The sequence below is a fragment of the Streptomyces sp. NPDC006516 genome, from assembly GCF_040611875.1.
Lineage (GTDB): Bacteria > Actinomycetota > Actinomycetes > Streptomycetales > Streptomycetaceae > Streptomyces.
The window spans coordinates 1-57,671 of record NZ_JBEXPD010000012.1; the positions used below are offsets into that span (position 1 = coordinate 1).

A 57,671-nucleotide genomic window follows, 5' to 3' on the forward strand; every position below is an offset into this window, starting at 1 on the left:
TTCATCCGGCTCTCGACATGCCCGTACGTCGAGGTGAACCGGCCCGAGGTGTTCAGACGCGAGGACGTGTACTCACACCTGCCGTACCAGCACTGGTAGTTGCCCGGATTCTCCTTACGCGCGGTGATGACCAGATTGCCCTGGCCGTCGAGCGCGGCGTTGTCGGTACCCGCCGTGTAGTACTGCCGCTCGTGGTTGCTGACGTTGTCACCGGTCTCCGTCAGCCACTTGCCGCCGTCGACGCCGGAGCCCGCAGGCCCGTCGAACTCGTCGGCGAACGCCACGGCCTGCGCGTTCCTGGGAGCGGTTGAGGACGGAGAGTGCGTACAGCGTGGCGCGACGCCGCTCGGAAGGGCGGTGCGTCGCGCGGTGGGGGGATGGCAGGACAACTCATGCGCATCCGTATCGAAGTCGCCGCTCCCCTCGCCCTCGCCATGGCCGTCGCTCTGGCTGCGCCGGCCGGCGCAGCCCCCGTCTCCTCCGCCGGGGCCGTCGCCCCCACTCCCCCGAAATGCCTGGAGAACGTCCTGAAGGTCTCCGCCGGCCCTTCCGGACAGCCGGAGACCCTGCGGATCAGCGTCACCAACCGCGGTCGGCACTCCTGCGTGGTCGATCGTGTGCCCACGGTGGTCTTCGGTGATCTGGACGGCCCGGCCCTGCCGGTACCCGACACGGAGAGCGGCCTCTACCGGGTACCCGCCGGAGGTTCCGTGTACGCCGCGGTGCGCACCCTGGACCCTGCGGCCACGGAGTTGCGGGTGGTGGACCGGCTGACGGTCGCCGGGGACCCCGCTCACCGGGGCCGGACGTTCGGCGCCGCCTCGCTCGGGACGCCGGACGGGATCCGCGTCTGGGAGCCGGTCACCACCCGGTGGCACCGCTCGGGCGCTGCCGCCGACGCCGCGCTCGAACGGTATGCGGGCTGAGCGGCCTGCGCGCGTGCCGCCGCCATGCGACCTGCCCTCGGCGGCGGCACAGTGGAGACAGGGACTGTGCGGGCCCGCGTGGCCTCGGCCCGGCAAGGGCGCACCGTCCGACCGCACCGGCGGAAGGATCAGTCGTGGACAGTGAGAGCACACGGCGTTTCGTGGTGCAGATCCACGACGCCCGGCGTATGCATTTCGACTTCCGGCTCGAGGTCGACGGCGTCCTGAAGTCCTGGGCGGTGCCACGGGGGCCCTCGGACAACCCACGTGACAAGCGGCTCGCCGTGCCGACGGATGACCACGCCTTGGAGTACCGCGAGTTCGAGGGTGTCATCCCGCAGGACGAACAGGGCAGCGGCACCGTGATCGTCTGGGACCAGGGCACCTACCGCCCCACCAGTCACGACCTCACGGGCGCCCCCGTTCCGTTCGCCGAGTCGCTGGCGGACGGACATGCCACGTTCTGGCTCGACGGGGCCAAACTGCACGGCGAATTCGCGCTCACCCGTTTTCGCATCGACGACGATGACGGCGTCCAGGGCCCCGAGGCCTGGCTGCTGATCAAGGCCGACGACCGGCAGGCCGTCCACGACCGGCCGGGCACCCCCGATCCGTACCACGCGCGTTCCGCCCGCACCGGGCGCACACTGCACCAGGTCGCTCTGGCCGAACGGGAGGGCGCCGGCTGAGGACTCACGGGAACGGCCCGTCGGCGGCTCCGGTGAGCCGGTCCAGGATTTCGGTGTAGCGGGAGCGCTTGTCGGGCCTGGCCTGGCCCACGGCGTGCCGCAGAGCGGGGACCGCGGGTCCCCCCATCAGCAGCAGCCCCTCGGCGGCCTCGCGGCGGACCGCAGGATGCCGGTGTGCGAGCAGGGCGACCAGCGAGGGGACGACGGGTTCCCAGGCGGCGCGGCAGAGCGTCCTGATCGCCATGCGGCTGATGTCCGGCTGCGGGTCGTCCAGCAGGACGGCGGTGTGGAGCAGATGGGCCGGCCGGTCCAGCATGGCGCGCGAGGTCCGGTGGGCGTGCAGCCTGACCTTGGGCCTGGGGTGGGCCAGCAGTTCTCCGAGCACCTCCCTGAGTGCGGGATCCCGGTCCGGGGCTCGCCCGATGTGCTCCTCCGCCAGCCGGGAGAGGGCCCGGCGGATCTGCTCCGGGCCCCCCGTCCGGGCGAGGCGGAGAAGTTCGGCCCGCCCGGGCCGGTGGGCCGCGCCTGCTGTGACAGCCGTGGCAGCCGTGGCAGCCGTCCGGGGAACGTCGTCCGGGGTCGTCCGGTCCGCAATGGAGCCCGGCCCCTCTTCCAGGAGGAGCGTCTCGGCGAGGTCCTCGCGTCCTTCCGCCCGGAGCCGGTCCCGGATGCGCGTCAGGTCCGGGGAAGCAAGCAGCGGCAGGCCGGCCAGCAGGTCCAGGAAGCCCCAGGCACCCGCCTCCAGCCGGGGCCGGAGGTGATCTGCCAGCACTTCGGCGGGCGCCGCGCGCAGGGCGTGGGCGGTCTCGGACCTCAGGTCCGCAGGCCCGTGTTCCCACCGGTCGAGCAGCAGCGGGATCAGCGGCACGAGGTCCCAGGACCCGAGTTGCCCGGCCAGCCGGACCAGCCGGTCGGGCATGATCTCCTCCCCGGCCAGCTCGGCCGGATCGACCGTAACCAGTGTCCGGGCCAGGCGGGCTCCCGGCGGCAGGGAGACGCGCCCCCGGAGATACGCACTGAGGACCGCGCGGGCGGGCTCCGGCTCCGGCCAGTCCAGGAGCTGACGCGCGGCTTCCGCTCTCCTTACGGCATCGGGCGCGTCCAGCAGGGCCAGCAGCCGGGCGCGCAGGGCGGCGGAGCGCGGTCGGCCGTGGTCGCCGTCGTGTACGACTTCCGAAGCCGGGCACGCTGTCTCGGCGAGCGTCCACGGGGGCACGCCGAGCGGCTGAAGGTCCGTCATCCAGTCGAGCAGGAGGGCTCGCACGCCCTCGTCGACGGCTTCGGGCCAGGAAGCCATGAGGGCGGCGAGCCGCTGCCGCGAACCCGGCGGCGACGGGTTGTCCCCGTGCCGGAACTCCTCCAGCGCTCGTCGCGTGCGGAGGGCCGCGCGCAGCCCCGCGCGCCAGGCCTCGGCGTCGGGCGTGGAGGGGACCGGTGTGCCGAACGCCTCGCGCAGGACGGCCGTCCCGGCTTCCCGGCCGTCGGCGTCGAGCCGGGCCGCGGCCAGGGCCCTGTCGAGATCGGCTCTGCCCAGCACCGCGTCACAGGCACGGAGCAGGCGCAGCACCGGAACGTGCTGCGGGGGTGACAGGGCACGTACCGCATCAGCGATCGCCATGCGCTCCGCACCGGGCAGACCGGACGCCACCGCCTGGAGCACGGCGAGAAGACGGGGCAGATGCTCCGGCTCGCCTGCGAGCCCCTCGACCAGGACCTGGGTGGAATCCGAGAGGTGCGCCAGCTCCCCGGCCGACCACTCGCCGGGGCACATCCGCAGCACGAGGCCCAGGATCCCGCGCCGTGCGGGCTCCGGCGCGGCCCTGGCCAGGCGCAGCCAGTCGGCCAGCATGGGCCGCAGTTTCCACAGCAGGGCGTCCGGCAGGCCGTCCGCACGCTCCGCCATGCGCAGGGCGATCGAGGCGTTCCAGCCGCGGGCGACGAGCGCGTGGGCACAGGATTCCGCGTCGGAGGAGGCGGCGGACACCGTGATGCCATGCCCGGCCGACAGCTCGGCGAGATCGGAGACGGCGCCCGCGCCGAGACGGATCCGGCCGTCCGCGAGCAGGGCGAGCAGGTCGGACACCACCGAGGAGTCCTGGTCGGCGAGGGCGAGGACCGTGCGGGAGGCGAGGATGCCGTCGAGGCCCTGGAGCAGCAGCGTCCGCTCGCGGGGGTCCGTGGAGCGCTCGGCGGTGGCGAGCACCGTGGACGTGCAGGCGTCGCCCAGCACCGCCCGGAGTGCCGCGACAAGGCCGGTGCGCAGCCCGGGGTTTCCGGTGCGGCCGAGCGCCCGCAAAAGGCCGGGTACCGCCGCCGGTGTCCCGGCGCCCACCAGGGCCGCGGCGGCCGTCTTCCTGATGTTCATGGTGGGGTGGGAGAGCAGAGGAGTGATCGCCGGACACGCCCAGCGGGCCTCGGCCCGTCCGAGGGCCAGCAACGCCTGCCGCACGGTCTGGATGTCGTCGGCGCGGGTCAGCGCGATGAGCGTGGCCGACAGCGCCTGCGCGTCCTCGCCCTCCGCGCCCACGGCCAGGAGCGCGATCGCCTGCTTGCGTACGTGCGGGTCGTTGTGGCGCAGCAGCCGGTGCACGCGGGGGCGGGTCCGTGCGGACGGTGCCCGCCGGAGGACTTCCAGCAGGACGGACTGCTGAGGCGCCGACAGGCCCGGGCCGTCCAGCAGGTCCAGCACGGTCCCCGCCAGCAGCGCGTCACCTGCCTCCTCGGGGTCCTGGGCACCGAGCAGGCAGGAGGGCCGGATGCTGCGCCGCTCGTACAGCCGGCCGCCGAGGGCGCGCACGGCGTCCACGATCTCCTGGGGTACGACGGGTTCCTCGGCCCGGCCCGCTTGCGGCTCCGTCTCCACCGTCTCCCAGGACGCCGCCAGTTCCCGTACGACCCGCAGCAGCAGTCCGGCGATGGCGGGCAGGGTGGCTGTGCTGCCGTGGCCCGCGAGCGCGCAGAGCGCGGTGACCGGATCAGCGGGCGCCGGGCCTGCGGTCAGTACGGCCGGCTCCCGCTCGTCCGGGGCTCCCAGCCCGGCGGCGACGGCCGGGGGCAGAGCGGTGGGATCGAGGCGGGCCAGGATGTGGCGCCGAAGATCCGGGTCGGTGTCGAGCTGCCACAGCAGTTCGAGCGCCCGGTGGCGTACGGGGCGCAGGAACGGGGCGACGCCGCGCCCGTCGGTGTCCGGGCCGAGCGCGTCTTTCAGGGTGGTGACCGTGCGGGGTCCGCCGATGGCTTCGAGCGTGTCGAGAGCCGCCGCGGGGGCTTTCGGAAGGAGGGCGAGCACGGCCTCCTCCGCTTCCTCGTGGCGGAGTTCACGGATGGCTTCGAGGAACGGCGTGGGTATGCGCGCGGAGGGCAGCAGCCGGGTGACGGCCGCCCCGATGGGCAGGTCTCCCGTCCCCTGCCCGGCCAGGGCGACGAGCAGATCGAGCCGCCGCGGCCAGTCCGGCTCGTCCGCGGGGGCGTCGACGAGCAGGTCCAGCATCGGACGGCGGCAGGTGTAGAGGACGGTCGCGACCGTCCGGGGGTCGATCGAGTGATCGGCCAGTGCCAGGCCTACGAGGGCGGGTACGTGGGCCGCCGTGGGGAAGTGCCCTCGCCGGTGGAGACCTCGCAGACAGCTGACGGCTGGTGCGCCGAGCAGCAGCGGATCCTGGGCTGCGATGTCCAGGAGCGTGCCGATGTCGCCGCGCTCCGCCAGATCACCGAGGAGTTCCATGGCCAGCTGCCGCACCCTCGGGGGCATTTCGGGGTCGGCGGCCGTCCGTGGCAGCAGTGCGCCGTGGCCGTGCCGGGCCGCGGCCAGGAGGGCCGGAGCCGCCGTCGGTTCCGCGAGGGCTGGGCCCAGGAACCGGGCGAAGCCTGCCGCGGGCAGGGGGTCGGAGGCCGCCCAGGGTTCGGCCAGTTCCTCCAGAACGGCGGCGGTGACGACCGGGGCCGCGGGCTCGGCGGCGAGCAGTCCCGCCAATTGGGCCCTCGCTGGACCCGGCGCCAGCAGACCCGCGCGCAGGCCCTGGCGCATCAGCCGCACCGCCTCGGCCCGCAGGGCGGGGGCGCTCGCACCCACGAGTTCGGCCACGAGCAGGTCCGGGCGAAGGGCGTCCTCGGCATCGATCCCGCGCACGGCCTGGTACAGGGGCTCTTCCGGCTGCTCGGTCCGCAGCGCCGAGGGGTCGGTGAGGAGTTCGGCACGGAGCCAGGCGACGCGTACGCGTTCCTCCTGCGTGGCCGTGCGCCAGGCGGGCAGCCGTCGGTCCGGGAGGTGGATCCCGAGCCGGCCGTACAGCGCGGCCAGGAGCAGCGACTCGTCCGGCGACTCCGGCACGTCCCGAGGGAGCAGCCGCGCCAGTTCGGCTGCCTCCCCGGCCCCCCAGGGCCCGGCCACCCGTTCGGACAGCAGGGTGAGCCCCCGGTAGCGCGTACGGGCGTCCGTGTGTCCGATCAGAGCCTTGAGCCCGGTGGCCGGACTGTGGTCCGCCGCCCCGTCGTGCCCCGGGCCGCCGGTGTGTCGCTGCTGGGTCCGCGCGGCGGCGGGGGTCGTGGTCACCGTCGGATGGTAGAGGGGTGCGAAAGCGCTCAGCCAGCCGATAAACCGGCACCGTCAGCGGCCCGGCGGGGCCGCGCCCAGGACACGGGCGGCCGGGTGAGCACGGCCGAGGACTCAGCGACCGCGTGCTCCGGAACCGGACGGCCCGGAGCACGCGGTCGCTTCGCTCCCACCCGCGCGTCAGGGGCGGGCGCCGAGGGCACCTCGGTCAGGGGGTCTTCGCGGAGGCCAGGTGGGCGAAGACCACGACGTTGTCCTCGTAGTCCTTCTTCTTCTTGTCGTACACACCGCCGCAGGTGATCAGGCGCAGCTGGGCGGTGCCCTTGTCGGCGTACACGCGATCGTTCGGGAAGTCGGCCTTGCTGAACGTCTCGACCGAGTCGACCTCGAACGTGGCGACGACGCCGTCCTCACGGGTGATGTCCACCGTGTTGCCCGCCTTGAGGGTGCTGAGCAGCAGGAACACGGCGGGACCGGTCTTGGTGTCGACGTGTCCCGCGACCACCGAGGTGCCGCGTTCACCGGGCGTGGCACCGTTCTTGAACCAGCCCGCCAGGTTCGCGTCGTTCGCGGGTGGCGCGTCCAGCTGGCCGGAGGGGCCGATCGCCAGGGGTGTGAAGGGGGCGTCGACCGCGATCGACTTGATCGAGATGCGCTTCGGATAGGACGGGGGCAGTGCGGGCGGAGCGGTGGACGCGGATGCCGACGCCGAGGGGGTGGGAGCGGCAGGAGCGGACGCCGCGGGGAGGGAGACCACGGAAGGGGCCGGCGGGACCCCGGCCGACGCGTCGAAGGAGTTGTAGACGAGGAGGAATCCCAGCCCCACCGCCACGAAGGGCCACAGCAGGGAACGGCCGATGGCCGGGGAGGCGGAGTCTGGTTCGGACGGCTGCGGGGCGGCCATGCTCATGCTGCCTTTCGTGTGCGTGGGGCGAGAGCTGTACGGGAAAAACCCGCGCGGCCACCGCCCTGGGAAGGACGGCGGCCACGACACGATTCACTCAGCGGTACGGAACGCCGGTCAGGCGGCCGCGGCACCCGAGGCGTTGCGGCGGCGCAGCTTGTACGCGGCGGCACCGAGCCCACCGAGCATCAGGACCGAACCTGCGGCCAGGCCGCCGCCGGAGAGCGCCATCGCGCCACCGCCGGTGTGGACACCACCCTCGGGCTTCTCGTGCTTCCAGGTCTTCTCGCCGTCCGTGCCGCTGCCGGAGCCGGACTCCTTGTCCTTCTGCCAGTCGTCGGCCGAGACACCGGCGAGCGCACCGCCACCGGTGTGGACACCGCCCTCGGGCTTCTCGTGCTTCCACGAGTCCGGCTTCTCACGGTCGTCGTTGCTGCCGGAGCCGGACTCCTTGTCCTCTTCCTTGTCCTTCTGCCAGTCGTCGGCCGACACACCGGCGAGCGCACCGCCACCGGTGTGCACGCCGCCCTCGGGCTTCTCGTGCTTCCACGAGTCCGGCTTCTCACGGTCGTCGTTGCTGCCGGAGCCGGGCTCCTTGTCCTCTTCCTTGTCCTTCTGCCAGTCGTCGGCCGACACACCGGCGAGCGCACCGCCACCGGTGTGCACGCCGCCCTCCGGCTTCTCGTGCTTCCACGAGTCCGGCTTCTCACGGTCGTCGTTGCTGCTGGCGGAGGAGCCGCTGTCCTTGTCCCAGCCGTCCGCCGAGGTCACGGCGTATGCGGCGGGGACGGAGACCGCGAGGACCGCCGTGACGGCGGCCGATGCGAACAGGGTGCGGGCAGAGCGCATGGGTACACGATCCTTTCGCCACGCCCGCGCTGACCGACTGGTTGTCGGCTCATCGGATCACGGGTGCGACGTGATCCACCGTCAGCCGAAATCCGCAGGCCCACCACTCGGGAGGCCCGCATTCGAGGGACGGCGTGAGCCCATCGTGTGACTGGGAGCCAGATGTCACCCGTTGGACGGCACGCCACGCCGAGAGGAGGTTTGGGCGTTGACGATCATGGGTGTAAGGACGCCGGGCGATCCCGTACGAGAACGACGACCGGTGATTCGAGCTCGTCCGGTCCGTGCCGCCGCTCACCAACGGCGACGGGGCCCCGCTCGATGTCAGCGAGTTCGGCGAGGAGGACGAGCGCCCCACGACGACTCCGCCGACAGCGGTGGCCTGCGCCCCGGTGCTCGTGGGCCATGGCCGACCCCATGCGGCTGCGGAGGGCTCACCACCACCACACCGTGCGGGGAGCGCGAGGTACGCGCGTCCACCAGCCGTGACGGCGTCCGATGGTTCCGGGACGGCACCTGGACGCTGCCCGTGCGCGGGGCGCCGGAGATCGTCCTGGTCTCCCACAACAGGTCGGACGCGGCGGCGGACTTCGCCTGCGTACGGACGTATGCCACCCGGTGAACCCATCCGCCAACGCATGAACCCGGACACCGCCGATCTCACACTGCGTCACCGATGAGGACGATCGAGAGCGGTCTCCCCTGGAGCGCAAGTTTCAGTTCTTGTCGGCAACAGGCTCCGAGACACCCGTTGTTGCACATCTCTTGACGCGTTCGTAACAAGGGTGGAGTATCTCGCACAGCCAGAGAGAGCGCTCTCCGGCTGTGCGCGTCGTGTACCCGCCCCGCGACTCAGGAGACCCCCATGCATGCACCTCCGAACCTCCACAGACCCCTTGTCACGGGGACCGGCAGACGCAGCGGTGTGCTGGCCGTCATCGCCGGACTCGTCCTCTCCCTCCTGACCTTCCTCCCGCAGTCCACCGCGCATGCCGCGGCCACGCTGCTCTCCCAAGGGAAGACGGTCACCGCCTCCAGCCAGGAGAACGGCGGAACCCCCGCCGCGGCCGCGGTGGACGGCAACACCGGCACCCGCTGGTCGAGCGCCTTCGCCGATCCGCAGTGGATCAAGGTCGACCTCGGATCCGCCGCCTCGGTGAGCCAGATCGTGCTGCGATGGGAGGCGGCCTACTCCACCGCCTACCGGATCGAGTTCTCCTCGGACAACAGCAGTTGGAGCACCGCTTACTCCACCACCACCGGCCCCGGCGGCACCGAGACGCTCAACGTGTCCGGCACCGCCCGCTACGTCCGGCTCACCGGCACCGCGCGGGCCACCGGATACGGGCACTCCCTCTGGGAGTTCCAGGTGTTCGGCACGACCGGCGGGGGCGACCCGCAGATCCCCGGCGGCGGTGACCTCGGGCCCAACGTGCTGGTCTTCGACCCCTCGACCCCGAACATCCAGGCCAAGGTCGACGAGATCTTCAAGAAGCAGGAATCCGCGCAGTTCGGCACCGACCGCTACGCCCTGATGTTCAAGCCCGGTACCTACAACAACATCAACGCCCAGATCGGCTTCTACACCTCCATCGCGGGCCTCGGCCTCAAGCCCGACGACACCACCTTCAACGGAGACGTCACCGTCGACGCCGGCTGGTTCAACGGCAACGCCACCCAGAACTTCTGGCGCTCCGCCGAAAACCTCGCCCTCAACCCCGTCAACGGCACCAACCGCTGGGCCGTCTCCCAGGCAGCCCCCTTCCGCCGCATGCACGTCAAGGGCGGCCTCAACCTCGCCCCCAACGGCTACGGCTGGGCCAGCGGCGGCTACATCGCCGACAGCAAGATCGACGGCCAGGTCGCCCCCTACTCCCAGCAGCAGTGGTACACCCGCGACAGCTCCATCGGCAGCTGGGGCAACGGCGTCTGGAACATGACCTTCTCCGGCGTCGAGGGCGCACCCGCCCAGAGCTTCCCCGAACCCCCCTACACCACCCTGGACACCACCCCCGTCTCCCGCGAGAAGCCCTTCCTCTACCTGGACGGAAACAGCTACAAGGTCTTCGTCCCCGCCAAGCGCACCAACGCACGCGGCGTCTCCTGGAACGGCACCCCCCAGGGCGAGTCCATCCCGCTGAGCCAGTTCTACGTCGTCAAGCCCGGCGCCACCGCCCAGACCATCAACGCGGCCGTCCGGCAGGGCCTGCACCTGCTGTTCACCCCGGGCGTCTACCACGTGAACGAACCCATCGAGATCAACCGCGCGAACACCGTCGCCCTCGGCCTCGGCCTCGCCACGATCATCCCCGACAACGGCGTCACCGCGATCAAGGTCGGCGACGTCGACGGCGTCAAGCTCGCCGGACTCCTCGTGGACGCCGGACCGGTCAACTCCTCCGTACTCGTCCAGGTGGGCCCCGCCGGAGCATCGGCCGACCACTCGGCCAACCCGACCAGCCTCCAGGACGTGTTCGTCCGCGTCGGCGGCGCCGGAGCCGGCAAGGCCACCACCGGCATGGTCGTCAACAGCGACGACACGATCATCGACCACACCTGGCTCTGGCGCGCCGACCACGGCGAAGGAGTCGGCTGGGAGACCAACCGCTCCGACTACGGCCTCACCGTCAACGGTGACGACGTACTGGCCACCGGACTGTTCGTCGAGCACTTCAACAAGTACGACGTCCAGTGGAACGGCGAGAACGGCAGGACGATCTTCTTCCAGAACGAGAAGGCCTACGACGCGCCGAACCAGGCCGCCATCCAGAACGGCGACATCAAGGGCTACGCCGCCTACAAGGTCGCCGACTCGGTCACCACGCACGAGGGCTGGGGCATGGGCAGCTACTGCTACTTCAACGTCGACCCCACCATCCGCCAGCAACACGGCTTCCAGGCCCCGGTCAAGCCCGGCGTGAAGTTCCACGACCTGCTCGTCGTCTCACTCGGCGGCCAAGGACAGTACGAACACGTCATCAACAACACCGGATCCCCCACATCCGGCACGTCGACCGTTCCGTCCCAGGTGGTCTCCTTTCCCTGAGCCGGGATGAGGTGAGCGCAGTCCGCCCACCGCACGGCGGGGGCCCGGCATCCACTGCCGGGCCCCACGTCGTTTCACGTCGCGAAGAGCTTCCCCAGATGAGCGGAGATGCCGGGGCCGTCCACCTCGGTGGTGCGCAGTCCGAGATGACCGTCCGGCCGCACCAGGAGCGCTTCGCCGTCCCGCGCGCCGTACAGCCGGCGGAATTCGCCGAGGCTGTCGCGCACCGCGGGTATGTGCAGCGTGGGCGTCCGGACGTCGGGGGCGAGGACCGCGCAGGCGTTCAGAAGGCCGTACGCGGCCTGGGCGGATGCCGCCGCCACCTCGTCGAACCCCGCGGTCCGGTCCTCGTGCTCGGCGTAGAGCAGCAGGGTGTGTTCGCGTTCCCGCAGCAGGGTGAACAGCCGCACGGGGAAGGCCGCGAGGGCGTAGAGCAGTCCTCCGCAGTCGGGAGCACGGTCACCCGGGGCGGGGCCGTCGTGCGGAGCGCCGTCCGGGCCCACGATCGGGCTGCCCCGGTAGCCGACCAGGAGCTGGGCCTCGCGGAGCATGATCGTCACGGGGTCGTCCGGGTCGGAGGCGATACCGCTCCGCGCGTGCCGGAGCGTGCGCGCGACCACTTCCGCGCCGACCGGGTGGCGTTCGGCGCTGTAACTCTCCAGCAGCTCCGCTCCCGCCCGGCCCCGCACGGCGGTGGCGAGCTTCCACGCCAGGTTGAAGGCGTCCTGGACCCCGGTGTTCATCCCCTGCGCCCCGGTGGGCGGGTGGATGTGCGCGGCGTCCCCCGCCACGAAGACCCGCCCTCGGCCGTAACGGTCGACGATGCGGTGGCTGATCCGGAAGACCGAGGACCAGCGCAGCGAGGAGGCGGTGGTGGGGCGGGGTGAGAGCCTGTCGAGCACCGCCTGGATGTGCTCGAGCCCGGGCTGGGGTCCCTGTTCACCGGTGAGCCCGTGCGCCACCCCATCGGGTTCCGCGCGCCCCTCACTCCCGGCGCGGGAGAGTTCGGGCGGAGTCGGCATCGACATCCGGTAGCGATGGTCACCGGGCAGGGGGATGCACACCAGCATGTCGTCGGTGTGCCCGTCGACGACGTGCGAGGCTCGGACGCCGTAGCCGGCCGGCAGGTCCCAGTCGACCTCGACGTCTCCCAGCATGTACTCCTCGGGGAGTGCCCCGCCGTCGAAGGTCAGGCCGAGGCCTTTGCGTACGGCGCTGTGGGCTCCGTCGCAGCCCACGAGGTAGCGGGCCGTCAGTTCCTCCGTGCCGCCCGACGGCAGGCGGAGGACCGCCCTGACCTCGCCGGTGTCCTGCTCGAACGAGAGGAGTTCGGTGTCCCGTTCGACTCGCCCTCCCCAGCGGCGCAGCAGGTCCTCCAGGAGCCGCTCGGTCTCGTACTGCGGGAGGGAGGCGAAGCCGTAGGGCACCTCGGGAGGCAGTTCCAGATCGATCCGAGGGCCTTCCTCGCCGTTGACGTAGAGCAACTGCCCCTTCAGCGGGACCGCTGTCTCCACGGCCTCGCGGGCCATGCCCATCCGGTCCCAGATCTCCAGCGTCCGGGGCTGGACGCCCACGGCCTTGGCGTACGGCAGCCTCGCCGGGAGCCGGTCGACGACTCTGCACGACACACCACGCCGGCACAGTTCGGACGCGGCTGTCAGACCGACCGGGCCCGCCCCTGCCACCAGCACATCGACGTCGACCACGGGTACCTCCCAGGCGGTGTGCGTTCACTCCAATGCAGCACGCCCGGGGTGCTCTGTCCATTCGGCGGCACATGGCGCCGGTGCGGGGCCCTCTCCCCCCGCACCGGCGCGCCGGGCGTCAGCCCACGGTGCAGGCCTCACCTCCGAGCGTGAACCCGGCCGGTTCGCTGTTGCCGCCCGTCCAGGTGCCGGTGAAGCCGAAGCCGACCGACGATCCCGGAGCCACCGTGCCGTTCCAGCCGACGTTGGTCGCGGTCACCTTCGCTCCCGCCTGCTGGTGGGAGGCGTTCCACATCTGGGTGACCTTCTGGTCTCCCGGGAAGGTCCAGCCCAGCTTCCACCCGCTGTAGGCCGAGTCCCCGGTGTTGGTGACCGTCACGTCGGCCTGGAAGCCGCCGGACCACTGGTTGGTGACGGTGTAGGTGACCGCGCAGGCGGCGTCTCCGGGAGGATCCGTGGGGTCGGGGGTGGGTGTGGGAGTGGGGGTGGGTTCCGGGTCCGTGCCTCCGCCGCCGGAGTCCGAGGACTCGCCCACCTGGATCCCGCGCCCGTTCGTGGAGACGTAGACGCGGCCGTAGACCCGCGGGTCCCCGGTGATCGCCGCTCCGGTCCAGGCCCACTGATGCGCGTCGTCGTTGATCCGCGTCCAGTGCGCGCCGGCGTCGGTCGACCGGAAGATGCCCCGCACCCCGCCGATCTTCGCGCTGACGAAGACGGTCTGGTACGACGCCCCGGACGCGGCCTTGCCGAAGCCGACGCTGTCGGCCTGCTCCACGTTCGAGAACTTGGTGAAGCTCGCGCCGGAGTCGGTGGAACGCCACAGTCCGTACGAGCCGGTGGACGCGCCGCCCGCGAGCCAGATGTCACCCTCGGTGCCGGGCAGGGCCTTGAAGCGGACGTTCCCTTCGGCCGGGAGGCCTGTCGCCTTCGCGGTGAAGGAGGCGCCGCCGTCGGTCGAGACGTAGAAGGTGCCGGCCTTGAATCCGTAGAACTTCTTGGGGTTCTTCCGGTCGGACTCGACCGTCGCGCCTGCCGGGATGCCGGTCGACGCCGTCCAGGAGCTCCCGTATCCCGTGGTGCGGTGGACTGCCGCTCCATCCGGGCTCCAGACGAACCCGCTGCCGTCCGCCGCGGCCGCCACCGTGCCGCCCCCGGTGACCCCGGAGGGCTCGGAGCCCTGGAACCAGTTGGCGCCGTTGTCGGTGGAGAAGCCGATGTGCGGGGCGGCGTCGGCGTTGCCCACCCGGACGACCGTGCCGGGCGAGGCCTCCGCGAAGTCCAGACTGGTGGTCGTGTCCAGGTTCGGCGAGGTGAACATCATGGCGGGCACGGCGTCGAGGTCCGTGTGCCGGAAGCCTCCGATGTCACCGAGCGCGCTGAGCAGCGGAGCCCCCGAGGGCGGGCTCGCCAGGTCGTTGACGGCCGTCTCCTCCAGGCCCTTCACCATGGGCGTGATCTTGAACTGCCCGCCGGAGTCCCATGCGGTGAGGTTCTCGGTGCCGAAGACCGTCGCGCCCGTGCCGTACATCATGCGGTTCGAGTCGAAGGGGTCGATCTCCAGCGACTCGGTCATCCAGCCCAGTTTGGGGGCGGTCTCGGGCGGTGCCGGATTGGCACCCCAGCTGAGCCACGGAACGGAGGAGACGTCCTGCGTGTAGCGGTTCTGCCGGCTCGGGTAACTGCTGTAGTCCCAGGCCTTGGTCCAGGTCGCGCCACTGTCCGTGGACCGGAAGATCTGGGTGTCCGGCCACCATGCGCTGTAGGCGGTGGCCATCAGGGTCCCGGGCTTCTGCCGGTCGACGGAGAGCCCGCTGAAACCGAAGTAGGTGTCGGCCTCGGCCACGGGGCTGACGTCCTTCCACGCGCCGGACGCCGTGTCGTAGCGCCAGACCTGCCCCTTGGCCCCGTCGTACGGGCCTCCCGTGTCGCTCAGGGTCAGGTAGAGATGTCCGGTCGCGGAGTCGAGTACGCCCTTGTGCGCGAGGTAGCCGGTCGGCTGTCCGGCGATGCGCGACCAGGTGCCGCCGCCGTCCGTGGAACGGTAGACCGTGTTCTCCTTGTCGGCGACGCCGACGTAGATGTCCTGGGTCGCGCTGCCCGCGCTGCCGGAACGCTCGTCGAAGGTGACCCACACGATGCCCTGGTTGTCGTTGCCGTATCCGCTGGTGTCGGACGGATCCTGCGCGTAGTCACCGGGGTTGGGGAAGGCGGTCACCTCCGACCACGTGACCCCCGAGTCGGTGGAGCGCCACAGGCCGTTGCCGCTGGGGGCGCCCAGATAGAGCACGGAGTTCTTGTTCGGGTCGACCGCGAGCCGCTCTCCCATCCCCCGGCCCGGCATGTTGCCGCCGAGCTTGAAGGGCAGGGTGGCTGCCTTCCAGGAGGCGCCGCGGTCGGAGGAGCGCAGCACCGCTCCGTTCGTCGGGTCCCAGCTGTTGGTGTACGTCCCCACCGCCGCGTACACGTTGTCGGGATCGGCGGTGTCCGACGCGAGGCTCACCACGCCCGACCAGCCCCAACGGTCCCAGTCCACCCAGTCCAGCAGGGGCGTCCACTGCTTGCCCGACTGGTCCCATCGGTAGGCCCCGCCGATGTCGGTCCGCGCGTAGGCGAGGTTCTTCTCGGAGCGGTTGAAGACGATGCCGGGCACGAATCCGCCACCGTCGATCCGCGCGTTCTTCCAGCTGTAGGTGTCCGCCGCGATCGACACATCCGATGCTTCGGTAGCGGAGGGCCCTTCGTCGGAGCGTGCCACGGCCGGGCTGCCGGTGATCGACAACCCGGCGGTCAAGGCGAGTGCCGCCAGTAGGGCGGCGATGGGTCTGGCGCTCAAGCGCACGGAAACGTCCTCTCCGAGCTGGTCCGCCGCACAGCGGCGGTACGGGACTGACAGAGATGGGAGCGCTCCCATAGAGCATCCCGATGGTAGCGCCGCCTATCGCCCGAGAGAAGGGTGGTGCACGCGTTTCATCCGATGAATCAGGCGCGCACTCCCACGCACCCCATACACCGCACCTGCGCCGCCCCCACACACTCCACGCGACCGGAGGAACCGACACACATTCCCCACAGGCCCGGAGAAACGAAGACGCAGCACACACGGAGGACGTGGAATTACTCCACGAATACGCCGCCGGAGCCGGATTCAGCCCACACAGAAAATAGAGCCATACTCACCTTCACGCCCTCGTGAATACCGATACTTTCCGGGCGGCACCCGTGCACCCATTCACCACCGCGGGGAATTGCGCGACCGGACCGATCGAAGAACCTGCACACGGCATGCGCACACCGGTCACGCCCACCTGCACGAAATGCCAGGTCCGGGCGGTTCCGAACGGCGTACCCCAAGGTGCCGCACCATGGTTCGGTCATGTGCTTGCGACGGTGCGGAATTCATCCGGTGAAGCTCGTGAAGAAACCGCGTCACGACATGAACGATTCTGCACGTACGTCGATACGAGCGGCCCTGCAATCACCGGTGCGCCTCAGTTCGATTGGCTGCGCAAGGCGCAGGCATGCTTTGATCCTGGGCCATACGGAGGCCGCCACACGGGTTTCCGTACATAGTTAATTTCCATACGAAGGGCGCTCATCATGAACTACACCCCCCAGGTCGAGACCGCCGAGATCTCCGACGCCGACCTCGACAACGTCTCGGGCGGCCTCGTGGGCGGCCTCGTGGGCAACGTGGCCGGCACCGTCGAGGGCATCGTCCCGGTCGCGGGCGTCGTCGGCTCGGTCACCGGTCTCGTCGAGTCCGCCACCGGCGTGAACACGGGCGCGGTCACCGGTCTGGCCACCGGCCTGACCGCCGGTCTCTGAGAGACGGCAGTACCCCGCCGAGCCCCGGAACCACTGGTTCCGGGGCTCGGCGCCGACCGCTGAACAGGTGAGGAAAGAGTTCCGTGCAGTTCCGCCAGCAGGCCCTTTCCAAGCTGCAGTCGCCCGAACAGCTCGACCTCCCGGTGCGGTTCGCCCGCCCGCAGGGACTGCTCGTGCTGGCCCTCACCGTCGCCGTGATGGCCGCCGCCTGTTTCTGGGCGGTCACCGGCTCCGTAGCCGGCACGCTCGACGCGCCCGGCATCCTCACGCACACCCGCGGCAGTTACGTCCTGCAGAGCCCGGTCGCCGGGCAGGTGACCAAGGTGCTGGCCGACGAGGGCGCCTCCCTGCCTGCGCACTCGCCGCTGCTGAAGGTCCGCACGGCGCGGGGCGAACAGGTGGTGCGCACCATCGACGCGGGCCGGCTCACCTCGGTGACGGCCACGATCGGCGCGGTGGTCACCACCGGCACGGACGTGGCGAGCGTCGAGCGGATCGAGGGCTCCGATGACCCCCTGGTCGTGCTGCTGTACGTGTCGGGCGCCGCCGCGGCGGCGGTCCCGGTGGGTGCGCGGGTCGACCTCACCGTCCAGTCCGTGCCGGCCCAGCAGTACGGGGTGCTGCGCGGCAGGGTGGCCGCCGTCGGCAGGGCCGCACAGACCGAGCAGCAGATCACCCGGTTCCTGGGTGACGCCCAGCTCGGCGCCCAGTTCTCCGAACACGGACGGCCGTTGCCGGTCGTGGTGAAGCTCGAGCGCTCGGACTCCACGAAGTCGGGCTACCGCTGGTCCTCGGCCGACGGTCCCCCGTACGCGATCGGCTCCATGACCCTGGCCACCGGATCCGTCCGCCTCACCGACCAGCGCCCGATCGATTGGCTGCTCCCGTGACCGCACCGCACCCCTCCCCGGCCGCCCAGCAGTTGCCGCCTCCCGGCCGCGGCAGGCACCGCCCGGAGAGCGCGCCGGGCAGCGGGGGACGGCGCGGGCGTCCCGTCCGCAGGCCCGCCCGGACGAAGACCGTCCGCACCCCCACCGTGCTCCAGATGGAGGCCCTGGAATGCGGCGCCGCCTCGCTGGCGATGGTGCTCGCCCACCACGGCCGGCACGTGCCTCTCGAGGAACTGCGCATAGCCTGCGGTGTCTCGCGTGACGGTTCCCGGGCCAGCAACGTGCTCAAGGCCGCGCGCGGTTACGGCCTCAAGGCCAAGGGCATGCAGATGGAGCCCGCGGCACTCTCCGAGGTCCCGGCGCCCGCGATCCTGTTCTGGGAGTTCAACCACTACGTCGTGTACGACGGCATGGGCCGCCGCCTCGGACGGCGCGGCGTGCACATCAACGACCCCGACAAGGGGCGCCGGTTCGTGCCCGTCGAGGACTTCGACACGAGCTTCACGGGTGTCGTCCTCGTCCTCGAACCCGGAGAGGGTTTCCGGCGCGGCGGCCGGAAACCCGGTGTCCTGTCCGCGCTGCCGGCCCGGCTGCGAGGGACCACCGGCACCATGCTGGTCGCACTCCTCGCCAGCCTGCTGCTCGTGGCCGTCGGGGCGACGCTGCCGGCGCTGAGCCGTACGTACATCGACATGTTCCTGATCGGTGAACAGACCTCGCTGCTCGGAGTGCTGTTCGCCGCGATGGGCAGTATGGTCGCCCTCACCGTCGTCCTCACCTGGCTCCAGCAGGCGAATCTGCTGCGCGGACGCATCATCTCCTCCACGCTCGGCAGCGCGCGCTTCTTCCGGCATCTGCTCCGCCTGCCCGTCACCTTCTTCTCGCAGCGCAGCCCCGCCGACCTCGTCCAGCGGCTCCAGTCGAACGACGCGGTGGCCGAGACGCTCGCCCGGGACCTCACCGCGGCCGGTGTGGACGGCATCGTCGTCCTTCTCTACGCCTTCCTGCTCTGGACGTACGATCCGCAACTGACCGTCATCGGGGTGGGGATCGCGTTGCTCAACGTGGTCGCGATGCGCATCGTGGTACGGCTGCGGGCCACCGGCACCCAGAAACTGCGGGCCGACAGCGCGCGGCTGACGAACACCTCCTACACCGGTCTGCAGCTGATCGAGACGATGAAGGCCACCGGGGGCGAGGACGGCTACTTCCGCCGCTGGGCCGGCCAGCACGCGACCACACTGGAGGAACAGCAGCGCCTCGGGGTCCCCAGTGCCTGGCTGGGTGTCGTCGCGCCCGTGCTCGCGACGCTCAACAGCGCGCTGATCCTGTGGATCGGCGGGCTCCGGGCGGTCGAGGGGCACATCTCGATCGGCCTGCTCGTCGCCTTCCAGGCGCTGGTGACACGCTTCACCGCCCCGGTGACCCGGCTCAACGGCGTCGCGGGGCGCGTCCAGGACTTCGCCGCCGACGTGGCCAGGCTGAAGGATGTCGAGAACTTCCCGGTCGACCCGCTGTACTCCCGTCGTGAACCGGCCGCGAGCACCCGCCGTCTCAAGGGCCATGTGACTCTGGAGGACGTCACCTTCGGCTACAGCCCCCTCGACAAACCGCTGCTCACCGGCTTCTCGCTCTCCGTGGGACCGGGGCAGCAGGTGGCGCTGGTCGGCGGTTCGGGCAGCGGCAAGTCGACGGTCTCCCGTCTCATCTCAGGGCTCTACAGCCCGTGGGAGGGCACGATCCGCATCGACGGGCAACGTCTGGAGGACATCCCCAGGGGCGCCCTGGCCTCGTCCGTCTCCTTCGTCGACCAGGACGTCTTCCTCTTCGAGGGCACGGTGCGCGACAACGTGGCGCTCTGGGACCCGTCGGTCACGGACGAGGCGGTGGCGGAGGCCCTGCGGGACGCCGCCCTGTACGACGTCGTCGCCCGCCGTCCGCGGGGCATCCGCAGCCGCGTCGAGCAGGACGGCCGCAACTTCTCCGGAGGGCAGCGCCAGCGCCTGGAGATCGCCCGGGCCCTCGTACGGCGGCCCAGCATCCTGGTCCTGGACGAGGTGACCAGCGCGCTGGACGCCGAGACGGAACGGATCATCATCGACAACCTGCGGCGGCGCGGCTGTGCCTGCGTGGTGATCGCGCACCGGCTGAGCACCGTGCGCGACAGCGACGAGATCGTGGTCCTGGACCACGGGACCGTCGTGGAACGCGGCCGGCACGAGCAGTTGGCGGCCGCCGGGGGCCCGTACGCCGACCTGGTCAGGGAGCACTGACGTGGCATCCGTACATCCCCTGGCGGGCGCGCAGGCCCCCGGGCAGGACCCGGTCGTCGACGCGCTGGGAGCACTCGGTTCGCCCGTCGACTGCACCGGGCTGCGAAGCCTGTCGCTGGAAGGGCCGCAGGTGCTGTGGCTGGTCGTGGCCGGCGCCCTCGACCTGTTCGCGGTGGACGCCGTGGAGCAGGGGCAGTGGCACTTCCTGGGCCGTCTGGAGACGGGCGCTCTCGTGCTGGGTCCGGTCGAGGGGCCGCAGCACACCCTGGTCGGGCGCCCGCTCCAGGAGTGCGTGCTGCGCAGGATCCCGCTGCGTGAGCTGTACCGGCCGGACTACGCCGGACAGGGGGCGTACGAGGGGCAGTACCTCAGCCACTACGACACCGGGGACGCGGCACTGAGCCTGCTCGAGCACGCCTTCTCGCTCGGGGTGGGCCGCAGCCGGCGCGTGCTGTTCGAGGCGCCTCTGGACGGGCGTTCCGCCTTCGACGAGGCGGGGGGCGACGACGACGTCCTGTGGCTGCCGGTCGCGCCCGGCAGTGTGCAGTACGGCGCCGCCTTCAGCGCGGAGGCCGCCGGTGACCTGCTCGTGGACGCGGCCCTGTGGCAGGGGATGGTCAACCAGCAGTACCGCCTGCTGTCGGCGCTGGACCGCTGGATCGAACAGCTGGAGCGTGCCCACGAGGACCGGACCGCGGCAGGGATGAAGGCCGGCGAAGCCGTCCGCAAGGAGGCCGACCAGGCGCTGCTGACCTCGATCGGCCGGTCCGCGAGGGGCCTTTCGCGCCCGGCGGGGGCGTCGGACGACGCGGTGTACGCGGCGTGCCGCCTGGTCGCCGGGGACGCGGGCATCGTCCTCGCTGAGCCCTCTGCGGGCGGTGCGGTGAGCGACCGGATCGACCCGGTCGAGCGGGTGGCGGTCGCCTCGCGCATCCGCACCCGGGCGGTGCGGCTCGACGGACGCTGGTGGAGGGAGAACTCCGGACCGCTGGTCGGTCGCAGGGCCGCGTCAGGCGCGCCGGTCGCCCTGCTGTGGCGCCGGGGCCGATACGAGGCGGTGAACCCGCTGACCGGACGGCGCAGCCGGGTCGACGCCGGCTCCGCGCAGGAGTTCGACGAGCGGGCCGTGATGTTCTACCGGCCGCTGCCGGAACGGCCGTTGAGCAGGTGGCAACTGCTGCGCTTCGGCATGTTCGGCACCCGGGCCGACCTGCGCCGGCTGGTACTGGCGGGTCTGGTGACGGTCGCGCTGGGGTCGCTGGTACCGATCGCGACGGGCAAGGTGCTCGGCGTGTACGTGCCCACCGCGCGGACGGACCTCATCGTGCAGGTCTCGCTGGCCGTGATCATCACCGGTGTCGTGTCGGCGGCGTTCATGCTGATGCAGAACCTCACGATCCTGCGGATGGAGGGACGCATCGAGAGCACCCTCCAGCCCGCGGTCTGGGACCGGCTGCTGCGGCTGCCGACGACGTTCTTCACCGAGCGCTCCACGGGGGAGCTGGCGAGCGCCGCCATGGGGGTCAGCGCCATCCGCCGGGTGCTGTCCGGAACCGGCCCCGTGGTGGTGCAGGCGGGCACCCTCGGGGCGATGAACCTGGGGCTGCTGCTGTGGTTCAGCGTTCCGCTGGCGCTCGCCGCCGTCGCCATGCTGGTGGTCATCGCCGGGGTCTTCCTCACGATGGGCATGTGGGAGCTGCGCTGGCAGCGCCGTCTGGTCGAGCTGAACAACAAACTGAACAACCAGGCCTTCCAGACGCTGCGCGGGTTGCCCAAGCTGCGGGTCGCGGCGGCGGAGAGCTTCGCGTACGGGGCGTGGGCGGCGGAGTTCGCGCGCAGCCGTGAGCTGCAGAAGCGGGCCGGCCGGATCAAGAACCTGACGACGGTGGTCAACGCGGTCCACCTGCCGTTGTGTTCGCTGGTCGTCTTCGTCCTGCTGGCCGGCCCGGCACGCGGTTCCCTCACCCCGGCCGAATTCCTGACCTTCAACACGGCCGTGACGATGCTGCTGACGGCGGTCACCCAGCTCACCGGGGCGTTCGTGTCGGCCGCCGGGGTGCTGCCGATGTTCGAACAGATCAAGCCGGTGCTCGACGAGGCTCCCGAGGTGCGCGGCGCCAGTATGCAGCCGGGCGAGCTGTCCGGGGAGATCGAGGCCAAGGACCTCTCCTTCCGCTACTCCGATGACGGGCCTCTCGTCCTCGACGGGGTGTCGCTGACCGTACGGCCGGGCGAGTTCGTCGCGGTCGTGGGTCCGAGCGGCTGCGGCAAGTCGACGTTGCTGCGGCTGCTCATCGGCTTCGACAGGCCGGTCTCGGGCAGCGTCCTGTACGACGGTCAGGACCTGACGGCGCTCGACCCGGCGGCCGTGCGCCGCCAGTGCGGGGTCGTCCTGCAGAACGCACAGCCGCTGGCCGGCTCCATCCTGGACTGCATCTGCGGGGCCGAGGTCTTCACCCAGGAGGAGGCCTGGGAGGCCGCCGCCATGGCGGGGCTGGCCGAGGACATCAAGCGGATGCCGATGGGTCTGCACACGATGATCTCCGGCGGCGGCGCGATCTCCGGAGGTCAGCGACAGAGGCTGATGATCGCGCAGGCGCTCGTACGGCGCCCCCGCGTCCTGTTCTTCGACGAGGCCACCAGCGCGCTCGACAACGAGACCCAGCGCACGGTGATCGAGAGCACCAGGTCCCTGCGGGCCACCCGCATCGTGATCGCCCACCGTCTGTCCACGGTCATGGACGCCGATCGCGTGATCGTCATGGCGCAGGGGCGTGTGGTCCAGGAGGGTCCGCCCGCCGAGCTGCTGGCGGACACCTCCGGGCAGCTCCATGAACTGGTGCGGCGTCAGATGAGCTAGGCCTCATGCCTGGCGCAGGTGCCAGGGCAGGCGGACCGGTTCCGATCGGAGGACGCGGAGCCTCTGGACTTCGCTCCGGCTCGGGCCCCGCGTCCGAGGCGGGGCCCGATCGCGGGAGACGCGGGCCAGGGGTGTTCAGGCCCGGTGGCCGCCCGGCCTGGGAGGCTCCACCGCGTCACGGATGCTGCCCCGTGCCGCGGCGGCGACCGCTTCGGCGGTGAGGCCGAACTCCTCGTACAGCCTCTGGTAGTCGGCGGAGGCTCCGTAGTGCTCCAGGCTCACGATCCGGCCGGCGTCGCCGACCACCTCGCGCCAGCCCTGGCCGACCGCGGCCTCGACGCTGACACGGGCACGCACCTCGGGCGGCAGTACCTCGTCCTGGTAAGCCACCGGCTGTTCGGCGAACCATTCACGGCAGGGCATGGAGACCACGCGTACGGCCAGCCCCTCGTCGATCAGCAGCTTGCGCGCGTCGAGGGCGATGTGGACCTCGGACCCGGTCGCCACGAGGATGACGTCGGGAGCGGAGCCGGCGGCTTCCACGAGGACGTAGGCTCCGCGCGCGGCTCCCTCCGCGGGGGCGTGCACGCCGTCGTCGCGGTCGAGTACCGGCAGGTTCTGCCGGGTCAGGACGAGCCCGGCGGGCCGGTCTGTGTGCTGCAGGACGGTCCGCCAGCAGACCGCGGTCTCGTTGGCGTCGCCGGGACGCACGACGTCGAGGCCGGGGATCGCACGCAGAGCGGCCAGGTGCTCGACGGGCTGATGGGTCGGGCCGTCCTCGCCGAGGCCGATCGAGTCGTGCGTCCACACGTAGGTGGCGGGAAGCTTCATGAGTGCGGCGAGGCGGACCGCCGGGCGCATGTAGTCGCTGAAGGTGAGGAACGTGCCTCCGTAGGGGCGGGTCAGGCTCTGCAGGGCGATCCCGTTGAGTACGGCCCCCATCGCGTGCTCACGGATGCCGAAGTGAAGCGTGCGGCCGTAGGGGCCGCCCTTGAACTCCGAGGTCTGACGGTCGGCGGGTACGAAGGAAGGCTCTTCGTCCATGGTCGTGTTGTTGCTCCCGGCGAGGTCCGCCGAACCGCCCCAGAGTTCGGGCAGCACCGGGGCGAGAGCGGTGAGCACCTCTCCGGAGGCCTTGCGGGTCGCCATGCCCTTGGCGTCGGCCGGGAACACGGGCAGGGCCTCGGTCCAGCCGTCGGGCAGTTCCTGCTCCCGCAGCCGGTCCAGCAGAGCGGCCCTGCCGGGGTTCGCGGTCCGCCACTCCTCGTAGAACTGCTGCCAGCGCTTGCGCTCCGCCCTGCCCCGCTCCCCCACCGCCCGGGTGTGGGCCAGGACTTCGCCCTCGACGGGGAAGTACACCTCCGGGTCGAAGCCGAGGAGCCGCTTGGTGCCGGCGACCTCCTCGTCCCCCAGCGCGGCGCCGTGCGCCTTGCCGGTGTTCCGCTTCGTCGGTGCGGGCCATCCGATGATGGTGCGCAGCATGATCAGCGAGGGCTGGGACCGTTCCGCCTTCGCGGCCTCGATCGCGGTGAACAGCGCGTCGACGTCCTCGACGTAGTCTCCGGTGCGGGTCCAGTCCACGGTCTGTACGTGCCAGCCGTACGCGGCGAAGCGGGCCGGGACGTCCTCGCTGAACGAGATGTCGGTGTCGTCCTCGATGGAGATGTGGTTGGAGTCGTAGAAGGTGATGAGGTTGCCCAGCTGCTGGTGACCGGCGAGGGACGCGGCCTCGGACGCCACGCCTTCCATCATGTCGCCGTCGGACGCCAGCACGTACACGTGGTGGTCGAAGGGGCTCGTGCCCGGCGCGGCGTCCGGGTCGAGCAGGCCCCTCTCCCTGCGGGCGGCCATCGCCATCCCGACGGCGGCGCCCATGCCCTGGCCGAGCGGCCCCGTGGTGATCTCGACGCCCCTGGTGTGCCGGTACTCCGGGTGCCCCGGGGTCGCCGAGTCCCAGGTCCGCAGGGCCTTGAGGTCCTCCAGTTCGAGGCCGTAGCCGGCGAGGTAGAGCTGGATGTAGAGCGTGAGGCTCGTGTGGCCGCAGGAGAGGACGAAGCGGTCCCTGCCCAGCCACTGGTCGTCGGCCGGGTCGTGCCGCATGATCCGCTGGAACAGCAGGTAGGCGAGGGGGGCCAGGCTCATCGCCGTACCGGGGTGGCCGTTGCCGGTCTTCTGCACGGCGTCGGCGGCGAGCACCCGCACGGTGTCCACCGCCCGTACGTCCAGGGGGGTCCAGCCGACTCGGTCGGCGACGGGGAGGGCGAGGCCGGGGTCCCGCGTCCCCGTGCTGCCGGAAGTGGATCGCTCGGGCGCCATGGTGTCGTCTCCCTCGGATGTCGCTTCTCGGTACGCCGGAGCCGGCAGGTGCGGCTCACCATCCCTCGCATCCTCTGTTCCCTCGCCGCCGTCCGCACCCGGAGGGGGCCCGGCTGTGCGGCGGGGTCACGGTGCTCGCCGGACGGCGGACGTCCTGCCCGGTGACGGTGGCGCACCTTGCCGTCGACCCGTCGCCTACCCCCGCCGGCTCCCGTCAGGCCACCCCGCCGCGGGCGGTTCCCCCGCATTCACGGACTCCGGACAGCGAGGGGCATGGATGTGGCACAGTTCGTGCCGTGGACGAGCTGCGGCCTCAGGATCCCGCGCGCATCGGCGCGTACCAGTTGATCGCCAGGCTGGGAGCCGGCGGGATGGGGCAGGTGTATCTGGGCCGCTCCCCCGGCGGGCGGCTGGTGGCCGTGAAGGTGATCCGGGACGAGATCAGTGATCACCCGGAGGCGCTGGCCCGTTTCCGCCGGGAGGCCGCCACCGTGGAGGCCGTACGCAGCGCCGGCACCGCCCGGTTGATCGAGGCGTCGCTGGACGCGGCGCCCTACTGGCTGGCCACCGAGTACGTGTCCGGCCCCACGCTGCGCGCAGCAGTGCGTGAGCACGGGCCTTTCCCGCCTGGCAGCGCGCTGAAGCTCTTCGCCGCCCTCGCCGAGGGGCTCTCGGCGGTCCATGTCCACGGGGTCACGCATCGGGATCTGAAGCCGCAGAACGTGATCCTGTCGCCGCAGGGTCCACAGCTGATCGATTTCGGTATCGCCCGGTCACTGGGGCAGACGGTGCTGACGCGCGACGGCATGGGTCCGGGGACCCCCGGATTCGCGGCACCCGAGGTGGTCCTGCGCAACGAGGTCGGCCCGGCCGCTGACGTCTTCGCCCTGGGTGCGACGCTCGCCTACACGGCGACCGGGAGAGCGCCGTTCGGCTCCGGGGACGCGGCGTCGGTGAGCTACCGGGCCGTGCACGAGGACATCGACGTGACCGGCGTGCCCGCCGCGCTGGCGGAACTGATCCGGGACTGCGTCAGCAAGGACCCGGCCGCCCGTCCGGATCCAGCGTCGGTGATAGCACGGTGCGCGGTGGACTCGGCCCTCGTCACGGACGCCCACTACCGATCGCTGAACGGGGCCGGGGCCGCGGCGGTGCGCGAGGCCCGCGCCGCCGCAGCCGAGGACCTCGCGACGGGCGAGGACGTGAGGGGGACGGGCGAGATGGCCACGGCCGTACGCGCGGACGCCACGGCCGTACGGGACGACGCCACGGCTGTACGGGGGGACAACACGGCCTTACGGGAGGAGGCCGCGACCGCCTCCACGCGGGCCCCCGGCGGGGCGGAGCCCGACGCGTCCGCGGCACCCTCCGCGCCGCAGGGGGCCACTCCGTACGACGGCGCTGAGCGCCGTACGGCCGGATCCCGCACCGGCCGCCGTGGGGCGATGGGCCTCGCGGCGGTCGCCGCGGTGCTGGCCGCGTCCGTGACCGCCTGGCTCCTCTCGGGGCAACCGGACGGCGGACCGGACGGGGCGGGGCCGACGGCCGGGGCGGCACGGACCGCCGGTGCGGAGGGGCCGGGCAGCCCCACCACCGCCGCACCGGCCCCGGGACCGCCGGACCACATCGCCGGCGACCCTGAGTCGCAGGACCGCTGGACCTTGTCCGACGACCCCTGGCAGGCGGCCCAGGGCATCGGCTCCTGCGACCTGCCCGGCCTCGGCATGGCCTCGCTGCCGGCGAACCTGAACTCCTCCGTCTCGCACACCACCGGGTCCGACACCGCCTCGGTGCAACTGCGGCCGGAGAAAGCGGGGCGGGGAAAGCGGCCCGCGCCGTACTACGTGGCCGTAGGTGTGCGGCCTCCTCACGGGACCGACCCCGCCACGGGCCGCCCCACCCGGGCCGTCAGCAAGGGAATCGGCTTCACCAGCAAGCCCGTCGACGTCTTCTCGGAATGGTCCTCGGGCGGCACGATCACCTTCAGGTACCCCGAGGACTTCCGTGGCCATTTCGGCGACCGGACCGTCGACGCCATTCCCGTGGGCGACGACAGGGGTGACTGGACCGTGGTGCTGTACCACGTGGAGGGCGGGCCCTCCGATTTCACCTCCGTCGTGTGCAACGGCTTCCACGCCTGAGGTGGCGTCGGACCGGCGGTCACCCGAGGCGAGGCGCCCGGCGGCCTGTTCCTGAACACCCCTCACACCACGGCCACGTGGGTGTAGCGGGACGCGATGTGCAGTTCGGACTCGATGCTCTCCGCCGTGACGCGTAGTTGGGGCAGCACCTGCTCCAGGCACTCCGCGATGGTCCGGCTGCTGCTGTGCATCGCCACGTTGATCGCGGCGACCGTCGCACCGGCCCGGTCCCGGACGGGGACCGAGATCGAGCGCAGGCCGGCCTCCAGTTCCTCGTCGACCAGGGCGTACCCCTCGGCGCGCACCTGCTCCAGCACGGCCTCGAGTTCGGTGCGGCGGGTGAGCGTGTGCGGGGCCAGCGGACGCAGTTCGGCGTGGGCGAGGACGGACCTGAGCCCGTCGCCCGGCAGTCCGGCCAGCAGCACGCGGCCCAGCGAGGTGGCGTAGGCGGGGAAACGGGTGCCGACGGTGATGTCGACGTTCATGATGCGGTGGGTGGCGGCACGCGCCGTGTACTGCACCGAGTCGTCCACGAGGACGGCCAGGGAAGCGGAGTCGTGGATCCGGCCGGCCAGCGCGGCGAGATGCGGTTGGGCGATCCGGGGCAGGGTGATGCGGGAGAGCGACGGGTACCCGAGCGCCAGTACGCGCGGGGTGAGCACATGGCCGCGTCCGTCGGCCGTCACATAGCCCAGGTGTTCGAGGGTGATCAGCGCCCGGCGCGCTGAGGCACGGGACAGGCCGGTGGCGCGGGCGAGGTCGCTGAGGGTCGGGTCCGGGCCTGCCTCGTCGAAGGCCGTGATGACGGTGAGGCCCCTGGCGAGGGATTCGATGAACTCCCGGCCCAGCTCCTGCTTCGAGGCCGCCGTCCACGAGGCGAGGGGCCCCGGGGCGGACACGGAGTCCGGCGCCGGGGCGGGCGCGGGCTCCTCCCGGAGCCGCGACGCCATGGCCGCCGCGGCGTCGCGCAGCCGCGGCAGCAGGCTCTCGCGCAGCCCTCGCGCGGTGTGCCTGCTGGTGTGGCTGACCACGCTCAGCGCGCACACGATGCCTCCGGCGGCGTCGCGTACGGGTACGGAGAGGGCGAGGAGACCGGGCTCGATCAGCTGGTCGTCCAGCACCCAGCCGTCGCTCCGCGCCGCTTCCACCCGCTCCTCGAAGAGATCGTCCGCCGGAAAGGGACGCGCGGGAAGCGACGGGAAACCGGCTCCCTCCGGGTCCGCGGTCCGCCTCTCCCGCCAGGACTGCCACTCCTGCGGCCCCCAGAGGGTCGCGAAGAGCGTGCCGGGGCCCGTGCGTTCGGCGGGCAGCAGGTCGCCGATGCGGAAGCGCAGGGACATCGCCCGGCGCCGGATGGCCTGGTGCACGAAGCGGATGCCTCCGCCGTCGGGCACCGCGAGCGACACGGATTCGTCGAGCTCGCCCGCGAGGGCGTCCACCTCGGCGCCCAGGAGGCCGGGGACGCGGACCGAGGAGAGGTAGGCGTTGCCCAGTTCCATGAGGCGCGGGGCGAGCGTGACGGTCCGGCCCTCGATGCGGACGTACCCCGTGCGGGCCAGGGTGAGCGTGACCCGGTCGACGGTGGAGCGGGCGAGCCCGGTGGCCCGCTCCAGCTCGCTGAGGCTGAGGGAGCCGTCGGCGTCGGTCAGCCGGCGGAGCACGGCGATGCCGCGCATGAGCGGGGCGACGGCCTCCGGGGGCGCCTGGGCGCCCGGCCGTGACGTGCCGGTCGGTGCCATCTGTCTCTCCGTCGGGTGGGGGCGGCAAGGGCCAGGACCGTTGACAGGGCTCCGATCCGGGCGGCAGACTCCTCGCATCATAGTGAAGGAAACTTCACTATGCGAACACTAATGGATGGACGGTCCTATGGACAAGGTGGTCGCGTCTGCGGCGCTGGCCGTCGCCGACGTGCCGGACGGCGCCTCGGTGGCGGTGGGAGGCTTCGGTCTCAGCGGTGTGCCGAACGTGTTGATCGATGCCCTGTACGCGAGCGGAGTCAGCGGGCTCGGCGTCGTGTCCAACAACTGCGGAGCGATGGACTCCGGGCTCGCGGTGCTGCTCTCCGCCGGACGCATCAGCCGGGTCACCGGCTCGTACATCGGCGGTAACCAGGAGTTCGCGCGGCAGTACCTCGGGGGCGAGCTGGAGCTGGAGCTGATCCCCCAGGGCACGCTGGCCGAGCGGCTGCGGGCGGGGGGCGCGGGGATACCCGCCTTCTACACGCCCGCGGGTGTCGGCACGCAGGTCGCCGAGGGCGGACTGCCCTGGCGCTACGACGGTGAGGGCGGCGTCGCCGTGGCCTCGCCGCCCAAGGAAGTACGCGACTTCGACGGCACCGCGTACGTCCTGGAGCACAGCATCCGCACCGACTTCGCCCTCGTCAGGGCGGCGAAGGGCGACCGGCACGGCAACCTCGTCTTCAACAAGTCCGCGCGCAACTTCAACCCGCTCGCCGCCATGGCCGGCCGCGTCACCGTGGCCGAGGTGGAGGAGCTGGTGGAGCCGGGCGAGATCGACCCGGACCATGTCCACCTGCCCGGCATCTTCGTGCAGCGGGTCGTCGCGCTCACCCCCGAGCAGGCCGTGGACAAGAAGGTCGAGAAGCGGACGATCACCGAGCGGGAGGCACGGGACTGATGGCCTGGAACCGGAACGAGATGGCCGCGAGGGCGGCGGCCGAGCTGCGCGACGGCGAATATGTCAACCTCGGCATCGGGCTGCCGACGCTGATCCCCAACCACCTGCCCGAGGGCGTGCACGTCGTCCTGGAGTCCGAGAACGGCATCCTGGGCACCGGCGCCTTCCCGTACGACGAGGACGTCGACCCCGATCTGATCAACGCGGGCAAGGAGACGGTGACCGTCAGGCCGGGGGCCTCGTTCTTCGACTCGGCGCTCTCCTTCGGCATGATCCGCGGCGGTCACATCGACACCGCTGTGCTGGGCGCCATGGAGGTCTCCGCCCGGGGCGACCTCGCCAACTGGGCGGTGCCGGGAAAGATGGTGACCGGGATCGGCGGAGCCATGGACCTCGTGCACGGGGCACGCCGTGTCATCGTGACCATGACGCACACCGCCAAGGACGGCAGCCCGAAGATCGTCGAGGAGTGCTCCCTGCCGCTCACCGGCAAGGCGTGTGTCCACCGTGTCATCACCGAGCTCGCCGTGCTCGACGTGACCGAGGACGGACTGGTCCTGGTGGAGACCGCCCCCGGCGTGAGTGAGGCCGACGTGCTCGCGAGGACGGCCGCTCCCGTCCGCACGGCCGCGAGGATCGCGTCATGAGCTTCCGCCCGCGTGACGTGTACGTCGTCGACGCGGTCCGGACCCCGGTCGGCAGGTACAACGGGGCGCTCGCACCCGTCCGGCCCGACGACCTCGCCGCCCACGCCATCCGCGCACTGCTCGACCGCACCCCGGAGCTCGACCCGTCGCGCATCGGTGACGTGGTGCTCGGAAACGCCAACGGCGCCGGTGAGGACAACCGCAACGTCGGCAGGATGGCCGCGCTCCTCGCGGGTCTGCCGGTCTCCGTGCCGGGGGTCACCGTCAACCGGCTCTGCGCCTCCGGTCTGGAGGCGGTCGTGCACGCGGCACGCGCCGTGGCGCTGGGGGACCACTCGCTCGTGGTGGCCGGCGGAGTCGAGTCGATGACCCGTGCTCCTTACGTCCTGCCCAAGAGCGACCGTGCCTTCCCGGCCGGACACCCCGAGATGTTCTCGACCACTCTGGGCTGGCGCATGGTCAACCCACGGATGGATCCGCAGTGGACGGTGCCGCTCGGCGAGAGCGCCGAGCTGATCGCGGAGAAGCACGACATCAGCCGTGAGCAGCAGGACGAGTTCGCTCTCGCGTCCCATCGGAAGGCCTCGGCGGCGCGGGCGGCCGGACTGTTCGACGACGAGATCGCGCCGCTGGCGATCCCGCGCCGCAAGGGCGATCCGCTCGTCGTGGACCGTGACGAGTGCATCAGGGACGACGCCTCGCTGGAGGCCATGGCCAAGCTCCGTCCCTCGTTCCGTACGGAGAACGGGACCGTCACCGCGGGCAACTCCTCCCCGCTGAACGACGGTGCGGCTGCCCTGCTGCTGGCCGACGAGGAAGGGCTGCGGGCCACCGGCCGGGAGCCGCTGGCCCGGATCACGGCGTCCGCGGTGTCCGCGAACGAGCCCCATTACTTCGGACTCGCCCCCGTCGAGGCCGTGAACAGGGCCTTGGAGCGCGCCGGCCGGACCTTCGCGGATCTCGCGGCGCTCGAACTCAACGAGGCCTTCGCGGCTCAGGTTCTGGGCTGCCTGGCGGAGTGGCCCGACCTCGACCCGTCGGTGCTCAACCCGCGCGGCGGGGCGATCGCGATCGGCCACCCGCTCGGCGCTTCGGGAGCGCGCCTGGCCGGGTCCATCGCCCACCAGCTCAAGGCCGCCGGGGCCGGAGTCGGCGTGGCGACACTGTGCATCGGGGTGGGGCAGGGCTCCGCACTCGTACTGGAGAGGTGACCCCCTCAGGGTGAGCCGGTGCCGGCCGGGCGGAAACCCCGCCCCGGCCGGCACCGGCGGTTCCCGCCGGTGTGCGGGGCGCCTGTCTCCGTCCCGGCTGTGCGGGGCGAGGTCCGCGTGTACGGCCGCGCCGGACTCGATGAGCGCGCGCAGGGCGGACGGGCCGCCGTCCGGGACGGCGGCGACGATGGTGACGCGGTGCGGTGGGCACCGGTGCGCCGAGCAGGCCAGGTCCGGCCGCGGACGGCAGCCGCTCTCCGGTTTCCGTGCGCGCGGGCCGCTCCCCCGCCCCGGGTCCGTACAGCCGTGACGGCCCTGCCGAGCGGCGGAACGGGCGTACCGGATGAATGATGAACAGGTGTTGTGGTGCTGCGGGCGCCGCCCGGGTCCTTCGCCGGGCGGGTCCGGCCCGGCTCCGGTCACGAAGCGGAAGGCATGAGCGCATGGCCCCCCAGACGGCGTCCACGGCGGTGGACCAGGTACCGCAGGTGTGGCGACCGCCGGCACGGTGCGCTGACCACGTGGCGCCTGCGGGCACCGCTGCCTGCCCGAAGAGGGCGGGGGCCTTGCGGTGAGGTCCTCGGACGGGCTGCTGGAGACCGCGATGATGCGTACGGTCTTCGACAGCCTGGGCGCGGGCGTGTTCGTGACCGACACCGCTGGTCGGCTCACCGCCTGCAATCCCCGCTCGCAGGAGCTCCTCGACCGGCCGCAGGAGCAGCTGCTCGGTCAGGATCTGCACGATCTGCTGCACCGCGGTCGGGACGGTGGCCCGATCCCGCGCAGCGAGTGCGGCCTGCTGGCCGTCCTGAGGAGCGGGCGCCCGACCGAGGGCAGTGAGGAGCTCTTCCTGAAGGGGGACGGGAGCCTGGTCCCGATCATCTGGGCGGCCACACCGCTGCGGCACCAAGGGCGGATGGAAGGCGCGGTCGTCGTCTTCCACGACTTCAGCCTGCACCGCGACGCCGCCGAGCAGACCGCCGCCTACCTCGCCGCTCTCGAGGGCCTCACCGCCCGTCTGACGATGGTGGCGGAGGTCTCGACGGTGCTCATCTCCACCCTGGACACCACGGAGATGCTGAACAGGCTGATCGGTCTGCTGGTGCCGGACATGGGTGACTGGGCCGCGATCGACGCCTGCGCGGAAGGGGGGACGGGCGGGCTGCGTCGCGTCGCGGTGCGTGCGCCCGGCGACCAGGCGGCGGCCGAAGCGCTCACGGGCCCCCTGCCGCCCCTGGACGAATCCACCCGTTCGGCAGCGATGCGGGCCCTGCGCAAGGCGCGGCACGTCGTGCTGGACGCGAATGCCCTGGCGCAGGAGCCTGACAGCCCGCTCGCCCGCGCCCACCGGGCGCTGTTCGACCGGCTGGGCGGCAGCTGCGCGGTCGTGGTGCCCCTGCACACCCGCAGGCAGGTCTTCGGCGCACTGACCGTGGCGCGGGTCGCGCCGGGCTCCTCGTACACCGACGCCGAACTGTTCATGCTCACCGACATCGCGCGACGCGCGGGCCTCGTCATGGAGGCCGCCCTGCTGTTCGAACAGCAGCGGCACGTCGCGGAGACCATGCAGCGTCAGCTCCTGACTCCCCTGCCACAGGTCGACCACCTGACTCTGGCGGCCCGATACCGGCCGGCCCAGAGCGCCGCGGAGATCGGCGGGGACTGGTACGACTCCTTCCTCCTCGGCGACGGGGCGCTGACGATGGTCATCGGGGACGTCGTCGGCCATGATCTGAAGGCCGCGGCCCACATGGCGGAGGTCCGCAACATGCTGCGCGCCCTGGCCTGGGACCGGACCGAACCTCCGAGCCTGATCATGCGCCGGCTGGACGAGGCCATGACCCACACCAGCGACGCCCCCATGGCCACCTGCGTCTTCGCCCGCATCGAGGGCCCGGAGGGCGGACCCTGGCAGTTCCACTGGGTCAACGCCGGTCACCCCCCGCCGCTCCTGATCACCCCCGAGGGGCAGACCCGCTTCCTCGAAGGGGGTCACGGCCCTCTCCTCGGCCTCAGCTCGGCCCTGCACCTCGGGCTGAGCTGGCCCGACGCCCGCGCGGACCTGCCGCCCGGCTCGACCCTCCTGCTCTACACCGACGGGCTCGTCGAGAGCCGCAACCGCGACATCGAAGCCGGCTTCGCCTCCCTGCGCCGGCACGCCGGAGCCCTCGCGGGCCAGGACATCGAGGACTTCCTCGACGAGCTGCTGCGGCGGATGGACCCCGGTGGCGACGACGTCGCGCTGCTGGTCCTGCGCCTGCCACCGGCCGGGATCCCCGGCGACGACGAGGCACCGCCGCAGCACGCCCACAGCCCGGCTGCCACCGATCGCGGCGCACCCGGCTCCCGGATCGAGGACACCCCCGTGCGGGACACCTCCGAACCGGCCTGACCGCACGCTCGACGCCCCGGGCGCACGGAGGACTCGGCGCCACCCCCCGATCGAACCGCGTGGCTCCACCGCACCGCTGCCACGGTGGGAGCCGCCCTGCGTCACGTACACGGCGGGACTCACCACGCCCGCCGCCGTGCCCTCCGCGTCGCTGAGGGGTCCTCAGGTCCGTAACACGCGGGATACACGTGCCTGTTGAAGCTTTCTCCTGGTGATCATAGAATCGCTCGCCGTCGGCCCCGGTCCGCGTCCGTGACGGCGACCTCGCTGTGCGGACGCGCGCGACCACCGCCGCGCCCTCTCACCACGGGCCGGGGTCCGCTGCTCGGCCTGCACCACTGCGAAACCCCGTATCCACCCAGCCGGGAGAAGCATGTGAGAGCACGTCGCACGGCCAGATGGGCCACCTCGGCCCTGGTCACCACCATCGCGTTGACCGGCGCCCTCGCCGGGACCGCAGCCGCCTCCGGCCCCGCTGCCCCGCCCACCCGCGCGGTAGCGGTCGCCACCGCGACCGACCCCGTCAGCCACGAGGAGAACGACCGCGTTCCCGAGGGCTCGCTCTGGACGCAGCACTACTTCCCCTCGTCGGACCGGTCCGGCACCGAACTGCACGCCGACGTACTGCTTCCCGAGAACCTGCCCAGGCGGGCGAAGGTGCCCGTCATCCTGTCGGTCGGCCCGTACTTCGGGCACTCGGGGCAGTCCGCCGTGGAGGGCTGGACCCACACCGGCCCCTCCGCCCGCTTCCAGGACTTCATCGAAGGCACCGACCTGTTCGACCAGGGTTACGCCTTCGTCATGGTGGACCTGCGCGGCTTCGGCGGCTCCACCGGCTGCCTCGACTGGGGCGGCCCGGGCGAACAGGCCGATGTGAAGGCCGCGATCGACTGGGCCGCGAGACAGCCGTGGTCCACGGGTGCGGTGGGTCTGTACGGGAAGTCGTACGACGCCGTGACGGGGCTCATCGGCAACAACCTGGACCAGCGCGCGCTCAAGGCGGTCGTCGCGCAGGAGCCCCTCTGGGACATGTACCCGTACATCTACTCCAACGGGGTGCCCCGCCCGAACGTCACCGGAACCGCCAACGCCTACAACTCCATCGCCACGCAGTCCCAGATGGCGGACGACGACGCACGCTATCTGGCGAACTCGCGTTATGAGCAGAGCCATCCGGAATGCCTGACGGACAACGCCGCCGGATTCCGGATCGCCGACCGGGACGACGCGTTCTGGACCGCCCGCGACCTGGCGAAGTCGGCCAACGGCACCGACACCCCGCTCTTCGTGACCCAGGGCTTCATCGAGAACAACACGAAGCCCGAGGAGATGCAGGAGTACCTCGACAATCACAAGGGGCCGGAACGCGGCTGGGTCGGCCAGTGGGATCACGTACGCGGAGGGGACCGCACGAGCGACGGCAGACTGGCCATGGGCCGTGAGGGGTGGTACGACGAGACCCTCGCCTTCTACGACCAGTACCTCAAGGGCGTCCGGCCGGTGGTCCGCTACCCGGCCTACTCCGTCGAGGACTCCACCGGCGCCTGGCGGGCACAGAAGACCTGGCCGGTCGTGGACCGCTCCGTCACCCTCCCGCTCGGCGGCGGCTCGTACGTGGACGACGGCGGGGTCTCGGCGCTCGCGGCCCTGGCCTCGGGCGTCCCGGCACCGAGGGAGAGCACGCTTCCTTCGGGGCAGTGGGACATGGAGAACGCCCCCGCCACGGATCTGGTGGCTCCCGAGGGCCTCACCGAGGGGCTCACGCGACTCCAGGAGGCCGGTTCGGTCACATCCAGCTTCTTCGTGTGGTCGAAACCGGTCGAGCGGGCCGTGCGTGTCACCGGAACCCCGCAGATCTCCCTGACCGCCGAGGGGAAGGGCAACGTCATGGTCAAGCTGTACGACGTGGCCCCGGACGGCACCGCCGTCATGTTCGACGAGCAGGTGTCGCTGCTGACCTCCGGGCGGCTCCGGGTCGATCTCAAGGCGACCGACTGGACCCTGACGGCCGGTCACGTCCTGGCCGTGGAGATCGGTTCGATCAGGACCGGGTCCTGGCGTGACACGCCGTCCGGCGAGACCGTCCGGGTGGAGAACGGCCGGCTCCGGCTGGCCCTGGACGACCCGGCCGACGACGTGGCGACCGGCGGGGCCCGCTCCCCGTATCTGGACACCTATCTGCGCCAGTACACGGTGGACCTTCCGGCCGGAGCCCCCACCTTCACCGTGGTCCCGGGCGGTCGCCTCTGACTCCGGAGCTGGCCGGGGATGCCTCCGGAATGCGACACGGAACGTACTCCCGGCCGGCACGCCTCGTTGGCGTGCCGGCCGGGGCCGGTCCCTTCCCCCTGCCGGGGGCAGGGCCCGGGTCCGCTTCCCGGTGCCTGCCCCCTTGCCGAGGGGCCTGGGTCTACCTCCGGCCGGCGGCCGTCCGGGCACCGCCGTTGATGACGAACTGTGAGCCGGGTTCGATCACGACGTCGCCGTCGGCGGAGCCGGTGACGGTCACGTCGGTCAGGGTCGCGCTGCCCCGCGCTCCCCCGTGGGCCAGGATCCCGGATCCGTTGAGGGAGTCGGTGATCCGCACCCGCTGGATCTGCGCGCCGGGGACAGCACCTCCCCCGGACTTGAACTGGATCCCGTCGTAGGTCGAGTCATGGATGTCGGTGTCACGGATCGTGACACCGGGGATGTCCTGCCCGGCCGCGAACAGGGTGATGGCACCGAATTCCTGGGCCTCGCCCCAGAACGCGCCGCCCGTGCGATGGAGCGCGTTGTTGGCGATCAGGGTCTGCCCGGAGAAGGGCAGCGGGTCGTGGTCCGTCGCCAGCATGATGCCGGGGTAGTTCATCGTGTCGGAGATGATGTTGTTCTCGATGGTGTTGCCGTAGCCTCCGTAGACCGCGATTCCGTTGGCCCGCCAGGGCAGTTGGATCGTGTTGTTGCGGAAGTGGTTGTCGTGGCCGATGTCCACCGACGGATCCTTCACGTACTTGCTCGACCAGACGGCCAGGGCGTCATCGCCGGTGTTCCTGAAGGAGGAGTTGAAGACCGTCGAATTGCGGGTGCCGTTGGCGAAGTTGATGCCGTCCGCATAGGTGTTCCGGATCCGCATGCCGGTGAATTCGAGTCCGTCACCCGGCCCCCAGAGCTCCTGGATGTTGGCGTAGTCGCGGCCCGCCCACACACCGACGTTCGCGTGCTCCAGCCACACGTTCGTGATCTTGGTGTCCTTGCCGAAGCGCCCGTTGAGGGCAACTCCGCCCTCGGCGTTGCCGTCCCCGCCCCGGATGGTGCCGGAGCCGAAGATCGCCAGGTCCGAGATCTTCGTGTTGTCGTCGATGTCGAAACCGAAGTTCCCCTCGTGCGGGTGGTTGATGCCGCCCGCGTCCTGGGGCGGGGTGAGGGTGTAGAGCTGGGAGTGCCACATGCCGGCGCCCCGTATCGTGACGTCCCGGATGCCGACCTGGTTGAACTCACCCCGGTTCAGGGGGTCGTCGGTGAGGATCTTCTGCTCCTGCCGCCACTGCCCCGGCGGGATCCACACACAGCCGATGTCACCGTTCTGGTCGGCTGTCACGGCGCGCTGGAGCGCGTCCGTGTCGTCGATGCCGTCGTTCGGAACCGCCCCGTAGGCGGTGATCGAGGTGCAGCCGGCCGGCTGGGCGGCCGCCGGCGCCACCTGTTCCAGGTCGACGAGGTCGATGATGTAGAAGGACGCGGAGTCGCCCGCGTCGCGCTGGAGACGGAACGTGGTCCCGGCGGGGTAGGTCCGGCCGAGCAGGGCGCTGGACTCGTCGAACAGCCTGCGGGCATCCGTCTGAGGCTGGTTGGTCAGGCCTTCCGGGCTGTCCGTGTCGCCGTAGAGCCAGCTGTGTTTGGAGGAGAGCGTCAGCTTCCTGACGAAGGTGTCGTCGATGTACAGGCTGATGGTGGCCTCCGCCCCGCCGCCGCCGGAGGCGTCGGGCACGGAGTTGCGTACGACGATCGAGTTCGAGGGGACGGTCGAGGTGATCTCGACGTACTGACCGGTGCTGTTGAGCCGGACCGACTCGCGACCCGAGGACTCGGTGGCGAAGTTGGTGTGCCCGAAGGTGCGTTCACGGTCGGCCTTGAGCAACGTCCCCTGGTAGGAACCCTTTTCGGCCTCGTACTCGGTGTACGGGACCGCGGCGCCGCGGCCGACCACGATGGCGCGCGAGAAGACGTTGTTGTTCTCGTCGGTCTCGGTGAGCAGCCCCGTCGCGTCCGCGGTGGCGGTGAGGTTGGCGCCACCGCTCTTCGCGGTCCAGCTCCCGCTGACCGGCACGGACACCGTGCCTCCGGCGGGAATGGCGCCGGTGGTGCCGTTCAGCGTGGTGGTCTCCACCAGGAGACGGGTGACCGTCGAGGACGTCACCGCCGTGGTACCGCGGTTGCGGACGGAGACGGTGAACGTGACGGCCGCGCCCACCGCGGGATTCGACGGGCTGGACGTGATGCCGAGCACCTCGAGGTCGGGACCGGGGCTCTGCCCGACGACCAGCTTCGAGGACGCGGTGGCGCTGTTGTTGCTGTTGTCCTTCTCCACGATCGTGTCGGTCGGGTCGACGGCAACCGACACGCCGTACGTACCCATGGCCCGCCTGCCCACGTCGACCCTCACCGTGGCCGAGCCTCCGGCGGCGAGGGCGGCCACGGGCGCGCTGCCGGCGACCACACCTTCGAGGCTGACGGCGACCGTCGTCGCGGCGGCGGACGCCGTGCCGATGTTGCGCACGGTGGCGCTGACGGTGACGCTGTCCGCCGACGACGGGGAGGCGGGTGACCAGGTGGGTGCGGAGACGGTCAGATCAGGGTTGGGGGCGGCGGTTCCGACCACCTGGATCTCCGCCACCTGGGCTCCGGGAGCACCGGTGTTCGAGAAGAACTTGAGCTGCACGTCCGCGTACCGTCCGTCGACCGGGATCGTCACCGTGTTCTGGTTCCCGGAAGGGCTGAACGTGCGGTCGGCGCGCTCCACCACCGAGGTGAAACCGGTGGCGGACTGCGCGCGGCCGAGCACCTGCACGCTCTGCGTGCGGGTCGACCACGCCGGGTCCGGGGAGAGCTTGACGACGACGGCCTCGACATCGGCGTCGGCACCGAGCTTCACCGTCAGCGTCGCGGGGTACCCGCCCGACTCCCAGTACGTTCCGATCCTGCCGTCGTTGGCGTTGGCCGCTACGTAGGTCTGCGCGTACGACGAAGCCTCGATCGGTTTGTTCAGCGCCAGGTCGGAGCCGCTCGCGGGCGGCGGGCCGGTGTCCTCGTCGCCGTGAACCTCCAGTTGGGAGAGTTGCGCGGCGTTCCAGCCGGTGTTGGCGGTCACCTGCACACGGATGTACCGCACCTGCGCCGTGGTGAATCCGACGGTGACGGTGTTGCCCGTGGAGGGGGTGAACACCCGGGCGGCGGAGGCGGCCAGAGCGCTGAAGGCGCTGCCGTCGGTGCTTCCCTGGATGGCGAGGGTCTGGGTTCGCGCCTCCCACGTGGCCGGCAGTTTCAGCACCACCTGGTCGACGTCGAACCGGCCGCCCAGGTCGATCTGTACCCACTGCGGGAAGCTGCCGGGGCTCTCCCAGTACGTCTGCTGGCTGCCGTCGGTGACGTTCGACGCCGGATAGGCGCCGTGCGCCCCGCTGGTCGTCGCCGGCTTACCGAGGGCCAGGTCCGTGCTCCGGACGGCCGCCGCCGCGGTGACCGGCAGGAGCCCGACGGTCATCAGCGCGGCTGTCACCGCACCGGCGACGAACCGCCATCCGAGTTGTTTCCATCTCATGCTGTCCTCTGTTCCGTGGGACTCGGCGCCGGCAGGACGCGCGGGCTCGGAGCCCGTCGTCCGGACGCGCGGGCGTCGGAGGGCGGGCGTGGGCCGGTACGGGCTGCCGGTACACCGATGGGGGGAAGATCCGGGACGCCGGCAGGAGGGCGAGCATCGACCTGCCGGGAACTCGCGCGTATAACCTAGAATTTTGAGCGATCCGGTCAATATTTTGCGGTGCCGAGGTGACAGGTTTCTAGCAGGGCACAGTTTTGTCAACGGTCCTCACAGCAGCACCACATGCGCGTCCACTGTCCGCGCAGCTCAGGGGTGCCACGCGTGTCAGGGCACGTGCCGGGGACGTGCAGAAGCTCGAGCAGCGCCACGGTCGCCGCGCGGGACGCGGACGCGGGCGCGCTCAACGAGGCGCGATCGCCGGGCGGCGCGGGGCGATCCGGCTGCCCTACGGGCAGGGCTCACCAGGCCTTCACCCCCAGGGAGCGACACAGAGAGACGGGCGTCGGCACTGTGCACGGATGTGCGGACAGGACGGGCCGCCGCGTCGGCCGCGGGGGCCGCTGCCGGGGTCCCAGTCCCGAAGGGCGACCCGGAGGGCGAGAGAACTGTCCCAGGCGGTGAAGAACCGGATGCGCCGGTCCAGTCCCGTCCGCGTTCGGCGAGGACGCGGCCGAGGTCAGGCCGTCGCACCGAACTCGATTGGCAGGATTCAGTCACCGGGCGACTACGCCATGGCTAAGCTCGCGGCGGCTGTGGCACTTTCGCACGCATGGGGACGGTGGGGGATGAAGTTTCGCATTCCGGCAAACGGCGACGAGGAAGCGCTCGTCGATCTTCAGGACTGGCTGGCCACCGATCCCGGTACCGCCCAGGTGCAGGTCACCGCGGTCGGTGGCGACAGCGGCCCCACCATGAACGTCCTCGAAGCCGTTGACGTGATCCTCGGCAACGCGGTCGACATCGCGAACTTCGCCCTCGCCTACGTGACCTGGCGCTCCGTGAGGCGCGACGAGGCACCGGTGCGGAGCGGCGGCGGCGGCGGCGGCGGCGGCGGCGGCGGCGGCGAGGAGGCCGGTGGACAGCGCCTCGTGCACGGAAACGTCAGCGTCGACATCAGCCATCTCTCGTCCGAGGAACTGGCCGATCTGCTGCGCCGCCTGCACGACGCTCCCGCTGTGGGAGCCGCCGAATGACCTCTCCTCCCAGCCGGTCCAGAGCAGTCCTTTTCGGGGTCCACGAATTCGGCGAGCTGACTCAGCTCAGCGGCGTACAGCACAACGTTCCCGCGCTGCGTTCCCTACTCACCAGCGAGGACGTCGGCGGGCTGGCCGAGCAGGACTGCACGGTGGTGCCGCCCGACGGCACACAGCAGCAGTTGCTCGACACCTTGCACGACGCGGCCGAGGAGGCCACGGATCTCCTGCTGTTCTACTACGCGGGACACGGGCACTTCGGCGGCCGTGATCGCTCGTTCTTCCTCGCCACCCACAACAGCAGTGGGCGACGGCCGTACCACTCGGTGAAGTACAGCGACATCCGTGACCTCGTCGCGGGGTCGCGGGCACAGCGGAAAGTGGTCGTCATCGACTGCTGCTTCAGCGGCCGGGCACTGCCGATGTCGGACGAACACACCCCGACGCAGCTGGACATGGAGATCACCGGCGCCTGCGTCCTCACCTCGGCCGCCGACACGGAGCGATCTCTCTGCCTGCCCGAGGGCAGTGTCTTCACGCTCGAACTGACCGCTCTCCTCAGCGACGGGCTCCGGGGCGAACTGACCGGCGGACGGCAGGGCGAGCACCTTCCAGACCTCACCATGACCGATGTCTTCAACGCCCTGCACACCAGGCTGCACGGCCGGAAGGTTGAGGGCATCCGGGTCCCCCGGCCCAGGATGAGCACCCGCGACCTCGGCCATCAGATCGTGCTCGCCCGGAACCGCGCGTACACGAGCACCCCGGAGGGCGGTGCGGGCTACGGAGCCGAGGCGCAGACCGAGGACCACGAATGGGTGACCGCGGCGCGCGACCACCCGCTGTGGAACTACGTGGCCGACGAGCGTGGACTCTCCCTGCTGCGCGACACCGCCACCGCCCTCGCCGCAAGGGCCGCCGCCGCTACGACGTGGGACAGTGCGGCCTGCGCCGGCGATCCCTGGTACTCCCTGTCGTACGCCGACCGGGTGGCCGAGTGGACCGACAGCCTGCTCCTCGACAGCAGCGCACGCCCGGAGGAACTGGAGCTCTCCGCCGCAGAGGTGTTCCTCCTCGTCACCCACCCCTATCTGCACGCCGCCTTCTGGAAGTACAACGCGAGCCGCTACAGCGCGATCGCTCCGACCGACCTCACCGATGTGGAGAGCACGTCCCCGGGCCGGAGGAGTTACGAGGCCTTCCTGCGGGGTCAGCCCCGGTTGATGCGCCGCGCACTGCGGAACAGCGACGGCGCCTCCTCCGACGCCATCGGCTGGTGGCTCTTCCACCGCTGGCTGGTACGGCAGGTCCGGCTCTACGAGCCCGCCTCGGTCGAGACCCTGCTGGACCACCTCGCGGTCCCGTTGGGAAAACGGTCGCCGAGGGAGAAACGGCTCGTGGAGGATGTGCTGGAACCGCGGCTGCTGGCCCAGCTCTTGCGCTCACCCCAGCTCCCCGGCAGGCCCGAGGATGCCTCCGTGGGACCCCGCAGCGTGGGGGTCGCGGAGACCGCTCAGCGGGTGCGCGTGCACCAGCTCGCCGAACTGCTGCGTATCGCGCATCTCTTCGCCGTCGACCCCATCACCCTGTCCGACGTGGTCGTCGACCACATCGGCATCGGATACGCCGTAGATCTCCCAGGGCTGCACGACACGCTGGCCGATGTCCGCTGGGAGTCGAGCGGGCGGACCAGGGTCCTCAGTGCCACCTGCGGCCACCTCGCGGTCGACCTCGGACTACGCCAGCACGCGGCGGCGCTCGACACTCTGCTGGCCAGGATCGACATCAGGACGGGGGACGAGGAGCGGCCGGCGCTGCTGCGCAATCTGCCGCTGCATGTCACCGCCGAGCGTGTGACGCCCGCCGTCGAGGAGAGCGGCCGACTGGCGTACGAGTCCACCGAACTGCGTTTCCGGCTCGCGGACGACCGCATCCAGGAACTGCTGATGGGCGAGGAGCTGTACGGAGATCCAGCCCTCGCGATACGTGAGCTGTACCAGAACGCCCTGGACGCCTGCCGGTACCGGGACGCGCGTACGCGCTACCTGCGGGCCACGGGATCGCAGGTGGCCCCGTACAAGGGTCACATCACCTTCCGTCAGGGAGCCGACGAGGCCGGCCACTACTTGGAGTGCCGTGACAACGGGATCGGGATGGGGGAGGTCGAACTCCGCGATGTCTTCTCGCACGCCGGCATGCGTTTCGCGGACCTGCCGGAGTACATCGAGGAGCGGGCTCGATGGCAGGAGCACGACATTTCCATGCACCCCAACAGCCAGTTCGGTGTGGGGGTTCTGAGCTACTTCATGCTGGCGGACGACATCACTGTCACGACCTGCCGCCTCACCCCTGAGGGGCTGCCGGGCGAGCACCTGCGGGTCGAGATCGCCGGCCCCGGTTCCCTGTTCAGGATCCAGCGCCTGGAGCGCAGCACCGAGGCCTATACCAGCGTCCGCCTCAGGCTCCGGTCGCCGGAGGTCGCCTCCTGCGTCGACGTACTGCGTCGCATTCTGTGGCTGTCCGACTTCGACGTCACGGCCGAGGACGACGACGGCCAGTCGCTGACCTGGGAGGCGAACCGCCTCTGCGACGAGGCTCCGCTCGGCTCGGACGATCCCCACCTGCCCACCAGCCTGCGAGAGGAGGGCGTGGTCACTCTCGCCGGTTCGAATCCCGCTGTCTGGTGGTGCAACACCGGCGGCGCGGTGCTCGCCGACGGCCTGTGGGCCGGCGAACACCGCTTCGGGGCAGTGGTGAACCTGTCGGGAAGTCACACGCCGCGGCTCACCGTGGACCGGCGGAAGATCATCGACCCGGACACGGTCGAGGTCGAACGGTTGCTCCGCCAGGAGATCCCGGCCCTGCTCGCCGCGAAGGACGCCGTGTTCCAGCACGCCTGGCTCGCGGGGGTGCTGGAGGAGAGCCCTGCGCTCGCCGATCAGATCTTCGCCGAAGCGGTACGCATCGGCTTCGCGCCCTGGCGGATCGCGGGTCAGGAGGTGGACATCACCAAATCGGGATTCTTCGCGGAGGACGAGGCACTGAGCCGTCCCGCCGACTATGACAGCGATTGGGCGGCAGTTCAGTCCAACCCCGGCGTGGGAAGGTTTCGGGAGGTAGCACTGACGGACGCGGGCTACTTTCCTGGGTTCGTCACGTCGAGATCCTCATCCAGAAATCTCCCCATCCCCTCCGACATCTACCTGCTCATGCCTGGATGGCCGGGTCAGATGAGGCAGTCACGGTGGGTAGGGTCAGCCTTTTACCACGACTCCACCATGAGCATCGGCCATATCGCGCAGGTCACCCGAAAGACCGGACTGTCCGCCGAGGAAGTAGCCTCGCGACTACAGGAACTCGGCCTGAACGTACCCGCCGCGCCTCTTCCCCAGTTGGAGGACGGCGACCTCCACTTCATCAGCGAAAGCTTCGGAGGGGGAACTCCTCCGTGGCTCGACACAGCCAAAATCGTCGACCCTGCGCGCATCATCCTAACGGCGCGGCTGACAGGTCACAGGCCGGCCCACATCACTGGGCGTCTGACCGAACTCGGCTACCGCACACTCGTCGACCCGATGCCGACGGACGAGCCCGACGACACGGTCATCCTCAGTCGTGATCTGGACGCACGGGGCCCCTGGCTGAACCCGTCAGCTGGGGTCAGCGTTGCGCACGTCGCAAAAGCAGTCGCCAAGACGAAGCGATCCGCCGAGGAGATCAACGACCGGCTCGCCGAATTCGGCTTCCGCACCCCTGCCGTGCCTTTGCCGCAACTGACAGCCGCGGACTTCCGCATTCTGAGTGAAAGCCAAAACGGGGAGGCGCCCTGGCTGAGTCCGGACAGGACCATCAGTCCTGGCCACATCGCCCAAACCGCAGCTCACATGGGCTGGTCCGCAGAGCGTCTCACCCGCCGTCTGACCGAGCTCGGCCTCCGCACACCCACCCATTCGACATCCGGGGACGAACCAGGCGATTTGCGCATTCTCAGTGTCAACTGCAACGGCCGGGCACCATGGCTCGACATCGACGCGCCAGTTCATCCCACGCATATCGCCATGGCTGCCTCCGCCACCGGCTACACATCGGACCGAATCGTCTTCCGGCTAGCCCAGTTCGGGTACCGCATCCCTCAGACCCGCCTGCCACCGCTCGAACCGGGCGACCTGCACATTCTCAGTCGCGATCTCGACGCCGTGGCCCCCTGGCTCGATCACCACGAGCCGGTTCCGCTGTTTCACATCTCGCTGGCCGCCCAAAGCCTCAAGCTGACCCCTCACACGGTTGCCGCCCGGCTGCTCGAACACGGCTTCAGACTGCCCGACTTCGTCACCTTGAGCCCCACTCCCCCCACCCTCCCGGTGTCGAACACCTAGCGAACCGGGCGTGTCCCACAGCAGTCGCGGTTCAGGCAGCGCCGCTCCCCTCAGAGCCTCCCCGCCGCACGGAGCGCTCCGTCGGTGGGCAGGCCGAGACGGGCGGCCAGGGCGAGGGCGTCCTCGTAGGTGACGTCCGCGCCGGCCAGACGGGCCGCGGCCGGCGCGGGCGGGACCTTGCCGTGGTCGAGCAGCGCGGCCCACTGCTGCCGGTCGAGCGCGAGGTAGCGCAGGTCCGGGAGGTCCGCGAGGACGGTCAGGTCGGCGGCCTCGCATCCCGCGAGGTCGAGACCGCGCAGATGGGGGACGGTGAGCAGCGGCGTGAGGTCGGCCGGGGCGGTGGTGCGCAGGTCGAGGGAGGAGAGGTGGGGGTGGCCCGTGAGCGGGGTGAGGTCGCCTCCATGGAGAGTTACGCGCAGTGACTCGACCGGCAGGTCCCGCACGGGCGTCAGGTCGGCCGTCACGGAGCGGTTGAGGTGCAGCCGGCGCAGGCGGGGTGCGGCGGTGAGCGGGGCCAGGTCGACCGGTCCGGTGGCGTCGTTGATGTGGATGGCCTGAAGGCTCGGCGGAACCTCGTCAGGTATCCGGCCGACGATCTGCCGGCCGCCTGAGTCCTCGCCGTCCCTGACCAGGGAGATGTGGTCGTCGTACGTCTCGTAGCTGCCCTGCTCCAGCAGTTCCAGCTGTTTCTGGAGCAGGGAGGTGAGTGAGTCAGCGACATGAGCGGGGCCTTCGTCGTAATCGCGGCCGGTGGCGATGACCTGGCCGGGGCGCCCGTCCCGGGCGGGATCCATGTCGACGGCGAGGTAGTTGCCGTCCTCGGAGGTGGCGAAGCGGATCCAGCCGGGGTGGCCTCCGCAGCGGCGGACGGTGTCGGGAGGGGTGGCGTCGAAGACCACCGCGTCCCATTCGTGGTCCCAGCCGTACCAGGGGCGGTTCTGCCACTCCTGTTCTTCGGTGTACTCGGCCACCAGGCTCTCCAGCGACAGCCAGGAGTTGTTCTCGATCAGCCCGCAGTGCCGGTGTTCGATGCCGTCCCCGTCCGCCGTCAGATACAGCGCCCGCAGGTCGGCGGGGAGCGGACGGCCGATACGGTGCTCGGCGTCGTCGAGTTGGGCGACGGTGACGGGAGGCGGCAGTTCCTCCTGGTGCCCGAGGACGGTGGCGCGCCGCTCCAGGTACGCACGGAGCGTCGCGACAGCCAGGTCCGGGTCGCCGGCCGGGGTCGCCGTACCCGCCTCCTGGTTCGCGCCGGCCTGGGGCAGCCGGTAGCCGGGGTCCAGTTCGATCTGGTAACCGCCGGCGGCCTCGAAGACGCGGCCGACCCGCTCCGTGAAGGTGACGAGGGTGTAGGCGCCGGTGTTCCGGCAGTCCATCTCCCATCTGATTTGATCCCAGCCGCGCTCGCCGCGTACGGCTTCCGCAAGTCGCGTCAGCACGGGGTGCAGAGGGGGAAGCCCTGGTGAGTAGCGCCTTCCGGGGACCGTGTAGCCGCCGGTCATTCCGCTGCCGCCACCGCCCGCGTGGCCCGAGAGCAGTGCCCTGGTCCAGCCGTCCGGCGCATGCGCCGCGATCTCCTCGGCCATACGACGGGCTGCCTGCTCAACCATGTCCTGATGCTCCTCGTGTCGGCGACGAGGATCATCCTGGCAGCAGCCTCTGACACTCCCGCGAACGCCCGCGCCCTTGGGGGGCAGTCGGCGTCGCGGATCAGTAGAAGTGGGTGATGCAGAATTCGTTCTCCTCGGGGTCGGCCATCACCAGCACCACTCCCTCGTCGTACTCATGGCGTTCGCCGGTGAACCGGCCGCCGAGGGCGATCACTTGAGCCGTTCCCTGCTCGGCGTCGTCGACCACGACGTCCAGGTGCAGCCGCACCTTTCCCTGCTTCGGTTCGGTCACGGGCTGGAAGACCAGGCGTGGCTGCGGGTCGCCGAGCTCACCGAGATAGACCCAGCCCGGCATGGACGGGCCCTTCGGCCGGTCCAGCAGCGCGCTCCAGAAGCGCGACACGCGTTCCACGTCGATGCAGTCGACCGTCACACCGGCCCAGCGGTTCGCCACGGTGCCGGTCCCCCTTTCCTGTGGGCAGGCGGCGGGCCTGACGCCGCCCGCCGTCCATGAGCCCGGCCGCCCCGGGCCGCGCCGCCCTCGAAATTACTCACGGAACCGGCCCCGCGCTACCCTCGACCCGGAGAGATAAGTTAGGTTAGGCATACCTAAGTAATCGCCATGAGGTCTCCCCACCCCGCTCCCCTGGAGAACTTGGATGCGTCCTTTCAACTCCCGCGCCACGCAGCCGACCCCGGCCGAACGAGTGCTGTCCGTCCTGATGGCGGCCCACTCAATGACGGTCGTCAGTGACGGGCTCGACCCAGTCGAGATCCACCGCCTCGACGGCACCGGCGCGATGGGCCACATCCACCTGCACGAACCCCAGGAGTCCGGCCCTGCTCACGCCGGCCCCCGCATCCCGGTCCGGCTGGAGTTCACCGACATCGCGCCCACGCCCGTGCGGGACCGTATGCGCGCCCGTGTCACCGTGACCGGGCTGCTCTCGGCGCCGTACAGCACGGAGACGGCGGAGAGCACCTGCATGGAGTTCGGCCAGGCCGTTCTCGACGACCACACGGGACGGACCTTCGTCACGCTGGACGCGTTGCAGGAGACCGAGCCGGACCCGATCGCCACCAGCGAGGCGGGGATGCTGACCCATCTCGTGGACGAGCACGGCGAACTCGTCCCGCTGCTTCTCCGCCTCGTGCAGCCACAGCCGGCGAAGGGCGTCGTGCGCGTCCTGCCGCTCGCCATGGACCGTTACGGGGTGACGCTGCGTTTGGAGTACCCCGGCACCCACCGCGATGCGCGCCTGCCGTTCGCGAAGGCCGTGTCCCGCATCGACCAGGCAGGGCCCCAGATCCACGCCTTGCTGGCGGCCGCACGTCGCGCCTCCCACCGCAATCAGCTGCTGGCCTGATCGTCCGCAGGCGGACCGGAGGCCGCCCGCGCGTGGCGGTGACTTCAGGCCATCCGCACGCGAGGACGATCAGCTCCGGACCGGGCCCGTCCAGTGGTGGTCACACCCTCCACGAGTGCAACCGCACCGATCGTCCAGCCGTCCACGCGAACCGATGCCCCCAGCCATCGGGGCAAGCAGGCTCGATTCGGCTGTAGCCGCGACTCGTACGGCCTGCCGGCTTCCCGGCCCCAGCGACGGTGAGACGTCCGTGGGGAACGGAAGTACATGACCTCCCCGGCTCCCGCGCCCAGAATTCCTCCGCTGTGGGTTCCACTTCCCCCGGGCATGCACCCGAACCGGCGTGAGATCGACGCGAACTCGTCCGCCTGGCTCGACCGGTTCGGCTTGTACTCCGACCTGACGCCGCCTGCTTCCGGGCGTACTCGCAGGGCCAGGTCTGAATGGCCGCCGACAGCGCCCTCCGGGAACACGACGTCACGTCGTTACCCGCGAGACAGGCCGGCAGCCACTGGCCGGACGTCATCTCGTGACAGGTCCGCACCGCCGGGCGCCTTCGCGGGACCGCGAGCACTTCCTCGCAGGGATTCGTCGCGTCATCGCCGGCACACCTCCCCTACAGCGCCCCGAGAGGCACCCCCTCCGCAGGAACGCGTCCGGGGGGCGGCGCACGCCACCCCCCGACGCGTCGGCGCGTCCTCAGGTCTGCGGACGGCTGCCGTGGTTCGCGCCGTTCTTGCGGCGGGCCTTCTTCTTACGACGTCGCTTCGAGGACATCGATCCCTCCTCATCTGTTGCTTTGCGTTCTATGCGCCGGATTGTCGGCTCCGGCGGCCAACCTGCCCCTTACCCATCGGCGGGGCGGCAAACACCCTGCACCGACCCGTACGGGTGGTACGCATCACAGTGCGTGACGATCCGCACGCGGATCGCGCGGGAGGACCACCCCGCGCGGGGTGCCCGCCGAAGCCGCACAGCGGCGCCCACCCTCCTGCCCGCGGCCCTGACCGAGGCGGTTCGCAACTGCCACCCGTTCGCAGGTACGGGCGGGGGCCCGCTTGTCACCGTCCACGGCCTGGCACTAGTGTCACCACGCCTTGGTGAACGGGAAATCGGTGTGATGCCGGTGCGGCCCTCGCCACTGTGATCGGGAAGTCCGGCTCCAGCCCTCACGGGCAGCCACTGGGTCCTCGGACCCGGGAAGGCGGAGCACGGGCGGTGTCACCCGTAAGCCAGGAGACCGGCCAAGGCATTTCAACCATCCACGAGGTGCTGGAGAGGGTCTGCTGAGCCATGCACATAGCCGAGGGTTTCCTCCCCCCTGCGCACGCGATCGCCTGGGGTGTCGCGTCCGCGCCGTTCGTCGTCCACGGAGTCCGTTCACTCACGCGTGAAGTCCGGGAACACCCCGAGAGCACGCTGCTCCTCGGCGCCGCCGGTGCCTTCACGTTCGTCCTGTCCGCCCTGAAACTGCCCTCGGTGACGGGCAGTTGCTCGCATCCCACCGGCACGGGGCTGGGTGCCATCCTGTTCCGCCCACCGATCATGGCGGTGCTCGGCACCATCACCCTGCTGTTCCAGGCCCTGTTGCTGGCCCACGGCGGCCTGACCACGCTCGGCGCCAACGTCTTCTCGATGGCGATCGTCGGCCCCTGGGCCGGATACGCGCTCTACAAGCTGCTGCGCCGGTTCGGCGTCCAGCTGATGGTCGCGGTGTTCTTCGCCGCGTTCGTCGCGGATCTGTCCACCTACTGCGTCACCAGCGTGCAGCTGGCGCTCGCCTTCCCCGACCCGGGCAGCGGATTCCTGGGCGCGCTCGGCAAGTTCGGTTCGATCTTCGCGGTCACCCAACTGCCGCTCGCGGTCAGCGAAGGGCTGCTCACCGTGCTGGTGATGCGTCTTCTGGTGCAGTCCAGCAAGGGCGAGCTGACCAGGCTCGGCGTCTTCCTCACCGGCAAGGGTGACAAGGCCCGCAGGACCGAGACGGAGGCGGTGGCGTGATGACCAGGAACACGAAGATCAACGCGCTGCTGCTGCTCGTCGTGGCCGCGCTGGCGGTCCTGCCTCTGGCCCTCGGCCTCGGCGACGACGAGAAGGAGCCGTTCGCGGGCGCCGACGCCCAGGCAGAGACGGCGATCACCGAGATCGACCCCGGCTACGAACCCTGGTTCTCCCCGCTCTACGAACCGCCGTCCGGTGAGATCGAGTCCGCGCTGTTCGCCCTCCAGGCCGCTCTGGGGGCCGGAGTGCTCGCCTACTACTTCGGTCTGCGGCGCGGCCGACGGCAGGGCGAACTGCACGCCAGGGCTCAACTCGACGCGGCCCATGGCGCGAGCGGTGCCGGAGAGTCCACGGCCCAGGGGGCCTGAGCACACGTGCTGCCGATCGACGCGGCGGCGCACAGCAGTCGCTGGCGCCGCCGCCACCCCCTGGACAAGGCCGTGCTCGGTCTCGGACTCACCGTGCTGGCCGTCTCGCTGCCGCCCTGGCCCGGCGCCGCGCTCGTCCTCGTCACCGCGCTCACCGCGCTCCTGGGCCCGGCAGGGGTGCCCGCCCGCCGGCTGTGGCGGGCGTACCGGGTGCCCCTGGGCTTCTGTGTCACCGGGGCTGTCACGCTCCTCGTGCAGGTCGGGGGCCCCGAGGGGTTCGTCTCCCCGGCCGCCGGAGGGCCGGCCCGCGCCGGGGAGTTGCTGCTGCGGACCTCGGCCGCCTCGCTCGGCGTCCTGCTGTTCGCCTTCACCACTCCGATGTCCGACCTGCTGCCCCGCTTGGTCCGGGTGGGGGTGCCCGCGCCCGTGGTGGACGTCGCCCTGGTGACGTACCGCATGAGTTTCCTGCTCCTCGACGCGGTGCGCCGGATACGGGAGGCCCAGGCGGCGCGGCTCGGGCACACCACCAGGGCCGCCGCCTGGCGGTCCCTGGCAGGCCTCGGGGCGACCGCGTTCGTCCGGGCCTTCGACCGCGCGGCGAAGCTCCAGGCGGGGCTGGCCGGACGCGGATACGACGGCACCCTGCGTGTCCTGGTGCCCGAGGCTCGCGTCTCCCCCCGCTTCGTGGCCGTGAGTGTCGCCGTCCTGGCGGCGCTCTCCGTCCTGACCTTCGCACTGGAAAGGCCGCTCTCATGAGCGATTCGGCACTGCTCGCCCTGCGGGGTGCGTCCTTCGCGTACGAGGACGGACCACCCGTGCTCAGCGGTCTCGACTTCGAGGCGCGCGAAGGCCGTGCGCTCGCCCTTCTCGGCCGCAACGGCAGCGGCAAGACCACCCTGATGCGGCTCCTCAGCGGCGGACTGCGCCCGTGCGAAGGCCGGTTGACGGTCGAGGGCCATCCGGTGACGTACGACCGCAGGGGGCTGACCCGGCTGCGTACGACGGTGCAGCTGGTGGTGCAGGACCCGGACGACCAGTTGTTCGCCGCGTCCGTGTCCCAGGACGTGTCGTTCGGGCCGCTGAATCTGGGCCTGCCGGACAGGCAGGTGCGGGACAGGGTGGCCGAGGCGCTCGCCGCCCTCGACATCACCGCCCTGGCCGACCGGCCCACCCATCTGCTCTCCTACGGACAGCGCAAGAGGACCGCCATCGCGGGGGCGGTGGCGATGCGGCCGCGCGTGCTGATCCTCGACGAGCCGACCGCCGGGCTCGACCCCGACGGCCAGGAACGGCTGCTCGCCACGCTCGGTACCCTCCGCGAGAGCGGCACCACCGTGGTGATGGCGACCCACGACGTCGATCTCGCACTGCGCTGGGCCGACGACTGCGCGGTCCTCACCCCGGCCGGTGTCCACTCCGGGCCCGCGCCCAGGGTGCTGGGCCGTGTGGATCTCCTGCGGGAGGCGGGCCTGCGACTGCCATGGGGCATCGCCACCGCCCAGCTGCTGCGCTCCCACGGGCTGCTGGACGCCACGGCGCCCGGCCCCCGCACCCCCGAGGAGCTCGCCGCGGCATATGTCTCCCCCGCCGCCGTCGAGCGGACGCCGGCTGACGGGTGACGGGTGACGGGCGGGGGCTGAGGGGCGAGGCATGACGGCCGTCGACGCCAGATCACGCGCGCGGCCGGTGCCGGGCGGCGCGACCGCCCGATACGGGTTGTAATTGCGGGTGGGGAAGCCGGCACGTCCGGCAGCGCAGCACACGGAAGAACCTCCGGCAGACGACGCGAGGAGAACCCATGGCCGCCCGTCAGCACCTCGTCCCGCCGTGCGGGCGCCGTCCCACCGGCCGAGGGGAGGCGCCGTGCCCGATGCCGTGGTGATCGGAAGCGGCCCCAACGGCCTTGTCGCGGCCAATGTGCTCGCCGATGCCGGATGGACCGTGGAGGTCCTGGAAGCCCAGGACGAGCCGGGCGGCGCGGTGCGCAGCGACCGCGGGGTCCATCCCGAGTACGTCAACGACTTGTTCAGCTCGTTCTACCCGCTGGCCGCGGCGTCTCCGGTGCTGTCCGGGCTGGATCTGCACCGGGAAGGGCTCCGCTGGAGCCACGCCCCCCATGTGCTCGCGCACCCGTTGCCCGACGGCCGCTGTGCCGTGCTGGACCGTGCCCGGGGGGTGACCGCCGAAGGGCTCGACGGCTTCGCGCCCGGCGACGGGGAGAACTGGCTGGAGCTCTGCCGTATCTGGGACCGGCTGGGGGACGACATCGTCCGCGCCCTGTTCTCGCCCTTTCCACCGGTCCTCGCGGGAGGCAGACTGGCGGCGCGGCTGAGGGCGGCGGGCGGACTGAGGCTCGCCCGCAGTCTGATCCTCCCGGTGCGCAGGCTCGGCGAGGAGGAGTTCACCGGGGAGGGAGGGCGGCTGCTGCTGGCCGGCAACGCCCTGCACGCCGACCTGGCTCCCGAGGCCGCCGGCAGCGGTGGCTACGGCTGGCTGATGTCCATGCTCGGCCAGGCTCACGGCTTTCCCGTTCCGGTCGGCGGGGCAGGTGCCCTCACCGCGGCTCTCGTGCGGCGGCTGCGGGGACGCGGGGGAACCGTACGGTGCGGGCAGCCGGTGACCGAGGTCGTCGTACGGCGGGGCCGTGCCGTGGGGGTCCGCACGGCGCCCGGGGACGCGGTTCCCGCGCGCAGAGCGGTGCTGGCCGACGTGTCGGCCCCCTGCCTGTACGGGTCGCTGGTCGCCCCGGAACATCTGCCGCCTGGGCTCATCGACGACATGCAACGCTTCCAGTGGGACTTCGCCACGTTCAAGGTCGACTGGGCGCTGAACGGGCCCGTCCCGTGGAACGCGCGGGCGGCCGTCTCCGCCGGCACCGTTCATCTCGCGGACGGGGTGGACGACCTGACGCGTTTCGCCGCTCAGATCGCCCGGGGACTGATCCCCGACCGGCCGTTCCTCCTGGTGGGGCAGATGACCACCTCGGACCCGACGCGCTCACCGCTGGGCACGGAGTCGGCGTGGGCCTACACGCACGTGCCGCACCGGGTGAAGGGCGACGCCGGTCCGGACGGTCTGTCCGGCGGGTGGGGCGCCGGGGAGTGCGAGACGATGGCGGACCGGGTGGAGGAGCAGGTGGAGCGTTACGCACCGGGCTTCCGCAGCCGTGTCCGCGCCCGGCGCATCCTGGCGCCGCCCGCGCTGGAGGCGGCGGACGGCAACCTTCGTAACGGTGCGATCAACGGGGGCACGGCCTCGCTGCACCAGCAGCTGGTGTTCCGGCCGGTGCCCGGCACGGGCCGTCCGGAGACGCCGGTGAAAGGGCTGTACCTGGCCTCCGCCTCGGCGCATCCGGGCGGTGGCGTGCACGGTGCACCCGGTGCCAACGCGGCCCGTGCGGCGATTCGGTCCACCCGCGGAACCACCGCGGCGCTGACCGGCGCCCAGCGGCTGCTGAACCGTCGGGGCCGCGGTGGTTCGAGCGCCTCCGGCACCTCATGAGGTCCGCCGGGACGCACCGGGCACCGGTCACCCGAGCGCCCCGCCCCGCAGGCGCCGCGCCCGGCGGGCCGGAAACATGTGCGCCGACGGGCGCCGGGCACACGGGGTACCGGTCGTTCCGGCCTCTGACCGATCCGACGACTTCCCAGGGAGTTCCGGTGGGCGCTGACAAGCACGTTCTGCGAGACCGCACCGTTGTGGTGACCGGCGCCGCCCGAGGGGTGGGGGCAGCGGTCGCCGGACGACTGGCCGAGCGTGGTGCCCGCGTCGCACTGCTCGGGCTGGAGGAGGAGGTGCTCGCCGAGGTGGCCGCCGGACTTCCTACAGAGGCCCACCACTGGCACGTGGACGTGACGGACGACGCCGCGATGAGGGACGTCGCGTCGGCGGTACGCCGCCGGCTCGGCCCCGCCTCGGTCGTGGTGGCGAACGCGGGGGTGGCCGACGGCGGTCCCTTCGCCGACTCCGACCCGGCCATCTGGCGCCGCGTGATCGAGGTCAATCTGATCGGCAGTGCCGTGACGGCGCGGACGTTCCTCCCCCAGCTGCTCGACACCCACGGCTACTACCTGCAGATCGCGTCCCTGGCGTCGATCGGTGCGGCGCCGATGATGAGTGCGTACTGCGCCTCCAAGGCCGGGGTGGAGTTCTTCGCGCACTCCCTGCGCGCCGAGCTGGCCCCCAGCGGGGTGGGCGTGGGAACGGCGTACCTCAACTGGATCGACACGGACATGATCCGCGACGCCGATCGCTACGCCGTGCTGCGTGAGCTGCGGGCCCACATGCCCCCGCCGGCACGGAAGGTGTACCCGGTGGGGCAGGTGGCCGATGTGCTGGTCGGCGCTGTCGAGCGACGCGCGCCCACGGTGTACGTCCCCGGGTGGCTGCGCGGGGTACAGGCCGTACGCGCTCTGCTGCCGGGCCTGGTCGCACGGGTGGCCCGGCAGGAACTGATGCGCTCGGAGTTCACCTCGACCGGCCTCCTGGGCGCGGGCGGGCGGGCCGCCGCGGCCTCGGGCCGGGACACCTGAGCGGGCGACGCCCCGGCGCCGGGCGTCCGGGTCACGCCTCCGGAGGCGGAGCACGCGGGGCCGCGGCGCGGACGGTCCGGGTCACGCCTCGGGAGACCGTCACGCGTGCCCTTCCGACGGGCCCAGATCACGATTGCCGGGGCGCTCTGCCCGTCGTCCCACCTGGTCCGTGCCGGGCGGGGCGACGGGAGCCGTCGGGTTCCTGCGGTCAGAGCGACGTCATGACGTGCTTGATCCGGGTGTAGTCCTCGAAGCCGTACGCGGAGAGGTCCTTGCCGTAGCAAGCCTTCTTGAACCCCCCGTGCGGCATCTCGGCGACCGGGGCCATGTGGGGGTTGATCCACACACAGCCGAAGTCGAGCTTCACCGCAGGGACGCCCGCTGCTGCCGGGCGTGCCCACCCCCGGCCCCTGCGTCCTGCCCGCTTCCGTCGACGCCCCACCGACGGTGCCGGGCGGCTTCGTGCTCCCGGTGCCCGCGCCCGGCGGACCGGCGGGATTCCTCGTGGCGTACGAACGCCAGGGCGCCCAGCCCGCCGGACTCGCCGCCGTACAGCACATCGCCACCGTGGCGGCGCTGGCGGCTGGCCATGGTGCGCAACGAGCGTGAGGTGCTGCGCCGCGACCGCCGCACGGAGACAGCCGCGACCGCGCTCCACATCCACCCGGACACCATCGCCTACCGGCTGCGCCGCTTCGGCACCCTCGCCGACCGCGACCTGACGTCGACGAGCGCCCTGGCCGAGGTCTGGCTGGCGATCCAGGCGGCGGGCGCACTGGGCCTCACGGACTGACCTGGGCTCCCGCGTGAGGCCGCTTCGCGGCCATCGCGAACTGGAGCGCTCGGGGGCGCTCCAGGGGCCCTTCGCGGGCGCTCAGGACGGGCCGGGTCGTGAGAGGCGCGCGCTCGCCCACCCGCTTTCCAGCCGCTACCGGGACAAACATCAGGCGGACGCGATCATCGTATCGAGTTAATGTCGGCAACTTTCCTTGGTGCGGGGGCCGAAGGGGCCATTAGTGTTCAACTGGATCTGGACGGATTCCCCTCCAGATACCCCCTATCCCTCCCTTTGCCCGAGGGTGCCCATGTTTGCGCCTCACCGCCCTGACCAAGGAGAGCGTGCCCGATGACTGTTGGCTCGACCCCGGAAGTGCGACCGGAGCCGCCCCGCCAATCCAGCCTGAGCACGACGGCTGCCCGCAAGCTCGCCCACACGGCCAAGTCCGCCCCGCAGATGCAGGAGATCACCTCTCGCTGGCTGCTGCGCATGCTCCCCTGGGTGGAGACCCAGGGCGGGGCCTACCGGGTGAACCGTCGCCTGACCTACACCGTGGGCGACGGGACCGTCGAGTTCGTCCAGGACGGCGCCCACGTCCGGGTGATCCCCCGTGAGCTCGGTGAACTGGCCCTGCTGCGCGGCTTCGAGGACGTGGAGGTGCTGTCCGCCCTCGCCGACCGGTGCGTCCAACGCGACTTCCGCGCCGGGGAGACACTGGTCGAGCGTGGGGCGCCGGCGGACAAGCTCCACCTGATCGCCCACGGACGCATCAGCCGTACCTCCGTGGGGAGTTACGGTGACGAGGTCGACCTGGACGTGATCGCCGACGGGGACCGGTTCGGGGAGAACGCCCTGCTGGACGAGGACGCTCGGTGGGACCACACCGCCACCGCCGAGACCTCGGGCACACTGCTCACCCTGTCACGGCCCGACTTCGCGGCCGTGCTCTCCACGGCTCCGACCCTCCAGGCCCACGTCGACGCGTTCTCCTCGCTCTCCCAACAGCGGCAGAACCATCGCGGCGAGGCGGAGATCGCGATGTCCGCCGGCCACCTGGGCGAGCACCAACTGCCCGGCGCCTTCGTCGACTACGAACTGAAGCCGCGCGAGTACGAACTCTCCGTCGCCCAGACCGTTCTGCGGGTGCACACGCGGGTCGCCGACCTCTACAACGGGCCGATGGACCAGACCAAGGAGCAGCTCAGGCTCACGATCGAGGCGCTGCGTGAGCGCCAGGAGCACGAGCTGATCAACAACCGGGAGTTCGGTCTGCTCCACAACGCCGACTTCAAGCAGCGCATCCAGACGCACTCCGGGCCGCCGACCCCGGACGACCTGGACGAACTGCTCTGCCGTCGCCGCGGCACCAAGTTCTTCCTCGCGCATCCCCGGACGATCGCGGCGATCGGGCGTGGCTTCAACGCGCGCGGGGTCTACCCGGACCATGTCGACCTGGGCGGCCAGCAGGTCCCGGCCTGGCGCGGGGTCCCGATCCTCCCCTGCAACAAGATCCCTGTCACGAAGGAGAAGACCAGCTCGATCCTCGCCATGCGTACGGGCGAGGAGAACCAGGGTGTCATCGGTCTGCGCCAGACCGGGCTGCCGGACGAGTACGAACCGGGGCTGTCCGTCCGTTTCATGGGCCTCGACGAGAAGGCGATCACGTCCTACCTCGTCAGCACGTACTACTCCGCCGCCATCCTCGTGCCGGACGCGGTCGGCGTGCTGGAGAACGTGCAGATCGCCAACTGGCCCAGGTAACGCGCCCGCTCGAAGGGGCCT

At 71.2% G+C, this 57,671-nt stretch carries 35 protein-coding genes, 2 pseudogenes and 1 riboswitch; of the genes and pseudogenes, 24 read left to right on the top strand and 13 right to left on the bottom strand.

Annotated elements, in window-relative coordinates; genetic code table 11:
* A pseudogene (locus ABZY45_RS26935) lies at positions 1 to 389 on the bottom strand (glycoside hydrolase family 16 protein); the annotation flags it as partial.
* A gap of 3 nt (positions 390 to 392) precedes the next feature.
* Between ABZY45_RS26935 and ABZY45_RS26940 the strand changes: the two are divergent.
* Positions 393 to 926 carry a DUF4232 domain-containing protein gene (locus ABZY45_RS26940; RefSeq protein ID WP_356743821.1) on the top strand — a complete coding sequence of 178 codons (534 nt, stop codon included), beginning with the start codon at positions 393 to 395 and terminating at the stop codon, positions 924 to 926.
* 5 nt (positions 927 to 931) lie between these two features.
* Positions 932 to 1,615, top strand: coding sequence for a DNA polymerase ligase N-terminal domain-containing protein (locus tag ABZY45_RS26945; RefSeq protein WP_356744173.1), 684 nt, complete (start codon positions 932 to 934; stop codon positions 1,613 to 1,615).
* A 4-nt stretch (positions 1,616 to 1,619) separates the two neighbouring features.
* Here the strand turns inward: ABZY45_RS26945 and ABZY45_RS26950 are convergent, their stop codons facing one another.
* The 3 genes from ABZY45_RS26950 to ABZY45_RS26960 all read right to left on the bottom strand — a co-directional run bounded on the left by ABZY45_RS26950 (position 1,620) and on the right by ABZY45_RS26960 (position 7,920).
* Positions 1,620 to 6,167, bottom strand: coding sequence for a HEAT repeat domain-containing protein (locus ABZY45_RS26950; protein ID WP_356743823.1), 4,548 nt, complete (start codon positions 6,165 to 6,167; stop codon positions 1,620 to 1,622).
* 208 nt (positions 6,168 to 6,375) lie between these two features.
* Positions 6,376 to 7,071, bottom strand: a complete 696-nt coding sequence (locus ABZY45_RS26955) for a class F sortase (RefSeq protein WP_356744175.1) — start codon at positions 7,069 to 7,071, stop codon at positions 6,376 to 6,378.
* A gap of 117 nt (positions 7,072 to 7,188) precedes the next feature.
* Entirely contained in the window at positions 7,189 to 7,920 is a 732-nt protein-coding gene (locus tag ABZY45_RS26960; protein WP_356743825.1) for a hypothetical protein, read from the bottom strand.
* An 865-nt stretch (positions 7,921 to 8,785) separates the two neighbouring features.
* On the opposite strand from ABZY45_RS26960, the gene ABZY45_RS26965 reads away from it, so the two are divergent.
* A complete protein-coding gene (locus ABZY45_RS26965; RefSeq protein WP_356743827.1) occupies positions 8,786 to 10,966 on the top strand; it encodes a discoidin domain-containing protein in 2,181 nt (726 codons plus the stop codon).
* A 74-nt stretch (positions 10,967 to 11,040) separates the two neighbouring features.
* On the opposite strand, the gene ABZY45_RS26970 is transcribed toward ABZY45_RS26965, so the two are convergent.
* Positions 11,041 to 12,672, bottom strand: a complete 1,632-nt coding sequence (locus ABZY45_RS26970) for an FAD-dependent monooxygenase (RefSeq protein ID WP_356743829.1) — start codon at positions 12,670 to 12,672, stop codon at positions 11,041 to 11,043.
* 118 nt (positions 12,673 to 12,790) lie between these two features.
* A complete protein-coding gene (locus ABZY45_RS26975) occupies positions 12,791 to 15,511 on the bottom strand; it encodes a cellulose binding domain-containing protein (RefSeq protein ID WP_356743831.1) in 2,721 nt (906 codons plus the stop codon).
* Positions 15,512 to 16,269: 758 nt separating this feature from the next.
* On the opposite strand from ABZY45_RS26975, the gene ABZY45_RS26980 reads away from it, so the two are divergent.
* From ABZY45_RS26980 to ABZY45_RS26995, 4 genes are all read left to right on the top strand, one after another.
* Complete coding sequence (locus ABZY45_RS26980; protein WP_145810247.1) at positions 16,270 to 16,497, top strand: type A2 lantipeptide; 228 nt, start codon at positions 16,270 to 16,272, stop codon at positions 16,495 to 16,497.
* A gap of 83 nt (positions 16,498 to 16,580) precedes the next feature.
* Positions 16,581 to 17,387 (top strand): HlyD family efflux transporter periplasmic adaptor subunit, encoded by an 807-nt coding sequence (locus tag ABZY45_RS26985; protein WP_356743833.1) that lies wholly within the window; start codon positions 16,581 to 16,583, stop codon positions 17,385 to 17,387.
* Positions 17,384 to 19,660: an NHLP family bacteriocin export ABC transporter peptidase/permease/ATPase subunit gene (locus tag ABZY45_RS26990; RefSeq protein ID WP_356743835.1), complete on the top strand. Its 2,277-nt coding sequence runs from the start codon at positions 17,384 to 17,386 to the stop codon at positions 19,658 to 19,660. Before ABZY45_RS26985 ends, ABZY45_RS26990 begins: the two co-directional genes overlap by 4 nt.
* A 1-nt stretch (position 19,661) precedes the next feature.
* Positions 19,662 to 22,520, top strand: a complete 2,859-nt coding sequence (locus ABZY45_RS26995) for an NHLP bacteriocin export ABC transporter permease/ATPase subunit (RefSeq protein ID WP_356743837.1) — start codon at positions 19,662 to 19,664, stop codon at positions 22,518 to 22,520.
* Positions 22,521 to 22,655: 135 nt separating this feature from the next.
* Here the strand turns inward: ABZY45_RS26995 and tkt are convergent, their stop codons facing one another.
* The gene (tkt, locus tag ABZY45_RS27000) at positions 22,656 to 24,836 is read right to left on the bottom strand and encodes a transketolase (protein WP_356743839.1); all 2,181 of its coding nucleotides are present in this window, start codon (positions 24,834 to 24,836) and stop codon (positions 22,656 to 22,658) included.
* 296 nt (positions 24,837 to 25,132) lie between these two features.
* On the opposite strand from tkt, the gene ABZY45_RS27005 reads away from it, so the two are divergent.
* A complete protein-coding gene (locus ABZY45_RS27005) occupies positions 25,133 to 26,977 on the top strand; it encodes a protein kinase (protein WP_356743841.1) in 1,845 nt (614 codons plus the stop codon).
* Positions 26,978 to 27,039: 62 nt separating this feature from the next.
* On the opposite strand, the gene ABZY45_RS27010 is transcribed toward ABZY45_RS27005, so the two are convergent.
* Positions 27,040 to 28,716 (bottom strand): IclR family transcriptional regulator C-terminal domain-containing protein, encoded by a 1,677-nt coding sequence (locus ABZY45_RS27010; RefSeq protein ID WP_356743843.1) that lies wholly within the window; start codon positions 28,714 to 28,716, stop codon positions 27,040 to 27,042.
* Positions 28,717 to 28,843: 127 nt separating this feature from the next.
* Here ABZY45_RS27010 and ABZY45_RS27015 point away from each other — a divergent pair, with 127 nt between their 5' ends.
* The 5 genes from ABZY45_RS27015 to ABZY45_RS27035 all read left to right on the top strand — a co-directional run bounded on the left by ABZY45_RS27015 (position 28,844) and on the right by ABZY45_RS27035 (position 36,114).
* Positions 28,844 to 29,614 (top strand): CoA transferase subunit A, encoded by a 771-nt coding sequence (locus tag ABZY45_RS27015; protein ID WP_356743845.1) that lies wholly within the window; start codon positions 28,844 to 28,846, stop codon positions 29,612 to 29,614.
* Complete coding sequence (locus ABZY45_RS27020) at positions 29,614 to 30,261, top strand: CoA transferase subunit B (protein WP_356743847.1); 648 nt, start codon at positions 29,614 to 29,616, stop codon at positions 30,259 to 30,261. Before ABZY45_RS27015 ends, ABZY45_RS27020 begins: the two co-directional genes overlap by 1 nt.
* Entirely contained in the window at positions 30,258 to 31,472 is a 1,215-nt protein-coding gene (locus ABZY45_RS27025; RefSeq protein ID WP_356743849.1) for a thiolase family protein, read from the top strand. The genes ABZY45_RS27020 and ABZY45_RS27025 overlap by 4 nt, the downstream gene beginning before the upstream one ends.
* 604 nt (positions 31,473 to 32,076) lie before the next feature.
* The gene (locus ABZY45_RS27030) at positions 32,077 to 33,864 is read left to right on the top strand and encodes a SpoIIE family protein phosphatase (RefSeq protein ID WP_356744177.1); all 1,788 of its coding nucleotides are present in this window, start codon (positions 32,077 to 32,079) and stop codon (positions 33,862 to 33,864) included.
* 375 nt (positions 33,865 to 34,239) lie between these two features.
* Positions 34,240 to 36,114 (top strand): CocE/NonD family hydrolase, encoded by a 1,875-nt coding sequence (locus ABZY45_RS27035; RefSeq protein ID WP_356743851.1) that lies wholly within the window; start codon positions 34,240 to 34,242, stop codon positions 36,112 to 36,114.
* 160 nt (positions 36,115 to 36,274) lie between these two features.
* Here the strand turns inward: ABZY45_RS27035 and ABZY45_RS27040 are convergent, their stop codons facing one another.
* Positions 36,275 to 39,664, bottom strand: coding sequence for a CARDB domain-containing protein (locus tag ABZY45_RS27040; RefSeq protein ID WP_356743853.1), 3,390 nt, complete (start codon positions 39,662 to 39,664; stop codon positions 36,275 to 36,277).
* Positions 39,665 to 40,449: 785 nt separating this feature from the next.
* On the opposite strand from ABZY45_RS27040, the gene ABZY45_RS27045 reads away from it, so the two are divergent.
* Positions 40,450 to 40,857, top strand: coding sequence for a hypothetical protein (locus tag ABZY45_RS27045; RefSeq protein ID WP_356743855.1), 408 nt, complete (start codon positions 40,450 to 40,452; stop codon positions 40,855 to 40,857).
* The gene (locus tag ABZY45_RS27050) at positions 40,854 to 45,233 is read left to right on the top strand and encodes a caspase family protein (protein ID WP_356743856.1); all 4,380 of its coding nucleotides are present in this window, start codon (positions 40,854 to 40,856) and stop codon (positions 45,231 to 45,233) included. Before ABZY45_RS27045 ends, ABZY45_RS27050 begins: the two co-directional genes overlap by 4 nt.
* Before the next feature lie 50 nt (positions 45,234 to 45,283).
* Here the strand turns inward: ABZY45_RS27050 and ABZY45_RS27055 are convergent, their stop codons facing one another.
* Together ABZY45_RS27055 and ABZY45_RS27060 are read right to left on the bottom strand one after the other, a co-directional pair.
* Complete coding sequence (locus ABZY45_RS27055; protein WP_356743858.1) at positions 45,284 to 46,843, bottom strand: SMI1/KNR4 family protein; 1,560 nt, start codon at positions 46,841 to 46,843, stop codon at positions 45,284 to 45,286.
* 100 nt (positions 46,844 to 46,943) lie between these two features.
* A complete protein-coding gene (locus ABZY45_RS27060; RefSeq protein ID WP_356743859.1) occupies positions 46,944 to 47,297 on the bottom strand; it encodes a VOC family protein in 354 nt (117 codons plus the stop codon).
* A gap of 205 nt (positions 47,298 to 47,502) precedes the next feature.
* Between ABZY45_RS27060 and ABZY45_RS27065 the strand changes: the two genes are divergently transcribed.
* The 7 genes from ABZY45_RS27065 to ABZY45_RS27095 all read left to right on the top strand — a co-directional run bounded on the left by ABZY45_RS27065 (position 47,503) and on the right by ABZY45_RS27095 (position 55,111).
* Positions 47,503 to 48,210 carry a DUF2470 domain-containing protein gene (locus ABZY45_RS27065; protein ID WP_356743860.1) on the top strand — a complete coding sequence of 236 codons (708 nt, stop codon included), beginning with the start codon at positions 47,503 to 47,505 and terminating at the stop codon, positions 48,208 to 48,210.
* 1,059 nt (positions 48,211 to 49,269) lie between these two features.
* Positions 49,270 to 49,474, top strand: a riboswitch (cobalamin riboswitch).
* A 29-nt stretch (positions 49,475 to 49,503) separates the two neighbouring features.
* Complete coding sequence (locus tag ABZY45_RS27070) at positions 49,504 to 50,211, top strand: energy-coupling factor ABC transporter permease (RefSeq protein WP_356743862.1); 708 nt, start codon at positions 49,504 to 49,506, stop codon at positions 50,209 to 50,211.
* Positions 50,211 to 50,579 carry an energy-coupling factor ABC transporter substrate-binding protein gene (locus ABZY45_RS27075; RefSeq protein WP_356743863.1) on the top strand — a complete coding sequence of 123 codons (369 nt, stop codon included), beginning with the start codon at positions 50,211 to 50,213 and terminating at the stop codon, positions 50,577 to 50,579. Before ABZY45_RS27070 ends, ABZY45_RS27075 begins: the two co-directional genes overlap by 1 nt.
* 6 nt (positions 50,580 to 50,585) lie before the next feature.
* Entirely contained in the window at positions 50,586 to 51,335 is a 750-nt protein-coding gene (cbiQ, locus tag ABZY45_RS27080) for a cobalt ECF transporter T component CbiQ (RefSeq protein WP_356743864.1), read from the top strand.
* Positions 51,332 to 52,198 carry an ATP-binding cassette domain-containing protein gene (locus ABZY45_RS27085; protein WP_356743866.1) on the top strand — a complete coding sequence of 289 codons (867 nt, stop codon included), beginning with the start codon at positions 51,332 to 51,334 and terminating at the stop codon, positions 52,196 to 52,198. Before cbiQ ends, ABZY45_RS27085 begins: the two co-directional genes overlap by 4 nt.
* Positions 52,199 to 52,442: 244 nt before the next feature.
* Positions 52,443 to 54,080, top strand: a complete 1,638-nt coding sequence (locus tag ABZY45_RS27090) for an NAD(P)/FAD-dependent oxidoreductase (RefSeq protein WP_356743868.1) — start codon at positions 52,443 to 52,445, stop codon at positions 54,078 to 54,080.
* 158 nt (positions 54,081 to 54,238) lie between these two features.
* On the top strand, positions 54,239 to 55,111 hold the full coding sequence (locus ABZY45_RS27095) for an SDR family oxidoreductase (protein ID WP_356743869.1): 873 nt from the start codon (positions 54,239 to 54,241) through the stop codon (positions 55,109 to 55,111).
* Positions 55,112 to 55,319: 208 nt separating this feature from the next.
* Here ABZY45_RS27095 and ABZY45_RS27100 read toward each other — a convergent pair.
* A pseudogene (locus tag ABZY45_RS27100) lies at positions 55,320 to 55,475 on the bottom strand (aldehyde dehydrogenase family protein); the annotation flags it as partial.
* Complete coding sequence (locus ABZY45_RS27105; RefSeq protein WP_356743870.1) at positions 55,475 to 55,702, bottom strand: hypothetical protein; 228 nt, start codon at positions 55,700 to 55,702, stop codon at positions 55,475 to 55,477. The pseudogene ABZY45_RS27100 and the gene ABZY45_RS27105, both read right to left, overlap by 1 nt.
* Here ABZY45_RS27105 and ABZY45_RS27110 point away from each other — a divergent pair.
* Positions 55,701 to 55,904 carry a helix-turn-helix domain-containing protein gene (locus tag ABZY45_RS27110; protein ID WP_356743872.1) on the top strand — a complete coding sequence of 68 codons (204 nt, stop codon included), beginning with the start codon at positions 55,701 to 55,703 and terminating at the stop codon, positions 55,902 to 55,904. The genes ABZY45_RS27105 and ABZY45_RS27110 overlap by 2 nt on opposite strands.
* A gap of 333 nt (positions 55,905 to 56,237) precedes the next feature.
* On the top strand, positions 56,238 to 57,650 hold the full coding sequence (locus ABZY45_RS27115) for a family 2B encapsulin nanocompartment shell protein (protein ID WP_356743874.1): 1,413 nt from the start codon (positions 56,238 to 56,240) through the stop codon (positions 57,648 to 57,650).
* The last annotated feature ends 21 nt before the right edge of the window (positions 57,651 to 57,671 follow it).

Coding starts and splice junctions, on each gene's coding strand:
- ABZY45_RS26940 (WP_356743821.1), top strand. CDS start 393: ATGCGCATCCGTATCGAAGTCGCCGCTCCCCTCGCCCTCGCCATGGCC.
- ABZY45_RS26955 (WP_356744175.1), bottom strand. CDS start 7,071: ATGGCCGCCCCGCAGCCGTCCGAACCAGACTCCGCCTCCCCGGCCATC.
- ABZY45_RS26960 (WP_356743825.1), bottom strand. CDS start 7,920: ATGCGCTCTGCCCGCACCCTGTTCGCATCGGCCGCCGTCACGGCGGTC.
- ABZY45_RS26965 (WP_356743827.1), top strand. CDS start 8,786: ATGCATGCACCTCCGAACCTCCACAGACCCCTTGTCACGGGGACCGGC.
- ABZY45_RS26980 (WP_145810247.1), top strand. CDS start 16,270: ATGAACTACACCCCCCAGGTCGAGACCGCCGAGATCTCCGACGCCGAC.
- tkt (WP_356743839.1), bottom strand. CDS start 24,836: ATGGCGCCCGAGCGATCCACTTCCGGCAGCACGGGGACGCGGGACCCC.
- ABZY45_RS27010 (WP_356743843.1), bottom strand. CDS start 28,716: ATGGCACCGACCGGCACGTCACGGCCGGGCGCCCAGGCGCCCCCGGAG.
- ABZY45_RS27015 (WP_356743845.1), top strand. CDS start 28,844: ATGGACAAGGTGGTCGCGTCTGCGGCGCTGGCCGTCGCCGACGTGCCG.
- ABZY45_RS27020 (WP_356743847.1), top strand. CDS start 29,614: ATGGCCTGGAACCGGAACGAGATGGCCGCGAGGGCGGCGGCCGAGCTG.
- ABZY45_RS27025 (WP_356743849.1), top strand. CDS start 30,258: ATGAGCTTCCGCCCGCGTGACGTGTACGTCGTCGACGCGGTCCGGACC.
- ABZY45_RS27030 (WP_356744177.1), top strand. CDS start 32,077: ATGATGCGTACGGTCTTCGACAGCCTGGGCGCGGGCGTGTTCGTGACC.
- ABZY45_RS27040 (WP_356743853.1), bottom strand. CDS start 39,664: ATGAGATGGAAACAACTCGGATGGCGGTTCGTCGCCGGTGCGGTGACA.
- ABZY45_RS27045 (WP_356743855.1), top strand. CDS start 40,450: ATGAAGTTTCGCATTCCGGCAAACGGCGACGAGGAAGCGCTCGTCGAT.
- ABZY45_RS27050 (WP_356743856.1), top strand. CDS start 40,854: ATGACCTCTCCTCCCAGCCGGTCCAGAGCAGTCCTTTTCGGGGTCCAC.
- ABZY45_RS27055 (WP_356743858.1), bottom strand. CDS start 46,843: ATGGTTGAGCAGGCAGCCCGTCGTATGGCCGAGGAGATCGCGGCGCAT.
- ABZY45_RS27065 (WP_356743860.1), top strand. CDS start 47,503: ATGCGTCCTTTCAACTCCCGCGCCACGCAGCCGACCCCGGCCGAACGA.
- ABZY45_RS27070 (WP_356743862.1), top strand. CDS start 49,504: ATGCACATAGCCGAGGGTTTCCTCCCCCCTGCGCACGCGATCGCCTGG.
- ABZY45_RS27075 (WP_356743863.1), top strand. CDS start 50,211: ATGACCAGGAACACGAAGATCAACGCGCTGCTGCTGCTCGTCGTGGCC.
- ABZY45_RS27085 (WP_356743866.1), top strand. CDS start 51,332: ATGAGCGATTCGGCACTGCTCGCCCTGCGGGGTGCGTCCTTCGCGTAC.
- ABZY45_RS27110 (WP_356743872.1), top strand. CDS start 55,701: ATGGTGCGCAACGAGCGTGAGGTGCTGCGCCGCGACCGCCGCACGGAG.
- ABZY45_RS27105 (WP_356743870.1), bottom strand. CDS start 55,702: ATGGCCAGCCGCCAGCGCCGCCACGGTGGCGATGTGCTGTACGGCGGC.
- ABZY45_RS27115 (WP_356743874.1), top strand. CDS start 56,238: ATGACTGTTGGCTCGACCCCGGAAGTGCGACCGGAGCCGCCCCGCCAA.